Source organism: Herminiimonas sp. CN (assembly GCF_000622895.1).
GTDB lineage: Bacteria > Pseudomonadota > Gammaproteobacteria > Burkholderiales > Burkholderiaceae_D > AVCC01.
In genome coordinates, this window is sequence record NZ_AVCC01000007.1 from 1 (window position 1) to 56,477 (window position 56,477).

The window sequence follows — 56,477 nt, forward strand, 5'->3', positions numbered from 1 at the left end:
CGTCGTGCAAGCGCCGTAGCCAGCGCCGCAACTCCTTGCGCACCTTGGCGTCCAGCGCGCCGAACGGTTCATCCAGCAGCAGCACGCGCGGCTCGACCGCCAGCGCGCGCGCCAGTGCGATGCGCTGGCGCTGGCCGCCCGACAGTTGCGGCGGATAGCGCTCGGCCAGCCAGTCGAGCTGCACCAGTTCCAGCAATTTTTTGACCTTGTCGCGTATCTGCGCCTCGCTCGGGCGTGCATTGCGCGGCTTGACGCGCAGCCCGAACGCGATGTTTTCGAATACCGTCATGTGCTTGAACAGCGCATAGTGCTGGAACACGAAACCGACCTGGCGCTCGCGCACGTGGCGCGCCGAAGCATCCTCGCCGTCGAGCAATACCTGGCCCCGGTCCGCTTGTTCCAGGCCGGCGATGATGCGCAGCAGCGTGGTCTTGCCGCAGCCGGACGGGCCCAGCAGCGCGGTCAGTTCGCCGGTCGGAAAATCCAGCGACACATCGTTCAGCGCCACAAAATTGCCGAACTGCTTTTGAATATTGCGGACTTCGATGCTCATGATTGATGCTCCTGAAATTGTTCCGCGCCGGCGTCCGCCAGGCGCCATTCGATCAGCGACTTCAACGCCAGCGTCACCAGCGCCAGCAAGGCCAGCAGCGAGGCGACTGCGAAGGCGGCGGCGAAGTTGTATTCGTTATAGAGAATCTCGACCTGCAGCGGGATGGTGTTGGTTTCGCTGCGGATATGGCCGGACACTACCGACACCGCGCCGAACTCGCCCATCGCCCGCGCATTGCAGAGAATCACGCCGTACAGCAGGCCCCACTTGATGTTCGGCAGCGTCACATGCCAGAAGGTCTTGAAGCCGGATGCGCCCAGCACCAGCGCGGCTTCTTCCTCTTCGCTGCCTTGCGACTGCATCAGCGGAATCAGTTCGCGGGCGACGAACGGAAAGGTGACGAAGATCGTTGCCAGCACGATGCCGGGCACCGCGAACAGGATCTTGATGTCGTGTTCGGCCAGCCACGGGCCGAGCCAGCCCTGCGCGCCGAACAGCAGCACATAGATCAGGCCGGAAATCACCGGCGACACCGAAAACGGCAAGTCGATCAGCGTCAGCAGAATGCTCTTGCCGCGAAATTCGAATTTGGCGATGCACCAGGATGCCGCGATCCCGAACACCAGGTTCAACGGCACCGCAATCACCGCGGTCAGCAAGGTCAGCTTGATCGCAGATACCGCATCGGGCTCGGTAATCGCCGCCAGATACGCTTGCCAGCCTTTCTTGAACGCTTCGGCAAACACCGACAGCAGCGGCACGAACAGGAACAGCGTCAGGAATGCCAGCGCGATACCGATCAGCAATGCGCGGACCCAGAACGGTTCCAGCGTGGCCGCCGGCACATAGGCCGGTTCGCTGCGGGTCTGCGGCATGACAGGCAAGGGTGCAGATAAGGGGGCGTCGCAGGTCGGAGCAGTGGTGGCCGGCATCTCAGGCTTTCACGGACTGGCCGCGCTTGCGGGACCAGGCCTGTAAAACGTTAATTAAAAGCAGCATCAGGAACGATGCGATCAGCATCACCACCGCAATCGCGGTCGCGCCCGCATAGTCGTACTGCTCCAGTTTGGTGATGATGAACAGCGGCGTGATTTCCGACACCATCGGCATGTTGCCGGCGATGAAGATGACGGAGCCGTATTCGCCGGTGGCGCGCGCAAAAGCCAGCGCGAAGCCGGTCATCAGTGCCGGTAGGACGGTCGGAAAGATCACCCGCGAAAAAATTTGCAAAGGGTTCGCGCCCAGGCTGGCGGCGGCTTCTTCCAGTTCGCGTTCGGCATCTTCCAGCACCGGTTGCACGGTGCGCACCACGAACGGCAGGCCGATGAACGTCAGCGCGATCAGCACCCCGAGCGGCGTGAACGCGACCTTGATGCCGAGCGGTTCCAGAAAGCGTCCGATCCAGCCATTCGAGGAATACAGTGCGGTCAGCGCGATGCCGGCCACAGCGGTCGGCAATGCAAACGGCAGATCAACCAGCGCATCGATGATCTTCTTGCCGGGAAAACGGTAGCGCACCAGCACCCACGCCACGACGCCGCCGAACACCACGTTCAGCGCGGCGGCCAGCAGCGACGCGCCGAAAGTCAGTTTGTACGAAGCCACCACCCGTTCCGAAGTGACGGCCGCCCAGAAGGCGTCCCAAGTCAGCGTGAAGGTCTTCAGGAACACCGCTGCCAGCGGGATCAGGACAATCAGCGCCAGGTAAAACAGCGTGAAGCCGAGCGCAAGGCCGAAGCCGGGCATGACCCGGAACGGCGTTCTTTTCTCAGATGCGGTGGCAATGGCAAGCTGCATGTCGGCTCTATTTATTACGAATTTGACTAATTGACTCTGATAATCACATCGTAAAGACATAAAGAGAACGAATTTTTTTGCATGTTGATAGTATGATTTCGAATAAAGGAGCGCGCTGCGTGGATGGCCATGCTGAGGCACAATCAACGGCTTTTCTATTGGGATATCAAATGCGGGTTAGGAAAAATTCAGAAGATATTGGTCGCTGCGGTTGCGGCCGTCGCGATTATTGCGATGGCAGTCATGGGCTGACGGAAGCGCAGTGGCAAGAGCTCCGGGCTAAAGAGGAGCTGGAGGCTGCTCAGAAAAATACACATATAGGCAACCAGGAAACAGGCGAGTGATCTTTGCGCTGCGTCTGCTGTGGAATCGCGCTTCAGTTGAGCGCGGGTTGGCACCGATATCGGCTTGTCGCGAGCGAGCGGTAGGGGGCTAAAAGGTGGCGATCAGGTTTCGTATTCTTGGGATTTTTAACGTGGAGTTGAGGCGCCTGCGCGGCTTTTCGCGCAGGTCCGGTGGATTGATGGGTTAGGATGCATTGCGGTTCTTGTGAATCTCATCATTGGTTGGAGCCCGAAACGTTAGCGATTCCTTCTTGAGTAGACTCTCATATGGTTCGCGTTCCAACTCAGCTGTAAGCGTGTTGCACAGCTGATCGAACTCTGCGATGACCCATGAGCGCGACTTCTGGATCAGCAATTTGAGGTTGCCGAAATTCTCTTGCGCGAGAGTTCTAGCAATTGCAGCGAAGCAGACAATTTTCTCGATTTTGTAGCTCTTCGTCTCGTTATTCAGGATTGCGCCTGGAAGGCTCTGGGCATACGAGTTTTCGTCATGAACGAAATGCTTGTTTCTAAGGTGCTTGAAATACTCAAAGGCCATTGAAGCCTCGGGCGGTACTCCCTTCAGAATTTTTTCTGACGAGAGCTGGAAACGCGCTTTTGAGTCACCGAAGCACTTCATGAAGTGCACGATAGCGGATCGCCAGAGTGCTTCTCGAATGACGAATGGCTCCTCAGGGGAAAGGTTTATGGTATCCAGGCAACTATCGGCAAACTCTAGGTCATCCCTGTGGAGGGCTAGGTCAGCCAAACGCTTAGAACGCGGCCCTTCAATAGCAATTACCTTTACTGCGTCAGGAAATCCCTCGATGTGAAGGCCAGATTCCTGTTGCGATAGCTCGAAGTGTTCCATTGCGCCCTAACATAATTTAATTTTCATTTTGCAAAATTAACCGGCGACCAAAACTGGATCACAAGTTTCTTTTCCCTGGAAAGCCTTACGGAACCAAGCGCAAATTAGTTATACGCAGAAAACAAAAGGTATAAACGAATCGATAAGACGCTCACCAAGTTTTAGTTGCATTCTATCAATCACTCAGGCGTCGGAGTAAAAACTTTGCTGGCCGGTAACGCCGGTTGCAGACAATTAGAAAACCCGCATTGGCCGCCGTTGCGCACGCCATCGTCATGTCCAGGCGAAATTTATTTACTGGCGCCGGTATTTTTAATTTGTAAATTAAATAAAGCGGAAATACTAGTGTTTTTACTCATACTCCAGATAAAATTCTAAAAGATAACGCTTTCCAGCGTTCCGGAATGGCGCAGATAGCCGGCCTGCGCTGTCGCCGCCGCGATCATTCGTTGAAATAATCTTTCAAAAGCACGCATTGCGCCTATAGTAAAAATATTCCGGCAGGCAAGCGCCGCGCCGCCGCAAGAGAAAGTTGCCGTCCTTGTTCTGCTCACCGGAGGATGTCATGCAAAGCCCGTCGAAGCCCGCCCTGTTCGCGCTGATCGGCAATACGCCGCTGGTTGAAGTCACGCGCATCGACAGCGGGCCATGCCAGCTGTTCCTGAAGCTGGAATCGCAAAATCCGGGCGGTTCGATCAAGGACCGGATCGGGCTGGCGATGATCGAAGCGGCGGAGGCCGACGGACGTCTGCAGCCGGGCGGCGTGGTGGTCGAAGCCACCGCCGGCAACACCGGACTCGGACTGGCGCTGGTGGCGCGGGTCAAGGGCTATTGCGTGGTACTGGTGGTGCCGGACAAGATGTCCACCGAAAAAATCCTGCACCTGAAGGCGCTCGGCGCCGAAGTGCATCTGACCCGTTCCGATGTCGCCAAAGGCCATCCCGAGTATTACCAGGATTACGCGGCGCGGCTGGCGCGCGAGCTGCCGGGCGCGTTTTTCGCCGACCAGTTCAACAACCCGGCCAATCCGCTGGCGCACGAAACCGGCACCGCGCCGGAAATCTGGGCGCAATGCGGCCATCAGCTCGATGCGATCGTGGTCGGCGTCGGCTCGTCCGGCACGCTGACCGGCCTGACGCGGTTTTTCCAAAAGGTGCAGCCGGCGCTGGAATTCGTGCTGGCCGATCCGCAAGGGTCGATCCTGGCGGAATACGTGAAAACCGGGCGCGTTTCCGAGACCAGCGGTTCGTGGGCGGTGGAGGGCATCGGCGAGGATTTCATTCCCGCCATCGCCGACTTCAGCGGCGTGCGCCACGCCTACACCATCGGCGACGAAGAAAGCTTCGCCTGCGCGCGCACCCTGCTGCGCCAGGAAGGCATACTCGGCGGTTCGTCGACCGGCACGCTGCTGGCGGCCGCGCTGCGCTATTGCCGCGCGCAGACCACTCCCAAGCGCGTGGTCAGCTTCGTCTGCGACACCGGCACGCGTTATTTGTCCAAGCTCTACAATGACGCCTGGATGATCGACCAGGGTTTGCTGCAACGGCCATCGTTCGGCGATCTGCGCGACCTGATCGGACGCCGCTTCGATGAAGGCGACGTGATCAGCGTCGCCTCGTCCGACACGCTGATGACCGCCTTCAACCGGATGCGCAGCGCCGACCTGTCGCAATTGCCGGTGATCGACGACGGCCATCTGGCCGGGATTCTCGATGAATCCGATCTGCTGCTGCACGTCTCCGCCGACCCGGCCGGATTTCATAGTCTGGTCGGCGGCACGATGACCGCCCGCATCGAGACCTTGCCGCCCGATGCCAGCCTGCAGCAGTTGCGGGATACGCTGGATCGCGGGCTGGCCGCAATCGTCGCCGACGGTATGGACAATAAGCGCTTCTACGGCTTGATTACCCGCTTCGACCTGCTTAACCACCTGCGAAGGACATTGCCGTGAGCGACATTTCTACCGGCGGCGACAGCGCAGCCAAGCCGCAAGAGGACGCACCCAAAACGCATCTGGCGACCCGCGTGATTCACGCCGGGCAAACGCCCGACCCGTCGACCGGTGCGATCATGCCGCCGATCTATGCGACCTCGACCTATGTGCAAGACAGCCCAGGCGTGCACAAGGGGCTCGATTACGGTCGCTCGCATAATCCGACCCGCTGGGCGCTGGAGCGCTGCGTCGCCGATCTGGAAGGCGGCGCGCAGGCGTTCGCCTTCGCCTCGGGGCTGGCGGCGATTGCCACCGTGCTCGAGATCGCCGATGCCGGCTCCCACATCATTGCCGGCGACGACATGTATGGCGGCACTTACCGCCTGTTCGAACGGGTGCGCAGGCGCAGCGCCGGCTTGCGCTTCACCTATGTCGACCTGACCGATCCGCAACAATTGCTGGCGGCGATCCGGCCCGACACGCGCATGGTATGGGTCGAGACGCCGACTAACCCGATGCTCAAGCTGGCCGACCTGCAGGCGATCGCAGCAATCTGTCGCGAGCGCGGCATCATTGCCATCGCCGATAATACCTTCGCCAGCCCTTGCGTGCAGCGTCCGCTGGAATCCGGCTTCGACATCGTCGTGCATTCGACCACCAAATACCTGAACGGCCACTCCGACGTCATCGGTGGTATCGCGATCGTCGGCGGCCAGCCGCATCAGGCTGCATGGCGCGAGCAGCTGGCGTTTCTGCAGAATTCGGTCGGTGCGATTGCCGGGCCGTTCGACAGCTTTTTGACCCTGCGCGGCGTGAAAACGCTGGCCTTGCGCCTGGAGCGGCATTGCGCGAACGCGCTCGACCTGGCGCAATGGCTGGAACGCCAGCCGAAAATCAAGCGGGTGTTCTATCCGGGGCTGACATCGCACCCGCAGCATGCGCTGGCGCTGCGCCAGATGGAGGGCTTCGGCGGCATCATCTCGATCGAACTGAACACCGATCTGGCCGGCGCGCGGCGCTTTCTGGAGCGCTGCGCCATTTTTTCGCTGGCTGAAAGCCTGGGCGGGGTCGAGAGCCTGATCGAACACCCGGCCATCATGACGCACGCGACCATTCCGGTCGCGCAGCGTGCAGTGCTGGGCATCAGCGACGCGCTGGTGCGGCTGTCGGTCGGAATCGAGCATGTCGAGGACTTGCGGCGCGATTTGCGCAATGCGCTGGATGCGATCTGACGAAAAACCGGAATCAGATCGGGTGATTTGTGCTGGCGGCCAATGGGGAGCCGCTTTCTTCAGCGCACCCGGACCGGTTCGACGCTTGCATGGTCCGCACCAGGCGCTCCAGCTGGCCGAGGCCGAACGGCCAGTCTTCCAGGCCGGATTCGGCATTGATGTGGCCCAAGGCGCCGGCATTCACAAACCCGCAACGCCAGATTGCAGCCCACTCGGCGGCGCGGGAACGCGTCATCCACGGGTCGTTGGCGCTGCCGACGACAACCGCAGGGCAGGCGAGCCGGGCATTGCGCAGGGCTTGCTGTACGCCGAATTTTTCCGGGTCGGCGGGTGCCACCAGCAGCGCGCCGGCCAGCTTGAATCCGCCAAGGCCTGCGGCGTGCAGCGTGGTCAGGCAGCCGAAGCTGTGCGCAACGATCAGCGTCGGCTGGATTGACGTGCGCAATACCTGCGCCAGTCGTTCCGACCAGCGCGGCAGTTCGGGCCGGTCCCATTGTTCCTGCTCGACCCGCTCGAAGGCGGGATAGCGCTGTTGCCAGCGGGTCTGCCAATGGCCGGCGCCGCTGTTGTGCAGGCCCGGCACGATCAGCACGCGGTAATTCGACAGGCAACGGTGCTTCATGCTGCGGCACTGGCTCGCAATGTTGGCGCAGCCGGTAAATCTGCGGTCGTGCCAAGGGTGTTCGATGTCGCAAGCGCTGCTGCCGGCAAATCCCGCAGGAATCCTTGCGTCAGCAGGGTTTGTCCGGCGCTCGCAGCAAGCGCATGCAGGGTCGCGGCTACGGCTTCGGTTTCGACCCGCTTGAATATCAGGCGCACGCCGCGCCGCCCGGCCTCCTGCAGCAAGTGCAGGGCGGCATCCGGATCCGGTATTTCGCGGGCATCGACCTTGATCGCTTCCGGCTGCAACGCATCCAGCAGTGCGAGCGCCTGGCCTGCATCGGCGGCGTTGACCGCCAGCCGGAAGCCGTTGCGACGATAGTTGTCGGCGACGTAGGCCAGCAGCCAGTTCTGGTGTTTGGCCACCAGCGGCAACTGCAGCACGATTTTTTCATGCGGCAGTTCGAGCGAGTCGAGCACGCGGCGAAACGCATTGCCGTGATTGGCGCTGACGCCGGCCAGCAAACGCGCATGCACGCTCAGGTACAGGTCGGTATGCGCGGCTTGCGGCTGGCGAAAAAAATTAATCGCATGCAACATGCGGCACAGGCGGTCCAGCGCAATCGATTCATCGTCACTGGCCGCATGGTCGAGCAGCTTCCACAGCGACAGGCCGGAATCGCTATTCGAATGGCTGCGCGCGAAGCCCTCGAAGCCGACGATCTGCTGCGCAGCCGGCGCGCGGATAGCCTGGAACGCGCTGGTCAGGGTCGAGTTGAAATAGCGTCCCGTGGCCCGGCCATGCCGGTCGAGCCAGACGGAAGTCGCCGCCTGCGGCGTGGCGGGCAGGCGCACCAGATATTTTTGCAGGGCGGGAAAAGGCATGGCGATGGCTCCTTTCGTCTTGGCGCGTTACCGGTGTTGGTCGGTTTACTTCTTGCCCGGTTGGTAAATCTGGTCGAACACGCCGCCATCGGCAAAATGCGCCTTCTGTGCTTTGTCCCAGCCGCCTGCCACTTCATCGATGGTGAACAGTTTCACTTTCGGGTATTGCGCCGCATATTTCTTCACCGCGGCGCCGGCGGTCGGACGGTAATAGTTCTTGGCGGCGATGTCCTGGCCTTCTTCGGTGTACAGATAATTCAGGTAGGCTTCCGCCACCTTGCGGGTGCCGTGCTTGTCGGCCACCTTGTCGACCACGGCCACCGGCGGCTCGGCCAGGATGCTGACCGACGGCGCGACGATTTCGACCTTGTCCGGGCCGAGTTCCTTGATCGCCAGCAAGGCTTCGTTTTCCCACGCCAGTAGCACATCGCCGATGCCGCGTTCGACGAAGGTGGTAGTCGCGCCGCGCGCGCCGGAGTCGAGCACCGGCACGTTCTTGTACAGCTTGCCGATGAAGTCCCTGGCGCTGGCTTCAGTGCCGCCCGGCTGTTTCAGCGCATAGCCCCAGGCTGCCAGATGGTTCCAGCGCGCGCCGCCGGAGGTCTTCGGATTCGGCGTGATGACGGCGACGCCCGGCTTGACCAGGTCGTTCCAGTCCTTGATGCCTTTCGGATTGCCCTTGCGCACCAGGAACACGATGGTCGAGCTGTACGGCGCGCTGTTGTGCTGCAGGCGTTTTTGCCAGTCCTTGGCGATCAGGCCGCGCTCGGCGATGGCATCGATGTCGTACGCCAGCGCCAGCGTGACCACGTCCGCTTCCAGACCGTCGATCACGCCGCGCGCCTGCTTGCCGGAACCGCCGTGCGATTGCTTGATCCTGACGTCGTCGCCGGTCCTGGCTTTCCACTGTTTGGCGAAAGCCGCATTGAAATCCTGATACAGCTCGCGGGTCGGATCGTAGGAAACGTTGAGCAAGGTGACTTCGGCCGCTTGTGCAACGGGCACCGCCGGTGAAATAAGTGCTGCTGCCAGTGCCGACAGGAGGATTTTCTTGAGTGCCATCTGCATTTCCTTTGGAGTGATTTTGCTGGAATATGCAGATTAACCGGGCGGGCCAGGATTAAGAACGAATCGTTTTACGCATCCATATGCGGATATCGCATATGGATGCGGTGAAGGGGCAGCGATGCGCTGCCGGCCGCCCAGGATCAGTGTGGGCGATATTATTGCGTTGCGCGGTTGCTGGAGTAAAAATATATACTGGATTAGTGTATTTTTAACAACCGCAATGAATGTAAGCAGGAAGTGCCATGTTTTTTATGGTACTCCCGCATTATTATAGCGTTGACGGGTGCTTACCGGGTTAGCAAGCCGTTCACCAGTTGCAGATCCTGCTCCTGCAGGGTGCCGGCGGCCGACTTCAGGCGCAGGCCGTTGACGATGGTGTCGTAGCGGGCACGGGCCAGATCCTTGCGGGTCGAGAACAGCTGTTGCTGCGCATTCAGGACGTCGATGTTGATGCGCACGCCGACCTGGTAGCCGAGCTTGTTGGCGTCCAGCGCCGACAGGCTCGACACTTCGGCCGCTTCCAGCGCCTTGACCTGGGCCAGCCCGCTGGTGACGCCCAGATACGATTGGCGCGCACCTTGCGCGGCGCCGCGGCGTGCGGTTTCGAGGTCATTGCGGGCCTTGTCTTCCAGCGCAATCGCTTCGCGCACCCGGCTGTCGACCGCGAAGCCGGCGAACAGCGGAATGCTCCACTGCACCCCGATCACGTTCGTATTGCCGGCGACGCTGTTGCTGGTGTTCTGGTTGGTATGGTTGCGGCTGGCCACCAGATCGACGCTCGGATAATGGCCGGCGCGGTTTTTGGCGATGTCCCTGTGGGCGATTTCGAGTCCGATGCGGGAGCCGACGACGGCGTAATTCTGCTGCTCGGCCGATTCGACCCACTGATCGATGCGGGCCGGCTGCGGCGCATCCAGCACGGTCCCGGTTTTCAGTCGGGCCAGTTCGCCCGGCGTGCTGCCGATGATCTGCTGCAATGCTGCGCGCTTGATTTCGAGATCGCTCTGGGCTGCATATTCCAGCGCGACGGCCAAGTCGAAGCGCGCCTGCGCTTCGTGGGTGTCGGTGATGGTGGCGGTGCCGACTTCGAAGTTGCGCTTGGCCGATTCCAGCTGTTCGGTGATCGCGCTCTTCTGGGCCTGCACGAAGCCGATCGTGTCTTGCGCCGCCAGCACGTCGAAATAGGCTTGCGACACCCGCAGTATCAAGTCTTGCCGGGTCTGGGCGAACTGCGCCTCGCTGAGCGCGACCGCCAGCTTGCCTTGTTCGTATTGCTGCCAGTTGGCCCAGCGAAACAGCGGCTGCGTCAGCGCCAGGCTGTAGCTGCTGCCGTTGACGGTGCGCATATCTTCGATCTCGGTGCGGCTGCTGCCGCCGGACAAGCCGACGCTCGGCAGCAGGCCGGCGCGCGCTTGCGGCAGTGCCTCCTGGCCGGCGCGCAACGCTGCGCGGGCGCTTGCGTATTGCGCATCGTTGACCAGCGCCTGCTGGTAGATTTGCAGCAAATCGACCGCTTGCGCATCCAGCGCGATGCAAGTGCCGGCAATCAGCAGGGCGATGACGGAATTCCGCATGAAGTTCCCCGGTGGAGTCAGAAAGAAAGGATTAGTAGGTCGGCATCGACGCATCGACCTGCTGGGCCCAGGCATGCACGCCGCCAGTCAGGTTGATGACGCGTGAAAATCCGTTGCGTTCCAGGAAATGGGCGACCTGCATGCTGCGTCCGCCGTGATGGCAGATGCAGACGATCGGCAACTCCCGGTTCAGTTCCGGATACCGCGCCGGAACCGCGTTCATCGGCATTAGTTGCGCACCGGCGATGTGGCAGATGTCGAATTCCCATGCCTCGCGCACGTCCAGCAGCAGCGGTTGCGGCTGCGACGGGTCCTGCAGCAACTGCGCCAGTTCCGGGGCGGTCATGTGTTGCATCGGCAATCCTTAAAACGAAAAATGCGACGGCGTGAGTGCGTTGCGCAGTGGCTTTTCATTGGTTTCAAACAGGTTGACGGTGCTGTAGGCAGTGTCCGACAGGCGGCTGACGATTTGCCCGTTCATGACCGGAGCTTCGCCGATGATGGCAAAAATGCGGCCGCCGACCTTGAGCTTTTTCAGGAAGGCGTCCGGCAATACCGGCAGCGAACCGGAAATCACAATCACGTCATACGATGCGGTGTCGCTGCCAACGCTGCTGGTGCCGGCCCAGCCTTGGGCGCCGTCGCCCAGGTAGGTGGTGACATTGGTGATGCCGTAGCCGGACAGGTTCTTGTCTGCCATCGCTTTGAGCGTCGGTTCGATTTCGATGCTGGTGACGTGGCGCGCCTTGTAAGACAGCAGGGCCGCCATGTAGCCGGAGCCGGTGCCGATTTCCAGCACGTTTTCATGTTTTTGCACGGCGACTTCCTGCAGGATGCGCGCTTCCATTTTCGGCGTAAGCATGTTTTCGCCGCAGGGCAAAGGGATTTCAGTGTCGAAAAAGGCCAGGCTCTTGTAGGCGGCAGGTACGAACGCTTCGCGTTTGAGCACCGTCAAAAGGTCGAGGACATCCTGGTTCAGCACGTCCCACGGGCGGATTTGCTGTTCAATCATGTTGAAGCGGGCTTGTTCGATATGCATATTGGTATCCAGAAAAGCATCATTGAAAAGAAGAAACACATTTTATCAAACGTGATCGGCATTTCTATAGCGGTTACTGCGGTGCTGCATCGTTTTCAACAGTTGAACCGGCCAGCTTGCGCTTGAACCAGAGCGCCAGGTCGTCCAGATAGGTATAGATCACCGGCACCACCACCAGCGTGAGTACGGATGATGTGATGATGCCGCCGATCACCGCCTGCCCCATCGGGGCGCGCTGTTCGGAGCCTTCCGCCAGGCCGAACGCCAGCGGCACCATGCCGAACACCATCGCCAGCGTGGTCATCAGGATCGGGCGCAGCCGCACGTGCGCGGCTTCCAGCAAGGCATCAAAACGGTTCATGCCGGCAGCGCGCATCTGGTTGGCGAAGTCGACCAGCAAAATGGCATTCTTGGTGACCAGCCCCATCAGCATGATGAGGCCGATGATGGAGAAAATGTTCAGCGTCGAGCGGAACATCATCAGGGCCAGGAAGGCGCCGATCAGGGTCAGCGGCAGCGACGACATGATCGCCACCGGCTGCAGGAAGCTGGCGAACTGCGAGGCCAGGATCATGTAAATGAAGATGATCGCCAAAGCCAGCGCCGACAGCGCGTAGCCGAACGATTCATTCATGCTCTTGGTCGCGCCGCTGATTTGGTAGCGGTAGCCCGGCTGCATTGGGATCGCATCCAGCGCGGCCTTGACATCCTTGCTGACCGCGCCGGCCGAGCGGCCGATCACGTTGGCCGACAGCTCGACTTCGCGGTTCAGGTCGCGCCGGTTGATCTGGTTGGCGCCGGTGGTGGGAAGAATGTCGGCAACCTGGCGCAACGGCACCATTTTGGGCGAGCCGTCGGCGTTGGTCTGGGTGCCGGTCAGCATCAGGCGCGACAGGTCGTCGATATGGTTGCGGTCGGACGGCGCCAGGCGCACATTGACGTCGTAGTTCTCGTCGTCCGGGGCGCGCCAGCTGCTGGCCGCTTCGCCTGCCAGCAACGGCCGCAGGGTATTGCCGATTTGCGCCACGCCGATGCCGAGGTCGGCGGCCAGATTGCGCCTGGGTTCGATCGAGATGGTCGGTTTGGCCGCCTTCAGGCTGGAGTCCAGATCGACCAGGCCGGGGATTGCGCGCAGCCTGGCCTGGACCTGTTCCGATAGCCTGGCTAATTGATCCAGGTCGCTGCCTTGCAGGCTCAGCCGGATTTGCTTGGAATCGCCGCCGACGCCGTCGAGCGTGCCGATATGGGTTACCGTGATGCCGGCTATGCGCGACAGCTGCGTGCGCAGCGGCCCGGACAAGGCGGCGGTGCTGCGCCGGCGCTGGGCGCGCGGAATCAGGCGGATAAACACGGTGGCATAATTTTTTCCCTGCGCCGCGCCGGTATTGATGCTGGAGTAGGTGTCGCGCACTTCGGGGAACCGGCGCAGCGCCGCCTCGACCTGATGCACCTTGCTCTCGGTCAGTTCCAGCGAGGAGCCGACCGGGGTAAAGAAAGTGACGCCGGTTTCGGAGTAATCCGCCTGCGGCACGAATTCGGAGCCGATCAGGCCGCTGGCCGGCAGCGCCAGCCCGCCGATGAAGCTGGCCAGCGCAATGGCCAGCGTCAAGCCGCGATGCCGCAGCGACCATTGCAACAGCACCTGATAGCCGCGCGAGAACCAGGACACCAGCCGTTCGAACTGCGCCAGCACGCGTCCGATGCTGTTGGCATACCAGCCGCTGCGCCGGTGCATGCCGTGCGCCTCCGGATCGGGCCAGATCGACGACAGCATCGGGTCCAGCGTGAACGAAACGAACATCGAGATCAGCACGGCGGCCGCCACCGTGACGCCGAACTGGTGGAAGAAGCGGCCGATGATGCCGCCCATGAAGCCGACCGGCAGAAATACCGCAACGATCGAGAACGTGGTCGCCAGCACCGCCAGCCCGATCTCGGCGGTGCCTTCCAGCGCCGCAGTCTTGTGGTCCTTGAAAGGGCCGTCGCGGCCGTTGGCGCGCATGCCGGCATGGCGCACGATGTTTTCGCGCACCACGATCGCATCGTCGATCAGCAGGCCGACGCACAGCGACAGCGCCATCAGCGTGATCATGTTGATGGTGAAGCCGAACATGTTCATGAACAGAAAGGTGCCGATCAGCGAAATCGGCAGGGTCAGGCCGGTAATCACGGTCGAACGCCAGGAATTCAGAAACAGGAACACGATCAGGATGGTCAGCAGCGCACCTTCAATCAGGGTGCGGCGCACGTTTTCGACCCCGACCCGGATCTGGCGCGAGCCGTCCTTGATGACTTCGATCCGCACGCCCGGATACAGCGCCTTCAGGCGCGGTCCCAGTTCTTTCAGTGCAGCTTGCAGATTGTCGGCGATTTCGATCGTGTTTTGCCCCTGCGCCTTGAGCACGTCCAGCGCCAGCGTGCGCCGGCCGTTGTAGAGCGCCAGACTTTCCTGTTCCTGCTGGCCGTCGACTATGCGGGCGATCTGCGCCAGCTTGACCGGCTGGCCGCCGCGCTGGGCCACGATGATGTCGCCGAAATCCTGCGCCCGCTTGATGCGGCCCTGTACCTGCACTACCTGTTCGCTGGAAGTGGCGCGGATGGCGCCGGTCGGCAGTTCCTGGTTTTCATTGCGCACCGCATTGAGGACCTGATCGACGCTGATGCCGAGCGCCTCCATCTCGAGCGGCTTGACGTAAATCTGGACCTCGCGCTTGATGCCGCCCACCAGCGTCACCGAGCCGACGCCGCGCACATTTTCCAGCCGCTTCTTCACCACCTGGTCGGCGATCGTGGTCAGATCGCGGAAGCTGCGCTGCTGCAGCGCGGCGTCGTTGGTCACTGCGACTGAAAAGATCGGCTGGTCGGCCGGGTCGTAGCGCGTCACGCGCGGTTCCTTGACTTCTTTCCTGAAGGTGGTCTTGATCAGTGCCACCTTTTCGCGCACGTCCTGCGCGGCTTGGGCCGGATCGATGGTCAGGTCGAATTCGATGATGACAATCGACACTCCTTCATACGAGCGCGAGGTCAGGCTGTTGATGCCGTTGATGGTATTGACCGCCTCTTCCATCTTGCGGGTCAGGTCGGATTCGACCGTCTCGGGCGAGGCGCCCGGATAATCGGTTTGCACCACCACCACAGGAAAAGTGACATCAGGGAACTGATCGACCCGCAGCCGCTGATAGGAAAACAGCCCCAGCACCACGAAGGCCAGCATCATCATCGTTGCCAGCACGGGGTTGCCGATACTGATGCGGGTGAACCACATGGCTTATTCTTTCCTGGCTGCAGCGCTGGCAGCATTGGTGACCAGGCGCGCCGGCGTTCCGGCTTGCAGATTACCCAGATTGGCCTTGACGACTTGCGCGCCGCTGGCCAGGCCAGTGGTAACTTCAACCGCAGCGCCGTTGTCGTCATTGCCTTCCAGCCCGAGCGTGACGGATTTTTCAGCCAGAACACCGTTCTCGATCACGTACACGATGGTTCTGCCACTGACTTGCCGGATGGCAGCTTGCGGCACGCTGAGTATCCCTTTTTTTTGCGACAGCGTCAGCTCGGCTTCGCCAAACATGCCGCCGCGCAGTGCGCCGTCGGGATTATCCAGCTGGATGTAAGTCAAAATCGAGCGCGAACCGGATTGTGTACCGGGGTTGATGCGGGTAACGCTGCCGGCGACCGCCTGCGGCATGCCGTCGACCCGGATGCTGACCGGCTGCCCCAGCCTGATCTGGGTAATGTCGGTGGCCGGCACCGAGGCTTCCATTTCCATTCGGCGCAAATCGACGATTTCGAGCAGGCGATTGTCGGCCGATACTTTTTCGCCCTGCTGTACCGAGCGGATGCTGATCTGGCCGGTAATCGGCGAGCGCAGCACGGTGTCGGCCAGGGATTTTTGCGCAACATCGAGCGCGCCTTTGGCCGAGTCGAGGTTGGCGCGGGCGATCGCATACTGGCTGGCCGAATTGTCGAAAGCGTTTTGGGAAATGAAACCCTTGCCCAGCAACGCGCGGTTGTTGTCGCGCGCATTGCCGGCGATTTCCAGCTGGCCGCGCGCCGCCTGCAGCGCGCCGTTGGCCTGCGCGACCCGGGCTTGATATTCGCTCTCATCCATTCTGATCAGAACCTGGCCTGCGGTAACCGCAGCGCCTTCGCGCACCAGCACTTCGCGTATTTCACCGGCAACTTTGGCCTTGACAACGGCCTGGTTGACTGCGCGCAGGGCGCCCGACACGGTGATGGTCTGGCGCAGCTCGTGCGGCGTAACTGTAATCAGGTCATCGGGCAGAAATTCCAGCACCGGCGCGGCAATTGCCGGAGTTGCTGTCGGAGCGGGCGCCGTGCTGCGGATTTTCAGTGCGATGACCGCGCCGGCCAGCGCTAGCGCCAGAATTACCAGCGCAGTCCGAAATGCGCGTTGTTTCAGCATGGGCGGCTTGTCTGCGGGGAATCGGCGGCAGTTGCGGTGTCGTCGCGCAACATGCCGTACAGGCACAGATCGACAAAATTATTCAGGTAGTCCAGCGGCGAAACCGGCTTGATCTGGCAATTGCAGAATGCGTGCCTGGACATCATCAGCATGATCATCGGGGCGATGATGGCCTGCGTGGTCAGGCGCGCATCGATCCGGCGAAATTCTCCTCGCTCCATGCCGCGCTCCAGTATGCGGGCGATCATCGCGTTGCCGCGCACAATCATTTCCTGGTGGTAAAACTGCGCCAGTTCGGGGAAGTTGCCCGACTCCGCCACCATCAGCTTGGTGATGCCGGACAGCTTGGTGTCGCCGATGCGCTGCCACCAGCCCAGCATGATGTTGCGAAACAGTTCGGCGCTATGGCCGCTGAAATTGTTCACCAGTGCTTCGGCTTCATCCAGCACCGGCAGCAGGTGTTCCCGCACTACCGCCTTGAACAGGTCTTCCTTGTTGGTGAAATACAGATATAAGGTGCCTTTCGAGACGCCGGCGCGGGTGGCGACATCGCTGAGCCGGGTCGCCGAAAAACCCTTGTCCACGAACAAATCCAGTGCCGCTGCCAGCAGCTCCTGAGGGCGCTCGTCCTTGCGGCGCTCCCAGCGCGGTTTGGTTTCTGTCGGAATGTTCATGCGGAATGGGGAAATAAGTAACTTACTTTAGAGTCAGTAATGTAAGCGGCAAACCGTATAGCGTCAATGGCTCTGCTAGAATGAAACAGGACGTTACAAAGCATCCAAATTTCTTCCGCTAATGCATTATCCGGTAGCGATTTAATGCATCCCAACCCCATATAGACCATGACCGAGACCTGCCGCAGCCGTTGCGGTGCCTGCTGCATTGCACCGTCGATCTCCTCGCCGATACCCGGCATGCTGTTGGGCAAGCCTGCCAATACCCGCTGCATTCAGCTCGATGAGGCAGACGGCTGCCGGATTTTCGGCCGCCCCGAGCGGCCGGCGGTCTGCGCCAGCCTGCAACCGTCGCTGGAAATGTGCGGCCAGTCGCGCGCCGCAGCGTTGCTGTTCCTGTCGGAACTGGACCGGCTTACCGCACCCTAATCTGGAGCAATCGATGAAACGTTTTTATGCGCGCCTGCTGATGCTGGCAACAGCCGTTATTCTGAGCGCCTGCGCCGGCCTGCTGGGCCCGCGCGAGGTCGAATTTTCGCAGGACAAGCTGCAGCAGTCGCTGGCGCGTCACTTTCCGCTGAACAAGCGCTATCTGGCGCTGTTCGACATCGACGTCAGCAATCCCACACTGACGCTGCAGCCGCAAAGCAACCGGATACTGACCACGATGGATGCGTCGATCGCGCCGCCGTTTGCGAAGAATGCCTGGAAAGGGCGCTTTGCGATCTCGGGCGGATTGCGCTTCGATCCGGCCAGAAACGCCATCGTGCTGACCGATCCGCGCATGGAAAGCATCGAGCTCGACGGCGTCGATGCCGCAGTCAGCCGGCAAGTGAGCAAGCTGGGACGTGTGCTGGCCGAGGAAATTCTGAACGGCGCCACGCTCTATGCGCTGCAACCGAACGATCTGCGTTATGCCGGCAGCCGCTTTGTTCCCGGCAACATCGTCGTCAAGAGCAATAGCCTACTGGTCGCGCTGGAGCCTGTAAAATAGCGCGCTGCAGTCAGGTTTTGCGCGATAACCCGCACCATGCACCCGGATGCGGGTTTTTTATCGGCATATCTTTCCCACTTTTATTCAAACAATCATGGATCTCACTCTTGCGTTAAAAGCACTCATCATGGGCCTAGTCGAAGGCTTTACCGAGTTCTTGCCGATTTCATCGACCGGCCATCTGATCCTGGCCGGCAGCCTGCTCGATTTTACCGGCGACAAGATCAAGGTATTCGAGATCGTGATCCAGGCCGGCGCGATTTTTGCCGTGTGCTGGGAATACCGGCAGCGCATCGCAGCGGTGCTATCCGGCCTGCTGACGGACGCCAAGTCGCAGAAATTCGTGGCCAACCTGATCATCGCCTTCCTGCCGGCCGCGGTGCTGGGTTTGCTGTTCAGCAAGGCAATCAAGGCCAGCCTGTTCAAGCCGGTGCCGGTGGCGCTGGCTTTCATCCTCGGCGGCTTCGTTATTCTGTGGGTCGAACGTCGCAATCGCGCCAATCCGGTGGCGGTGCGGATCGTCTCGGTCGACGAGATGGGTGCGCTGGACGCCTTCAAGGTCGGCTGTGCGCAGGCGTTTGCGCTGGTGCCGGGCACCAGCCGCTCCGGCGCGACGATTATCGGCGGCATGCTGTTCGGCCTGTCGCGCAAGGCCGCCACCGAATTCTCCTTCTTCCTGGCTATTCCGACCCTGCTGGCGGCCACCGTATACTCGATTTACAAGGATAGGGCGCTGCTGTCGCTGGCCGATGTGCCGCTGTTCGGTATCGGCACGGTGGCGGCATTTGTCTCCGCCTTCCTGTGCGTGCGCTGGTTGTTGCGCTATATCAGCAGCCACGATTTCACCGCGTTCGCCTGGTACCGGATCGCGTTTGGCCTGGTGGTGCTGGCCACTTCCTACGGCAACCTCGTCACTTGGGCTGATTAAGCGGTGACGCACCCATCATCCGGCAGTACCCGGGCATTGGATGTGCTGGAAACCGTGTTCGGTTATCCGGCCTTCCGCGGCCAGCAGGCCGAGATCATCGAGCATGTCGCGCAAGGCGGTGATGCGCTGGTGTTGATGCCGACCGGCGGCGGCAAGTCGTTGTGCTACCAGATCCCGGCGCTGCTGCGCGACGGCGTCGGCGTGGTGATTTCGCCGCTGATCGCGCTGATGCAGGATCAGGTCGATGCGCTGGCCGAGGTCGGGGTGCGCGCCGCGTTCCTGAATTCGACCCAGACCTTCGAAGAGTCCAGCCGGATCGAGCGCCAGTTGCGCGATGGCGAACTCGATCTGGTGTATGTCGCGCCCGAGCGTCTGATGACGCCGCGCTGCCTGGAACTGCTGCAGGCGTCCCGCATCGCGCTGTTCGCAATTGACGAAGCGCACTGCGTGTCGCAGTGGGGCCACGATTTTCGGCCCGAATACATCAAGCTGTCGGTGCTGCACGAGCGCTTCCCGCAGGTGCCGCGGATTGCGCTGACCGCCACCGCCGATCAGCAGACCCGCGATGAAATCGCGCACCGGCTGCAATTGGACGATGCGCTGCAATTCGTGTCCTCGTTCGACCGCCCCAACATCCGTTACCAGATCGTCGAAAAGGCCAACGGCCGCAAGCAGCTGCTCGATTTCATCCAGGGCGAGCATGCCGGCGACGCCGGCATCGTGTATTGCCTGTCGCGCAAGAAGGTCGAGGAAACCGCCGACTTCCTCAACGCCAGCGGCATCACCGCGTTGCCGTATCACGCCGGCATGGAATACGCACAGCGCAGCGCAAACCAGGCGCGGTTCCTGCGCGAGGAGGGCATCGTGATGACCGCCACCATCGCCTTCGGCATGGGTATCGACAAGCCCGACGTGCGCTTCGTCGCCCATCTGGATTTGCCGAAAAGCATCGAAGGCTATTACCAGGAAACCGGCCGCGCTGGCCGCGACGGCGGTCCGGCCAACGCCTGGATGGCCTACGGCTTGCAGGATGTGGTGCAGCAGCGGCGCATGATCGCCGAATCGGAAGCCGACGAAACCTTCAAGCGGGTGCTCGGCGTCAAGCTCGATGCGATGCTCGGCCTGTGCGAGACGCTGGCCTGCCGCCGCGTGCATTTGCTGGACTACTTCGGCCAGGGTTCCGAGCGCTGCGGCAATTGCGACACCTGCCTGAGTCCGCCGATCTCGTTCGACGGCACGGTGGCGGTGCAAAAACTGCTGTCGACCGTCTATCGGGTCGACCAGCGCTTCGCCGGCGGCCATGTGATCGAAGTATTGCGCGGCATCGAAACCGAGCGCATCCAGCAGTGGCGGCACGACCAGCTCTCGACCTTCGGCATCGGTGCGGACAAGAGCGAGGCCGAATGGCGGGCGATTTTGCGCCAAGTCATCGCATTGGGCCTGATTGCGGTCGATTACGAATCGTACAGCGCGCTGAAACTGACCGACGCTGCGCGCCCGGTACTGCGCGGCGCGCAAGCAGTCCAGCTGCGGCAATACCAGAAACCGGTCAAGACGAAACGCGACAGCGGCAAGCAGAAAGGTTATGAGGAATCGACGCTATCGGCGGAAGAGCAGGCGCTGTTCGACAAGCTGCGCTGGTGGCGGGTCGAAACCGCGCGCAAGAACAACGTGCCGGCCTACGTCATCTTCCATGACGCCACCCTGCGCGAGATCGCCAAGGCGCGACCGCGCTCGATCGACGATCTGCGCGGCGTGACCGGGGTCGGGGAAAAGAAACTGGAAACCTACGGCGAGCAGATCGTGGCCCTGATCGCGGAACTGGGCTGAGCCGGAAGGGATGATCGGCATTGAAATATACTAAATACAGTATATTTCAATGCCGCTTTGTTTGTATGCGGGAACGGCGTTGTTTTCGTACATACTCCAGGTAAAACTCGGATATGCAAGCGGCGCAATCAGATTTTGCGAAACACCAGGTCCCATACCCCATGCCCCAGCTTCAGACCGCGGTTCTCGAACTTGGTCACCGGACGATAATCGGGGCGGGGCGCAAATCCTTCCGCAGTATTTTCCAGCGCCGGCTCGGCCGCCAGTACTGCCAGCATCTGGTCGGCGTATTCCTGCCAGTCGGTGGCGCAGTGCAGGTAGCCGCCCGGCGCAATGCGCGACGCCAGCAATTGCACCAGCGGCGACTGGATCAGGCGCCGCTTGTTATGGCGCGCCTTGTGCCACGGATCGGGGAAGAACACATGCACGCCCGCCAGCGATGCCGGCGCGATCATATTGGTCAGCACCTCGAACGCATCGTGCTGGATCAGGCGCAGATTACCCAGTTTCTGTTCATCGATCAGCTTCAGCAGGCTGCCCACGCCCGGCGTGTGCACTTCGACCCCGATGAAGTTCTTCTCCGGCATGCCGGCGGCAATCCTGGCGCTGGTCTCGCCCATGCCGAAACCGATTTCCAGAATGGTCGGCGCGCTGCGGCCGAACGCCAGCGCCAAATCCAGCGGCGCCTTGACGTAAGGCAGGCAGAACTGCGGCCCCAATTCGGCAATCGCACGCGCTTGCGCCACCGACAGGCGGCCGGCCCGGGTCACGAAGCTGCGAATCCGGTGTTCGGCCGGGTCGTAAAAGCGGGCTTTGCCGCCGTCGTCAGGAGCTGTGGTGTCGGACATGCTTGAAAGGATCGGGAAAGTGGGTACGGTTATGACGGTTCGCGTTACGTTATATAACTACGCCAACAAAAAAGGCACCAAAGTCAGGTGCCTTGCAAAAACTGGAGCGGGTGAAGGGAATCGAACCCTCGTCGTAAGCTTGGGAAGCTTCTGCTCTACCATTGAGCTACACCCGCGAAGCGTGCATTCTACGCGGGTTTTGCGCTGATTGGCAAACTTGCCAAAGGTATAGATCCGGCAATCGGGGTAACGTTACCTGCCGGTGGTCGGATTACTGACGTTTTTTTTCTTCCTTTTTGACCTTCTTGTCGGCCTTTTTTTCCTTCATCGTCTTGGCGGGTTCTTTTTTCACCGATTTTTTCGCATCCTGGCTTTTGCTCATGATTTGCTCCATAGTTAAAAATTCTGATTTTTACCAAAATCGACTGTTTGATGTTAACACGAAGCGAGGCGGTATTCACGCTGAATGCCAAGCCCATTTTTCTCACGCATTATTCGAGCAAGTCTGCTGCAGGTGCGCGTGAGTATTCCTTAATTGGGTGTCCGGATTTCGGGAGGGGAGGCACTGTGCCGCCAAGACCATCAACTACAGGTTGAATCGGTGGCAGGCGCTGGCGTATTATTAAAAGCGCTGGCGTCATGCTTATCCTGGTTTATCTATGCCCGCTGGTCATCTGGTGCGTTTGCCCGGGTGTTCAGTCCATTCCAGCAGCACTGCTTCTTTATAAGCTAAAATCGGAACGGTGCAAATACGCGATAAATCGATGCCATCCCTACGTTGTTGCTTTCCCTCCCTGATTGTAGTTGCATTCCTGGCAAGTGGTTGCAGTCTGATCGCACCGGCTCCTGTTGTCGGGTCCGTAACAACTCCTGCGAAACCCGTACGCAATCTCAAGATCGGCCTGGCCCTGGGCGGCGGCGCAGCGCGCGGTTTTGCCCATATTGGCGTGATCAAGGCTCTGGAGGCGCAAGGGATTGTGCCCGATATCGTGGTTGGAACCAGCGCCGGCAGCCTGGTAGGTGCGCTGTATGCGGCCGGAAATAATGGTTTTGCTTTGCAGAAAATGGCGATGGAGATGGACGAGGCCGCCATTTCGGACTGGTCGGTGCCGCTATTTTCAAAATTCAGCGGAGTCATCAAGGGCGTGGGTTTGCAGAATTACATTAACAAGACGATTCGTGATGTCCCGATAGAGAAACTGATAAAACCGTTTGGCGCCGTGGCAACCGATCTTGATTCCGGCCAGCCAATTTTGTTTCAACGCGGCAATACCGGTCTTGCCGTCAGAGCGTCATCTGCTGTGCCCGGCATATTTCAACCGGTCAGGATCGGCGGTCGGACATATGTTGATGGCGGACTGGTGGCGCCGGTTCCTGCCAGGTTTGCGCGCGAGATGGGCGCCGATTTCGTGATTGCGGTAAACATCTCCTCGCAAGCCGATGTACTGACTAGCTCAGGTTCCCTCGATGTGCTGATGCAAACCTTTACCATCATGGGGCAACGCATCAATAAATATGAGTTGAGAGAGGCTGATATTGTCATTCAGCCTGGTCTGAACGGCATGAAGGGGAATGATTTCAATGGCCGCAATGTGGCCATCATGGCCGGCGAGAAGGCGACCGTTGCCGCGATGGGTGAAATCAAGAGGAAATTAAAGGCAATGCAGCAATGAGGCGCCGATCTACTGCGGTTCCGGTTCATTGATGCGGCGGGCGCCGTTGAAACGCTGTTTCCAGTAGCTCAGATCCATGCTTTCGATGCGCACTTGCCCTCCGGCCGACGGGGAGTGGATGAACTTGTTGTCGCCCAGATAAATTCCGACGTGCGAAAAGCCGCGCTTGAGCGTGTTGTAAAACACCAGGTCGCCCGGCCGCAGGTCTTGCTGTTCGATTGTCTCGCCGACGCGGCTGATTTCGGCCGAAGTGCGGGGCAGGTTGGCGCCCCAGGCTTCCTTGAATACGTAGCGCACCAAGCCGCTGCAATCGAGTCCGCTTTCGGGTGTGCTGCCGCCGTACTTGTAATGGATCCCGATCATTCCCATCGCTTGCAGCGCCAATTCCGAGGCGCGACTGGAAAACTCGACCGCACGATGACCCAGATCATGCAATTTTTCGAGTGCAATGCTGGTTTTGGGTGGCAGTGGTTCAGCGGCCCAGCTTTGGCCGTGACACAGCAGCGCGCCAATCCACATGCATGAGAGTGCAAATTTCTTGATCTGAATAATAAGTGCTGGTTTTGTTGTCATTGTGACATTTTTTCAGCTTGGGACACTACACTTTAAGTGAATGCCGCCAACCTGTCAAAGCAAGCGGTAAAATTTAACTTTCAGCTCGATGGCGGTCTTCAGGTTGCCTGCAATGGGTATCGATCCTGCCGGAACGGAATCGTCGTGCTGACAGTAAAAAAAACAGTTTTAATGGTGGGTAGCGCCCATCGTACAATCCTGCCATGTTCATATCGGGAGTCGTAATGCAATCCAAGCAAATGTTGACACTTGACGATGTTAAGAAAATTGCCGCCGCAGCAGAGGCGGAAGCCATTAAAAATAATTGGGCAGTCGTGATTTCGATTGTGGACGACGGTGGGCATCTGCTTTGGCTGCAGCGCCTTGATGGCGTGGCGCCGATATCTGCCCATATTGCGCCAGCCAAGGCCAAAACGGCGGCGCTGGGTTGTCGCGAATCCCGGATTTATGAGGAAATGATCAACAACGGCCGCGTTTCTTTCCTGTCGGCGCCGTACATCGATGGCATGCTGGAAGGCGGCGTTCCCATCATGCTCAACGGGCAGTGCCTGGGAGCGGTCGGTGTCTCCGGTGTGAAATCAGCTGAGGATGCGCAAATTGCCAAGGCGGGGATAGCTGCTTTGGGGTTGTAGGCGGAAAAGTCTTTTTTGCATGTGTTTCTGGCGCTTCCTGCTGCAAGTTTGCTGATTTGCGGGAGGGGGCGCTTTGCGCTATAATCGCAGGGTTTAATCAAACTTACCCCGCCGTAGCGCATACCATATTTCATCCCATCAAAACGACTTGTTTCCGACCTTGGCGCACCGGCCCGGGAAGGCTGCGGTTGTTGTGGTGCGGCGCAGCGGCGGTAACAACATCAGGAGTTACCCTTGCTGCCATTTTTTTCTGGCCACACCGTTCCGGCCATACTCGCGCTAGCAGATGGGTCGATTTTTCAAGGTTTCTCAATTGGCGCTGAAGGCCATACAACCGGTGAGGTGGTATTCAACACTTCGATGACCGGTTACCAGGAGATTCTTACCGATCCCAGCTATAGTCACCAGATTGTCACACTTACTTACCCCCATATCGGCAACACTGGGGTCAACCCCGAAGATGTGGAGTCCGGCAAAATACATGCGGCCGGATTGATCATCAAGGATTTGCCAATTGTTACGTCCAGTTTCCGTGCCACGCAAACTTTATCGGATTATTTAAAAGCCGAAAATATCGTCGCCATTACCGGAGTCGATACCCGCAAACTAACCCGGATTCTGCGTGAAAAGGGTGCGCAAGGCGGCACCATCCTGGTCGGCGACGATGCCGGGAAGGCATTGGCGCTGGCGCGCGCCTTTCCAGGGCTGGGCGGCATGGATCTGGCCAAGGTGGTGTCGACCACCAAGCCTTACAGCTGGTTCGAGACCGAGTGGCAGCTGGGTAAGGGGTATGACAGGCAAATTGCGCCGAAACGTCACGTGGTCGCTTTCGATTACGGCATCAAGCGCAATATCCTGCGCATGCTGGCGCAACGCGGCTGCAAGATCACCGTACTGCCGGCGCAAGCCAGCGCTGCCGAGGCACTGGCCCTGAATCCGGACGGCATCTTCCTGTCCAACGGTCCAGGCGACCCTGAGCCTTGCGATTACGCGATCGCCGCCGTCACCGAATTGATCGAGAGGGGCATTCCGACCTTCGGCATCTGCCTCGGGCATCAGATCATGGCGCTGGCTTCCGGCGCTAAGACGCTGAAGATGAAATTTGGCCACCACGGTGCCAATCATCCGGTGCAGGATCTGGACACCAGGCAAGTGTTGATCACTTCACAAAACCACGGCTTTGCAGTGGATGCGGCAACTTTGCCGGCCAACTGCCGCGTAACCCACGTATCCCTTTTCGATGGTTCATTGCAGGGTTTTGTCCGCACCGACAAGCCTGCTTTTTGCTTCCAGGGACACCCTGAGGCGTCGGCCGGCCCACATGACATCGCCTACCTGTTTGACCGCTTTGTGACAATGATGGACGCAAGCGTGATGGAGAAGAATAAACATGCCTAAGCGCAATGACATTAAAAGCATCCTGATTATTGGCGCCGGCCCGATCATTATCGGCCAGGCCTGCGAATTCGATTATTCCGGCGCGCAAGCGTGCAAGGCACTGCGTGAAGAGGGTTACAAAGTTATTCTGGTCAACAGCAATCCGGCCACCATCATGACCGACCCGGAAATGGCCGACGTAACCTACATCGAACCGATTACCTGGCAAGTGGTGGAGCGCATTATCGACAAGGAGCGCCCGGATGCGATCCTGCCGACCATGGGTGGCCAGACCGCACTGAACTGCGCGCTGGATTTGCACAATAACGGCGTGTTGGCGAAATACAAATGTGAACTGATCGGCGCTTCGCCGGAAGCGATCGACAAGGCGGAAGACCGTTCCAAGTTCAAGCAGGCAATGACCAAAATCGGCTTGGGTTCTGCCCGTTCCGGCGTTGCGCATACGATGGAAGAATCCTGGACAGTACAAAAGGAACTCGGTTTTCCGGTCATCATTCGTCCCTCGTTTACGATGGGCGGCACCGGCGGCGGCATCGCGTACAACGCGGAAGAATTCGAAACTATCTGCAAACGCGGCCTGGAAGCGTCTCCGACTTCCGAGTTGCTGATCGAGGAGTCGCTGATCGGCTGGAAAGAGTACGAGATGGAAGTGGTGCGCGACAAGGCGGACAACTGCATCATCGTTTGCTCGATCGAAAATCTGGATCCGATGGGCGTGCACACCGGCGACTCGATTACGGTGGCGCCGGCGCAGACCCTGACCGACAAGGAGTACCAGATCATGCGCAACGCCTCGCTGGCGGTGCTGCGCGAGATCGGCGTCGATACCGGCGGCTCCAACGTGCAGTTTTCGATCAATCCGGCAGACGGCCGCATGATCGTCATCGAGATGAATCCGCGCGTGTCGCGTTCTTCCGCGCTGGCGTCGAAAGCGACCGGCTTCCCGATCGCGAAAATTGCCGCCAAGCTGGCAGTCGGCTTCACGCTCGACGAGTTGCGCAACGAAATCACCGGCGGCGCAACGCCGGCTGCATTCGAGCCGTCGATCGATTATGTCGTCACCAAGATTCCGCGTTTTGCCTTCGAGAAATTCCCACAGGCGGATTCGCACCTGACAACACAGATGAAGTCGGTGGGCGAAGTGATGGCGATCGGGCGTACTTTCCAGGAATCGTTTCAGAAGGCGCTGCGCGGCCTGGAGGTTGGCGTCGACGGCCTGAACGAAATGACCAAGGACCGCGAAATCATCGAGGAAGAGCTCGGCGAGCCTGGTCCGGAGCGCATCTGGTACGTCGGCGATGCATTTGCACAAGGCTTCACCTTGGAGGAAGTGCATCAGCTGACGCACATCGACATGTGGTTCCTGGTGCAGATCAAGGAAATTGTCGATATCGAACTGTGGCTGGAAACCCAGACCCTGGATGCGCTCGACAAACCGCTGCTGTACAAGCTCAAGCAAAAAGGCTTTGCCGACCGTCGTCTGGCCAAGTTGCTCAAGACTACCGATACCGCGGTGCGCGAGAAGCGTCATGCGCTGAACATCCGCCCGGTCTACAAGCGGGTCGATACCTGCGCCGCCGAGTTCGCGACCAACACCGCGTACATGTACTCGACCTATGACGAAGAGTGCGAAGCGCAGCCGACCGACCGCAAAAAAATCATGGTGCTGGGCGGCGGCCCGAACCGTATCGGCCAGGGCATCGAGTTCGACTATTGCTGCGTGCATGCGGCGCTGGCGATGCGCGAAGATGGCTACGAAACCATCATGGTCAACTGCAACCCTGAAACGGTCTCGACCGATTACGATACCTCGGATCGCTTGTATTTTGAATCGCTGACGCTGGAAGACGTGCTGGAAATCGTTGCCATAGAAAAACCGTTCGGCGTCATCGTCCAGTACGGCGGCCAGACGCCGCTGAAACTGGCGCTCGACCTGGAGGCCAACGGCGTACCTATCATCGGCACTTCGCCCGATATGATCGATGCGGCCGAGGATCGCGAGCGCTTCCAGCAATTGCTGCAGGAACTGAATCTGCTGCAACCGCCCAACCGCACCGCGCGCACCGAGCAGGAAGCGCTGGAAAAGGCAATGGAGATCGGTTATCCGCTGGTGGTGCGCCCGTCGTATGTGCTGGGTGGCCGTGCGATGGAAATCGTGCATGAACAGCGCGACCTGGAACGCTATATGCGCGAAGCGGTCAAGGTGTCGCATGATTCGCCGGTATTGCTGGATCGTTTCCTCAACGACGCAATCGAGTGCGATGTCGACTGCATCAGCGATGGCACCCGAACCTTCATCGGCGGCGTGATGGAACATATCGAGCAGGCAGGCGTGCATTCCGGCGACTCCGCGTGTTCGCTGCCGCCGTACTCGCTGTCGCAGGAAACCATTGATGTGCTGAAGCAGCAAACTGCATTGATGGCAAAGGGCTTGAATGTGGTGGGGTTGATGAATGTGCAGTTTGCCATCCAGCAAAAGGATGGCAAGGATGTTGTGTATGTGCTGGAAGTCAATCCGCGCGCTTCGCGCACGGTGCCTTTCGTCTCCAAGGCCACGGGGCTGCAATTGGCCAAGATTGCAGCGCGCTGCATGGTTGGGCAGTCGCTGGAGAGTCAGGGCATTTTGCACGAAGTGGTGCCATCTTATTACAGCGTCAAGGAAGCGGTTTTCCCGTTCGTGAAATTCCCCGGCGTCGATACTATTCTCGGCCCGGAGATGAAATCCACCGGTGAGGTGATGGGCGTCGGCAAGACCTTCGGCGAGGCCTTTGTCAAAGCCCAACTTGGCGCAGGCGTGAAGTTGCCGAAGTCGGGCAAGGTGTTCATCAGCGTCAAGGCCAGCGACAAGCCGATCGCAGTACAAGTTGCCAAGGATCTGGCCCGGCTCGGATTTGCCATTGTCGCCACAAAAGGTACGGCAGCGGCCATCAGCGCAGCCGGAGTGCCGGTGACGATGGTCAACAAGAAGAGCGAAGGCCGCCCGCACGTGGTGGACATGATCAAGAACAATGAAATTGCCATGGTCATCAACACGGTCGAGGAAAAGCGGAGCGCGATCATTGATTCACGTGCCATCCGCACTTCTGCGCTGGCAGCGCGTGTAACGACGTTTACCACTATTTTCGGTGCGGAAGCGGCGGTGCAGGGAATGGCGCATCTGGACGAGTTGCATGTCTATGATTTACAAGGACTGCATAAAACCCTACACTAAGGCAATAGTCAAATCCCCAACCTGCAGAGGTCATTAACGGCGCTGAGCTTGCTCGGCGCTAGTTATGACCTCTGTAGCTTTTAATATAGTTGAAAATTATGAGCTCAGTACCTATTACCAAGCACGGCGCCGAACTTCTGAAGCAAGAATTGCATCGCCTGAAGACAAAAGAACGCCATGAAGTCATTAATGCAATTTCTGAAGCGCGCGCGCAGGGCGATTTATCGGAAAATGCCGAGTATGAGGCGGCCAAGGAAAAGCAGAGTTTTATCGAGGGGCGGATTCAGGATCTGGAAGGTAAGCTGGGCGCTGCCCAGATTATCGACCCATTGTTGCTGGACGCCGAGGGGCGCGTGGTGTTTGCTTCCACTGTTTACCTCGAAGACCTGGAATCGGAACAGAAAGTGACCTATCAAATCGTCGGTGAAGACGAGGCTGACATAAAGGAATTGAAAGTGTCGGTGACGTCCCCCATAGCGCGCGCGCTGATTGGCAAGTCGGCCGGGGATGTGGTCGAAGTCAAGGCGCCGGCAGGTATCCGCGAATATGAAATTCTGGAAGTGCGTTACATCTGAAGTCCCTGCGCTGCCATGCTATCCGGGGATGCCAGCCATGTGGCGGCACCCCATCCGGTTTTTGCATGGGCCGGAAGATCAGTGGGAGTATGCTGGAAAATATATCATTTCCCGCATATTAATGCTGTGGGAAAATTTATACTCCAATGACCTGATGTATTTCTGACGGTGGATTCTATTTGCTTCCGAGTGCGCTTTTCTTGGCGCTGGTTTGGCGCGGCTTGGCGCGCTTGATGGTGCCGCCTTCGGTGACGCGTTCGTTGCCTTTGAGCATCACTTTGGTGACTGAGGGGCGCTTCGTGCCGCTGGCACTAGGTTTGACAATCGTCACCTCGCGCATGCCTCGGCCCTTTTTCTCGCTGCGTTCTTTTGGCGCTTCTTTTTGCGGACGGTAAATCACCAGCAGTTTGCCGATATGCTGCACCGGAGTCGCCTTGAGGTGTTCGCACATGGTGTCGTACATGGCAATTCGTGCTTCACGGTCATCCCCGAAAACCCGTACTTTGATTAACCCGTGTGCATCCAGCCCCGCATCAATTTCCTTGAGTACGGCAGGTGTCAGGCCGGCTTCGCCGATCAACACGATGGGGTTGAGCGCATGCGCTTCTGAGCGGAGTGCGCTACGTTCTACAGGGGTAAGTTTCAACATGATTTCGGTAACCGACTAATATCTTCTAAAGGCACTATTCTACGCGAATGGCTAAAAACAAATTAAACAAAAACTGGCTGCACGATCATATCAACGATCCCTATGTAAGGCTGGCGCAGAAAGAGGGTTATCGCGCCCGGGCCGCATACAAGCTCAAAGAGATTGATGAGGATGAAAAATTGATCAAGCGCGGCCAGGTCATCGTCGATCTGGGCTCCACTCCGGGCAGTTGGTCGCAGTATGTCCGCAATAAACTCTCCGGCCAGGATGGCGGTGGCATTCATGGCACGGTTATCGGCCTGGACATGCTGCCGATGGAGCCGATCGCGGATGTGCATTTTATCCTGGGGGATTTTCGCGAAGAGGGCCCCTTGCTGGCGCTGGAAAATCTGCTGGCAGGGCGCAAGGCGGATCTTGTTTTATCCGATATGGCGCCAAATTTATCCGGTATCGCCGTCGCCGATGCAGCGCGGGTTGAATATCTGATCGATCTGGCAATCGCTTTCGCCAAGGCGCATATGAAGCCGTCCGGCTCTTTGCTGGTTAAATGCTTTAACGGCACCGGTTTTAATGATATTTTGGCGAAATTCAAGCAGGAATTCAAAGTTGTTTCACAAAAGAAACCGAAAGCAAGTCGGGATAAATCTTCCGAGATATTTCTGTTGGGAAAAGTTTTGAAAAATCCGGAGTAATTGCACTTCATGCCTTGATTTTCATCGGGGGCAATCGCATATGCGCTAAGACAGGCGCATGACATTGCGAGTAAAATCAGCACATTAGGATAGCAACAGAGCGCTTTCGCGCTAAAGGAGTTCTTGTGAACAATATGTTTTCCAAAACGGCAATTTGGGTCGTGATTGCCCTCGTGCTATTTACCGTGTTCAAGCAGTTCGACAGCCGGGCGCTGACGAACGGCGCCACACCTATCCAGTACTCCGATTTTCTGGATGAAGTGAAGGCGCAGCGCATCAAGGAAGCGGTCATCGAGGATCGCAGCATTGTTGCGACTACGACCGAAGGCAAGAAGGTCAAGACTTCGGTCACGTATCTGGATCGGGGCCTGATTGGCGACTTGGTCAATAACGGCGTCAAATTCGATGTCAAGCAACCGGAAGAGCAGTCTTTCCTGTCGCAAATATTCATTTCCTGGTTCCCGATGCTATTGTTGATTGGGGTGTGGGTATTCTTCATGCGTCAAATGCAAGGTGGCGGCAAGGGCGGCGCTTTTTCTTTTGGTAAATCCAAAGCGCGCATGCTTGATGAGGCCAGCAATACAGTGACTTTTGCCGACGTGGCCGGTTGTGACGAGGCCAAGGAAGAAGTGCAAGAGCTGGTCGATTTTCTGAAGGAGCCGACCCGCTTCCAGAAACTGGGTGGTCGTATTCCGCGTGGCGTTCTGATGGTCGGACCGCCGGGCACTGGTAAGACCCTGTTGGCGCGCGCCATCGCTGGCGAAGCGAAAGTGCCTTTCTTTACCATCTCAGGTTCCGACTTCGTCGAAATGTTCGTCGGCGTGGGCGCGTCACGTGTGCGCGACATGTTCGAAAACGCGAAGAAGAATTCGCCGTGCATTATCTTTATCGATGAAATCGATGCGGTAGGGCGCCATCGTGGCGCCGGCATGGGCGGTGGCAACGACGAGCGCGAACAAACCTTGAACCAGATGCTGGTCGAGATGGATGGCTTTGAGCCCAATTCTGGCGTCATCGTGGTTGCCGCCACCAACCGTGCCGACGTGCTCGACAAGGCGCTGTTACGTCCCGGCCGTTTTGACCGTCAAGTAGTGGTAGGTTTGCCTGATATTCGCGGCCGCGAACAGATCCTGATGGTGCACATGCGCAAGGTACCGATTGCACCCGATGTCAAGGCAGACATTCTGGCGCGCGGAACTCCCGGTTTTTCGGGCGCTGACTTGGCCAATCTGGTCAATGAAGCCGCACTGTTTGCAGCCAGACGCAATAAGCGACTGGTCGAAATGAAGGATTTCGAGGATGCCAAGGACAAAATCGTGATGGGTCCCGAACGCAAGTCTGCGGTCATGCGCGAGGAAGAGCGCCGGAATACCGCTTTTCATGAGTCAGGCCATGCGGTAGTGGCAAAGCTGCTGCCGAAAGCGGACCCAGTGCATAAAGTCACCATCATGCCGCGTGGTTTCGCCCTCGGGCTGACTTGGCAACTGCCGGAGCATGATCGCGTCAACATGTACAAGGACAAGATGCTGGAAGAAATTGCCATCCTGTTCGGTGGCCGCATCTCGGAAGAAATTTTCATGCATCAGATGTCGACCGGCGCGTCGAATGACTTTGAACGTGCTACCAAGCTGGCGCGCGCGATGGTGACGCGCTATGGTATGTCCGAGTCGCTCGGAACGATGGTGTATGAGGATGCCGAGCAAGATGCCTATTTTGGACGGGCATCGGCAAAGACGGTATCCGAGGCGACGCAACAAAAAGTTGACACAGAGATCCGACGCATTCTGGATGAGCAATATGCACTGTCGCGTAAATTGCTGGAAGAAAATCGTGAAAAGGTTGAGCTCATGGCCAAAACTCTGCTCGAATGGGAGACCATCGATGCCGATCAAATCAACGACATCATGGAAGGCAACGCGCCGCGTCCGCCTAAAGAAGGCATCCCGGCCAAGCGTTCTTCTTCCGACAGCAGTTCCGGCGGCGTAACTCCCAACGCGACGGCACCTGCCTGACCAGACAAAGCTGCGGTCAGGCAGGAACTGGATGAAATGACAAGGGTGGGGCTATTTGGTCCCACCTTTTTTATATGATTGATATGGAAAATTACTTTCAATGCGGGCGCTACCGCCTGCCGCTGCGAGAGGGCGAACGGCCGCTTGTAATGGGTGTGCTGAATGCGACCCCGGATTCTTTTTCCGATGGGGGGCAATATCTTGCGCTGGAATCTGCGCTGTCGCGTGCCGAACAGATGATTGCAGAGGGTGTTGATATCATCGATATCGGCGGTGAAACCACGCGTCCCGGCGCGAAAATGCTGCCGCTGGAGCAGGAGTTGCAGCGCGTAATGCCATTGGTTTATGCCTTGCGCGATTGCGGCAAACCGCTTTCAATCGACACTTACAAGCCGCAGGTCATGCGCGAAGCCCTGGCGGCAGGCGCCGATATGATTAATGACATCAATGGCTTTCGTGCGGAAGGCGCAGTGGACGCCGTTAAAGGCAGTGATTGCGGCTTGTGCGTGATGCACATGCAAAATCAGCCGCAAAACATGCAGGATGATCCGCACTATGCCGACATGGTGGATGAGGTGACCGGTTTTTTACGCGAACGCGTCGCCGTGCTGCAGGCGGCAGATGTTTCCCGCTCGCGCATCTGCATCGACCCCGGGTTTGGCTTCGGCAAAACCTTATCGCATAACCTCGCCCTGCTCAAGGGTATAGCTTCAATGCAGGAGGCGCTGGATTTGCCTTTGCTGGCGGGAATGTCGCGCAAATCCATGCTGGGTGCAATAACCGGCCAGCCGGTTGAGAAGCGACTGGCCGCCAGTCTTGCCGCGGCCCTGGTTGCGACAGCCAATGGCGCCAGGATATTGCGCGTGCATGATGTGGCAGAAACGATTGACGCTCTTGCAGTCTGGCAAGCTGCGATGCGATAAACAGAACAACAAGGATCACAATGTCGAGAAAATATTTCGGTACCGATGGTGTGCGCGGCCGCGTGGGCGAAGCGCCGATTACGCCTGATTTCGTCATGCGGCTCGGTTATGCCGCAGGAAGGGTGTTAACGCAGACCGACGTCAAGCCGGCGGTATTGATTGGCAAGGACACGCGGATTTCCGGTTACATGCTGGAGGCGGCGCTGGAGGCAGGATTTTCCGCTGCCGGCGTGGATGTAATACTGGCCGGTCCGGTGCCGACACCGGCGGTAGCCTATCTGACGCGCGCGCTGCGGCTGTCGGCCGGCGTTGTCATTTCTGCCTCCCATAACCCATATTACGATAACGGGATCAAGTTTTTTTCGGCCCAGGGCAATAAGTTGCCGGATGATGTCGAGCAGGCAATCGAAGCTGCGCTGGATGCTCCGATGTCCTGCGTATCTTCCGAGAGGTTGGGGAAGGCGCGCCGCATCGATGATGCGCGGGGGCGGTATGTCGAATTTTGCAAGTCGACTTTTCCGACCGAACTGGATTTGCGCGGACTCAAAATAGTTCTCGACTGTGCCCATGGTGCCGCTTACCAGATTGCCCCGTTGGTATTTCACGAGCTGGGCGCCGAGGTCGTGACCATTGGAAATCAGCCGAATGGCTTGAATATCAATGACGGTTTCGGCGCCACTGCGCCCGAGGCATTGACGCTTGCCGTGCGTGCCCATCAGGCCGATCTCGGGATTGCGCTGGATGGCGATGCTGATCGCTTGCTGATGACCGACGCTTCCGGCTGCCTGTATAACGGCGATCAACTATTGTATTTGATGATCAAGGATCGCTTGAAAAACGGCCCTGTAGTCGGCGCAGTCGGGACCCTGATGACCAATATGGCGCTGGAAGTCGCCCTGAAAAAAATGGGCGTCGGCTTTGCCCGTGCCAAGGTTGGCGATCGCTACGTGCTCGAAGTGTTGCGCGAGCGCGGCTGGATTCTGGGCGGCGAGGGTTCAGGTCATTTGTTGTGTCTTGACAAGCAGACTACCGGCGACGGCATCGTTTCAGCGCTACAAGTCCTGTCTGCCTTGAAACGCAGCGGCATGACGCTGGCGCAGTCGGTCGCTGACTTGCTGCTGTTCCCGCAGACTTTAATCAATGTCAGGGTGCCAGCCGGTTTCGATTGGCTGAAAAACTCCGCGATGGTGGCCGAGAAAGAGCAAGTCGAGCGTGAGTTGGGCGACAACGGCCGTGTACTGATTCGTCCGTCCGGCACCGAGCCCCTGATCCGCGTGATGGTCGAGGCTCAATGCGCTGATCTGGCGCAACGGATGGCGCAGCGCATTGCCGACAGAATTTGAGTTCAGGCCGATCCGCAGAGCGATTCATGCGCTGGCGTTTGAGTACGCATCTGCGCTGGCAATTCTTGTCAAAGCTGTCCGAGCCTGGCTGCCAGCCTGATTTCTGCTAGCGCTAGTGCTTGCACGGTCGGGTGCAGACCCAGTGCGACATGACCGATTCTGGGCAATCCGATGTTATTTGCGCCGGGCAGGTGGCATGACTGTTGTGGCGCCACGATATTGTCGTGCAGGGAATAAATCGAAGTGATCAGCGCGCGGCTGGCCGTATCTTCCGCACTGGCCAAATTGCGCAGCCAGTCGGAAGGCTGGCCGCGATCGGCATCGCCATGCCATCGCATTTGCTGGCTGTTGATACCGATGCCGAATTTTGCCAGCATGGTGCCGTGATGCGGTGTGCCAACAGAGATGATTTTCGCAATTCTACGACTGCCGTACTGATGCAGATACACCCTTGCGGCCAGGCCACCCATGCTGTGCGCGAGGATGATAAGTTGCGTTTTTCCACTTTCCCTGCAGAGTTCTTCAACCGCTTTATTGAGGCTGGCCGCATAATCATCGATTCCGCCCAGTAATGGTTCCAGGTCGATGCCCTTGTGGCTGATATTCGACCGTATCAGGTGGCGTCGCATGCTGTGCCAATAGCCGCTGTTGCAGCCATATCCGTGAATTAATAGTACCGGCAATCCCGCAGCCTGCGGCGCGACAGTGCCGGAAAACGAGCAGAATGGCATCTGCCAGGAGGTTACCAGCATGCTGGCCCAGAATTCTTGAAACAATAAACGTCCGCCCGTTTTCCAGGAGAGTCTCTGTTCCGTCGGTAGCGGGCCGCGGTAGCGATAGGCAATGAAAAAAGTGTTGGCGATCAACATGAAGCGCACCAGGGCGAGCGCGCTAAAACTCAAGATCCATGCCAACGGCATGCTGGCGACAAGGAAATAATGGTGCAATACGATGCACAAACCGGCGACCATAATGATTTGTAAAAAAATCAACGCGCGGGTGATCCGTACGATCATCTGGAACCCGATGTAGCCATAGTAATGAGGTTTGCACCAATTTTATTTTCTGCGGAATTATAGCTGGGGTATATGCATAAACTCCGATTATTCCGCATGATATACGAGATGCATAAATAATACAGGCGCTAGTATCTATTTTTTCCGGCTGGGCTGGACGGGAGCCAAGCTGACTAATCTGGTGCCGGCAAGTTTGTCATGCAGAAACTGACGGTCCTTGTCCAGCATTGCCGTCAGCGCCCACAGGCATATGCCGGCCGCTATTACGCCGATGCTTTCCCAGCCCTTCAGACCCAATGCAAAATTGAGTGCCATGGCCGGCAGAAACCACATCCATGCCAGTAGATAGCGTAGCGCTGCTCTGCTGAATGGGACGTTATCTGTGTCCTGTGCTTCCAGTTTGATATGCCAGGTTTTCATTGCCAGTGTCTGGCCGCCGCGCATCCAGCAATACAGGAAGTACGCGCCCAGAACGATAAACAGCCAGAATTGTCGCGTATGCCGCAATGTCAGTGCATGACGGCTTTGCGTGAGGGTATCAAATAGCCATCCGGCAATGAAGACCACGCCAAAAATCAGCATGGCTTCGTACAGCATGCATACCAAACGACGTTTCAGAAGGGCAGGTGGTTTCAGCAAGAGGTTTTACTTCGCATCGGGTGGTACGGAGGGCGTAAGTATACTTGAATCCCTGACTGGTGCTTGTTCTGGCAGGGGCGGTATTTTCTTGGGCTTGACAAGCAAATTGTCGTTGTTTTTATGCGCACTGGGTACGCTCGCGCCTCTTTTTTTGTTGATGACGGCAGCCGCAAGCTCCTTTTTTTGATCTTCGGGAAGTTGCTGATACTGCTGCCAGTGTGCATTTTTTTGATCAGAATTGATTTTTTTTGTTGCGCCAATAGTTCTCACGTGCAATGCGTCGTTGTTGTGGAGATAGCTTGACCCATTCGCGCATGCGATTTTGTATCCGGCTGCGTTCCTCCGGCTTCATCGAGGGAAATTTATTGCTGATTGCCAGCCATTTATTTTTGTGGGCGGAGTCCAGTCGATCCCAATCGGCAGCCAGCGGCGCAAGCGCTTGCTGTTGCCCTGCGGATAATGCCGACCAGTCTGATTTGGCGTCGCCATTGAATGCCGACGCCGCCAGAGCCGCCGGCGCATTCCGTACTGTTGCTGCGCAGGCAGGGAGCGATAGAGCAAACGTCAGGGCAATCAGCGCGCATGGGGTAAAACTAATTTCATGCGCCATACTACTCTCCGCGGCTGGATAGATACGCGGTGAAGCCGTGATCAAGGTAGGCTGCCGGTGGCAATTCATCTGCCAGGATGGCGACGTCGATATCTGCAGTGTCTGCGATATGCCGTTGTTGCTCGAATTGATAAATGCCGGCTAGTCCGCCGATTAATGCAATTGCTGGCATGATCATGCCGATACGACGCAACCATGAGAATGGTGCGTGAAAGCCGGTTGTGCCGTGTCCCGCAATCGATGCTTGTGTATTGGAAACGAGCAGAGGCGTATCTTTTTTCTTGCGGGATAATGCAATACTGCGTGCGGCGGCTAATCTGGATACGGTGTTGTCCGGCAAATTCGCTAAGTTCCGATCCAGTGCGTGTCGGATTTTATAGGCGAAATCCAGTTCTTTGGCTTTTTTTGCGGTATTCATAATCGTATTCCTTTGGCGCGCAAAGATGCTGCGAGCGCATGTGTTGCCCTTGAGCAATGCGTTTTTACACTTCCTTCAGAGCAACCCATTGCAATAGCTGTTTCGGTTACATCCATATCTTCCCAATAACGCATCAGGAACGCTTCCCGTTGACGGGCGGGTAGTTTTTGTACTTCCTCTTCGATCAGGCCCAGCACTTGCATCCGTTCTACCTTGTCGGCGCTGGATTCGGTCGCTTGCGAATCATCCCTGGATTCGTAGTGCTCGAGCGGGTCGAAGTCTTCCCCTTCTTCGGTGTTGCCGCGCATCGCCGAAAAAAGCGTCACCCAAGTGTTGCGAACTTTTTCTCGGCGGAAAAAATCCAGAATAGTGTTTTGGAGAATGCGCTGAAACAGCATCGGTAGTTCGGCAGCCGGTTTATCGCCGTATTTTTCAGCAAGTTTGATCATCGCGTCCTGCACAATATCCAGTGCCGCTTCGTCTTTGCGTACTGCATAGACCGCATGCTTGAAAGCGCGACGCTCTACGTTTTCTAGAAAATCTGATAGTTCTTTGTCAGTTGCCACGTGCGGAGATGGTAATTCGTGCATTAAAAAGATGGATCCAGCCCGCATCGCCGTAAAATGGCTTTGAATATCATGCATAGAAAGGCCGGTGGTGCGGTGCGGCTTCTGAATTGTCGGCCAATCCTAGCAAATATGGGGAAATTCTGCCTGCTTTTTTGTGAAGATTACAAAGGATTAGCTTGACCAAAATGGTGCGACGCATTAACGTTACAACCGCTTCGGAATCCCGAAGTCAATGGTCTTTTCGTGCGCTGCACATGACGCAGTACTCCGATTTGACATGCTTTTCTTAAGAAGCTGTTTGTTCTAACCCACGCCACAAGCGTGAGAAATCAAAGTGTCGCAACAAAACCCCGGCTGAACGAGTGGCATTTAACGTCTGCTTTGAATCATGTCTACGGATATGCAACGAAGGGACGTGACCGCACAAAAAAGGGAAGCCGCGAATTGTCGCATTGCACAGGATGATTTCGCCAGGAGAGAACATCCGATCAATCTCCAATGGATCTTGAAAGGAATGTAGCATGAGTGCAGAAGAAATTACAGGCGCAGAAATTGTTGTGCGTTGTCTGGCTGAAGAAGGTGTGGAACACGTTTTCGGCTATCCCGGTGGCGCGGTACTTTACATATACGATGCCATTTTCAATCAGAATAAGTTCCAGCATATTCTGGTTCGTCACGAGCAGGCTGCAGTGCATGCCGCCGATGCTTATTCGCGCAGTTCCAAAAAAATCGGGGTCGCCTTAGTCACCTCCGGCCCAGGCGTGACCAATGCGGTAACCGGGCTGGCTACTGCCTATATGGATTCGATTCCGATGGTGGTGATATCCGGCCAAGTGCCGTCGAACGCAATCGGGCAGGATGCCTTTCAGGAATGCGATACGGTCGGCATCACCCGTCCGTGTGTGAAACACAATTTTCTGGTCAAGGATGTCAAGGACCTGGCGACCACGATGCGCAAGGCGTTCTTCATCGCTACCACCGGCCGTCCCGGCCCGGTTCTGGTCGATATTCCTAAAGATATCTCGATGCACAAGTGCGTCTATGAATATCCGCGCGAACTTGAAATGCGGTCCTACAAGCCGGTTGACAAAGGCCATTCAGGTCAGATTCGCAAGGCGGTGCAATTGTTGCAACAGGCCGAGCGGCCGATGATTTACACCGGCGGCGGCGTGATTTTGGCCAATGCAGCCCCCGAACTGAACAAGCTGGTCGATAAGCTCGGTTACCCATGCACCAATACACTGATGGGATTGGGCGGCTGCAGGGCTTCCAGCGATAAATACGTCGGCATGCCGGGTATGCATGGTACTTATGAGGCGAACATGGCGATGCAGCATTGCGATGTATTGATCGCCATCGGAGCCCGCTTTGATGATCGCGTGATCGGCAATCCAAAACATTTCTGTTCGCATCCACGCAAAATCATTCATATCGATATCGATCCATCGTCGATTTCGAAGCGTGTCAAGGTCGATATCCCGATTGTCGGCAACGTCAAGGACGTGCTGCAGGAGTTTCTGGCGCAGCTTGATGCCTCCGAGAGCAAGACCAATGTAAACGCACTGGCCGACTGGTGGAAACAGATCAATGAATGGCGCGGCCGCGAGTGCCTGAAGTACTTGCCTTCGACCGAGGTCATCAAGCCGCAATCTGTGGTGGAGAAGTTGTGGGAAGTCACCAAAGGCGACGCCTTCATTACTTCCGATGTGGGACAGCACCAGATGTGGGCAGCGCAATATTATCCGTTCGACAAGCCGCGGCGCTGGATGAATTCCGGCGGCCTGGGCACGATGGGGGTTGGCTTGCCGTACGCAATGGGCGTGCAGATGGCCAATCCCGATGCGACGGTCGCCTGCATCACCGGTGAAGGTTCGATCCAGATGAACATCCAGGAACTGGCGACCTGCAAGCAATACCATCTGACGCCCAAGATCATCATGCTCAACAATCGTTTTCTCGGCATGGTGCGCCAATGGCAGCAAATCGAATACGGCTCGCGCTATGCGGAATCCTATATGGATTCGCTGCCGGATTTCACCAAGCTGGCCGAGTCTTATGGTCATGTCGGCATGAAGATCGAAAAGCCGGGCGATGTCGATGGCGCGATGCGTGAAGCGTTTGCGATGAAGGACAAGCTGGTATTCATGAATTTCATTACGGATCAAACCGAGAACGTCTGGCCGATGGTCAAGGCCGGCAAGGGTCTGACTGAAATGCTCTTGGGTTCGGAGGATCTGTAATATGCGACATATCATTTCTGTACTGCTGGAAAACGAGGCCGGCGCTTTATCGCGGGTAGTCGGCCTGTTTTCCGCGCGTGGCTACAATATCGAAACTTTGACGGTCGCGCCGACCGAAGACGCAACCCTGTCGCGTATGACCGTTGTCACTAGCGGTTCAGACGACATCATCGAGCAAATCACCAAGCATTTGAATCGCCTGATCGAGGTAATCAAGGTGGTCGATTTGACCGAAGGTGCGCATATCGAGCGGGAATTGATGCTCATTAAAGTGCGGGCGGTAGGCAAGGAAAGGGAGGAAATGAAGCGCACTGCGGATATTTTCCGTGGCCGGATCATCGATGTCACCGAGAAAACCTACACCATCGAACTTACCGGCAACAAGGGCAAGCTGGATGCGTTCATCGATTCGATTGACCGTACCGCGATCCTGGAAACGGTCCGTACCGGCGGTTCCGGCATCGGCCGCGGTGAACGCATCCTCAAAGTTTAAATTTAGTCATCACTTCAATTGATTTTAGGAATAAAAATGAAAGTCTTCTACGATAAAGATTGCGACCTGTCCCTGATCAAGGGCAAAAATGTGGCCATTATCGGCTACGGCTCGCAAGGTCATGCGCACGCACAAAACCTGAACGATTCCGGCTGCAAGGTCACGGTAGGCCTGCGCAAGGGCGGCGCTTCCTGGGACAAGGCTAAAAACGCCGGCCTGAATGTTGCTGAAGTCAATGACGCGGTCAAAGCTGCCGACGTCATCATGATCCTGTTGCCGGACGAGAATATTGCCCAGGTTTATACCGAAAACGTCGCACCTAACGCCAAGCAAGGTGCAGTACTGGCTTTCGCCCACGGCTTCAACGTGCATTACGGTCAAGTTGTGCCACGTGCTGATCTCGATGTCATCATGATCGCGCCGAAGGCACCGGGCCACACTGTGCGCGGCACTTATGCCCAAGGCGGCGGGGTGCCGCACCTGATCGCCGTGTATCAAGATAAATCCGGCGTGGCGCGTGAGATTGCACTGTCCTATGCGATGGCGAACGGCGGCGGCCGTGCCGGTATCATTGAAACTAATTTCCGTGAAGAAACTGAAACCGACCTGTTCGGCGAGCAGGCGGTTTTGTGCGGCGGTACCGTCGAACTGATCAAGGCCGGCTTTGAAACCTTGGTGGAAGCTGGTTACGCGCCTGAAATGGCTTACTTTGAATGCCTGCACGAGCTGAAGTTGATCGTTGACCTGATTTATGAAGGCGGCATCGCCAACATGAACTACTCGATCTCGAACAATGCCGAGTATGGCGAATACGTCACCGGCCCGCGCGTCGTGACCGAAGACACCAAGAACGCCATGCGCCAGTGCCTGAAAGACATCCAGACTGGCGAATACGCGAAAAGCTTCATCTTGGAAAACAAGGCTGGCGCACCAACCTTGATTTCCCGCCGTCGTCTGACTTCCGAGCATCAGATTGAGGAAGTTGGCAGCAAGTTGCGCGCTATGATGCCTTGGATCGCCAAGAACAAGTTGGTGGATCAAAGCAAGAACTAGGAAGCAATTGCATTCATATTGTCGTTAATGAAAAAAGGGGTGTGCGGCGACGTACACCCCTTTTTATCTTGGAGAAATGGCATGAAGAAAATCTGTGCAGCTGCAGCGCTATTGTGTGCAATTTCCGGCGGGGTCTTGGCTCAACAAGTTGCAACTGCCGGCACTTTGGTGACCGTTTCTGCAGCCGGGGAGGTCCGGGCTGGAAACAATGAAGCGCGCGCCCTGTTTTTTATCGAGGAGCAGGACAAGGACAAGGCTGCGGCTGCGTCCAGGGTTAACCAGAAAATGCGACAAGGAGTGGATGTTCTGAAGAAGGAAGACCCGCAAGCGACCCTGGCTTCGCGCAATTACTACACATACCCGGTCTACGAGGAAGAGCGGCCGCAGACTGGCGCCAATGCGCGCAAGCGCCAGTTGACGGGCTGGCGGGTCGGCCAATATCTGGACATGAAAACCGAAAACTTGCAAAAATTGCCCGCCACCGTGGCGGCAGCGCAGAATGTGCTGGCGCTCAACGGCGTCACATTCGGTTTGTCCGAGGCACTCGGCAAGCGCCTCGATGCCGCCCGCATCACCGATGCATATCAGAATCTGATGATGCGGGTGCAGGTGATTGCCAAGGCGATGGGACGCAATGCAACGGACGCCATCATCGAAACGGTCGATTTTGACAGCGTTGACAATCCCGCGCGACCATATATGGCGGCATCGATGCTGGAAAAGTCGGCCCGTATGGACGCGCAAGTGGTTGAAGCCAGTTTCGAGCCGGGTGAAAGTACGCTGGTCACGCGCGTGGTGGCGCACGTTCGATTCAAATGATCCGGCGCAATATCGCTGGGCTGTTGCTGCTTTCCGGCTTGGCGGCCTGCTCCAAGCCGGCGTCGCCAGATAATAATCCGCTGATGGAGCCGGTCAAGGCGCTCGAACAGGCCAAGGCGGTCGAAGGCCGTTTGATGCAGCAGGCCGAGCAGCGACAGCAGAGGCTTGAAGCGGGCGAAAAATAGCGGAGATTTTCGTAGCAGGGAATTGACGTTATACTTGCCGACCAGAATATACGCTGCTGTAAACTTGAAGTAAGCGTGTATTCATCCTGAACATCGGAACTGCAGGCAGGATGCATACACCGGACGCGGCCGATATTGGAATCACATCACGGGGCAAAACGCCCCGCTACCGGAGTCATTATTTGAACAATTATCCCCATCCGATCATCGCGCGCGAAGGCTGGCCGTTCTTGGCGATTGCCTTTGCCGTTGCCCTTGTTGTTAGTGCTTACTCAGTCGCGATCTCGATTCCGTTCTGGATCATTGCCTTGTTCGTGCTGCAATTCTTTCGCGATCCGGCCCGCGTCATTCCGCAGCAGCCGAATGCGGTCTTGTCTCCTGCCGATGGCCGGATCGTTGTGGTGGAAAAAGCGCATGATCCCTATGCCGGACGCGAAGCGCTTAAAATTAGTGTCTTCATGAATGTGTTCAACGTCCATTCGAATCGGGCACCGGTCGACGGCGAGATCGTGAACGTGCAATATTTCCCAGGAAAATTCGTCAATGCCGATCTCGACAAGGCTTCGATTGAAAATGAACGCAATGCGCTCACGATTACCGCCGCAAATGGTCAAACCGTTACCTGCGTCCAGGTAGCCGGGCTGATTGCACGCCGCATCCTGTGCTATGTCAAGACCGGCAACAGTTTGCGCCGCGGTCAGCGTTACGGTTTCATCCGTTTCGGTTCGCGCGTCGATGTCTACCTGCCGCTGAGTGCGAATCCTAAGGTCGCGGTCGGCGACAAGGTATCGGCGACAGAAACGATTTTGGCTGAGTTTTAATTCCAGCTGCATCAGGCAACACCAGAATGGAACGGCATGACAACCTTTAATCGTCGTAAAGCGAAAAGCAGCACCAATTTGTCGTTACGGGCGTTTCGTGCAAAAAAGAAATTGCTGCACGGCGCATTGCCGGACGACGAGGTGATTGCCGTGCGTCGCTTGCCGCGCCGCGGCATTTATCTGTTGCCGAATGCGTTCACGACTGCCGCATTGTTTTGCGGCTTTTACGCCATCGTAATGGCCATGAACCAGAAATTCGACCATGCATCGATTGCCATCTTTATCGCCATGGTGCTTGATAGCCTGGACGGCCGGGTTGCACGCCTGACGCATACTCAGAGCGAATTCGGCGCGCAGTACGACAGTTTGTCCGATATGGTGTCGTTTGGCGCCGCACCCGCTCTGGTGGTCTACGAATGGTCGTTGCGCGGCATGGGCAAACTCGGCTGGTTGGCCGCTTTCGTCTATTGCGCCGGGGCGGCCTTGCGCCTAGCCCGTTTCAATACCAATATCACGGTGGTGGACAAGCGCTATTTTCAGGGTTTGCCTAGCCCCGCCGCCGCCGCCCTGGTAGCCGGTTTTGTCTGGCTGATGGACGATTTGCGTTTTGCCGGTGCCGATTTAAACTGGTTTGCCTGGGCGATTACGCTGTCAGCCGGCCTGACGATGGTCACCAACGTGCCGTTCTACAGTTTCAAGGATATCAACTACCGCAAATCCGTTCCGTTCATCGCGCCTTTGCTGATCGTGCTGGCCTATGTTGCGGTATCAAGCGATCCGCCCAAGGTCTTGTTCGGCCTGTTCGTCTTGTATGGCCTGTCCGGATACGTGGTGTACTTCTGGCGTTTGTTCAAGGGCAAGCCGGTCAGCATCATTCAGACCGAAACGGAAACGCCCGAAGATGATATCGATATCAAATAAAAGCCTCGCCTCTTAATCAGGAGCATCGCATGACCGCTGCAGAAAAAATCATCATATTCGACACCACCTTGCGCGATGGCGAGCAATCGCCGGGCGCCTCGATGACCAAGGATGAAAAAATCCGCATCGCCAAGCAACTGGAGCGCATGCGCGTCGATGTCATCGAAGCCGGTTTCGCCGCCGCATCTCAAGGGGATTTCGAATCGATCAAGGCAATCTCCGGCATCGTCAAGGATTCCGTGATTTGTTCGCTATCGCGCGCCAATGACCGCGATATTGCACGTGCGGCGGAAGCGCTGGCGCCAGCCGAACGCAAGCGCATCCATACCTTCATCGCGACTTCGCCGTTGCACATGGAAAAAAAGCTGCGCATGACGCCGGACCAGGTGTTTGAGCAAGCCAGGCAGGCGGTGCGCTTTGCGCGGCAATTCACCGACGATATTGAATTCAGCCCGGAAGACGGCAGCCGTTCCGACATGGATTTCCTGTGCCGGATACTGGAGGCGGTGATTGCCGAAGGCGCCACCACCATCAATTTCGCCGATACCGTCGGCTATGGCGTGCCTGAGCTGTACGGTAACATGCTGAAAAACCTGCGGGAGCGGATTCCGAATTCCGACAAGGCAGTCTGGTCGGTGCATTGCCATAACGACCTGGGGATGGCAGTTGCCAATTCGCTGGCCGGAGTGATGATCGGCGGCGCGCGCCAGATCGAATGCACGATCAACGGCCTGGGCGAGCGGGCCGGCAACACTGCGCTGGAAGAAGTCGTGATGGCGTTGCGCACCCGCAAGGATTATTTCAACTTCGAAGTCGGCATCGACGCGACGCAAATCGTGCCGGCCTCCAAGCTGGTGTCGCAAATCACCGGCTTCGCGGTGCAGCCGAACAAGGCGATCGTCGGTGCCAATGCGTTTGCCCACGCCTCAGGCATCCATCAGGACGGCATCCTGAAGGCGCGCGATACCTATGAAATCATGCGCGCAGAAGATGTCGGCTTGTCGGCCAACAAGATTGTTCTGGGTAAATTGTCCGGGCGCAATGCATTCAAGCAGCGGTTGGATGATCTGGGCATCGGCCTCGATTCCGAAGCGGAAGTCAATGCTGCATTCACTCGCTTCAAGGAATTGGCTGATCGCAAATCCGATATTTTCGACGAAGACATTATTTCCCTGGTGTCGGACGAGCAGCAATCGCATGAAAAGGAGTGCTACCGGTTTGTCTCGCTGTCGCAGCATTCCGAAACCGGCGAGCGGCCGGTAGCCAAAATCGTATTCTCGATCGACGGCAAGGAAGCAGTCAGCGAAGGGCAGGGCAACGGCCCGGTCGACGCCACCGTCAACGCGATCGAGTCGGTTACGCAAAGCGGCGCCGAACTCTTGCTGTTCTCAGTCAATGCCATCACCACCGGCACCCAGTCCCAAGGCGAAGTCACCATGCGTCTGTCCAGGGCGGGACGTATCGTCAACGGCATCGGTGCGGACCCGGACATCGTGGTGGCGTCTGCCAAAGCGTATCTGTCGGCGTTGAACAAGTTGCAGTCGAAGTCGGAGAAGCTTAATCCGCAGTTGTGATGTCAATGCCGGACTGTGTAAAGCGGCGCAGCCGCAACTGCCCGCTTGCGCTATCCGCTGTGGAAATTGCCGGAGTATGTTGAAAAAATCCGACTTTCCGCATCATGTTGCTGAACTAAAAAATAATACAGGATGCGGTATATTTTTTTGACAGGCTTCACCGCATGCGATTGAAATGATGCTGGCTGAGCCGATCTTCCCGCGGCTCCAGCCATGTATCCGGTCCATTCATCATTTTTTTGCACGATGCCATGGCGATCGAAATGCACATGCATCATCGAATCCCATACCCCGTTCTCCTTGTAGCGGTAAGTCCATACCGTCAAGTCCGATAGCGATAGATATGAGGTTTCAGCCGGTTTGCCGAACGTGTGCAAAATATCCTGTTGTGTCGTTTCACCGATCTTTACCGTTGCGAACTTCTGCACCGTCAATACTTGTTCGTAGGATTTCAGATGTTTGTCGGCATCCAGTCGCGCCATGTAGGTTTGCTGCCCCCACGGGCCGTGCACATAGGCCAGGATGCTGTCGCTGCCGTCCTGATAGCGTGCGCTGGGTGTGCCCAGCTTGCCGATGACTTCCGTTTCGCTCTGACCCGGCGTTATGGGTGGCGCGCTCATGCTGGCGCAACCCGCCAGACTGATCAGGAGGCAAGTCAGCAAGGCTGATTTGGGCAATGTTTTCATTTGTTTTCCTCGCAGCGGTCAAGTATTTGAATGGGTTTGGCATTTCCGCTATAATGCGCGTCTGGTTTGATTTAAGACCAGATTTTTATTTATTTGTTCACGATGTGTAGGGTTGATTACTCTGTGCATCGCATGTTAAAGGTTTATCATGACTATCGAAAAAACAGCAAAAGCCGCCATTGTCGCCGACAATGCGCGCGCCCAGAACGACACCGGCTCCCCGGAAGTGCAAGTTGCGCTGCTGACCGCGCGCATCAATGACCTCAACGGCCATTTCAAGGCGCACGTCAAGGATCACCATTCCCGCCGCGGGTTGATCATGATGGTCAACCGCCGTAAAAGTCTGCTCTCCTACCTCAAGGGCAAGGATGTAAACCGCTATCGCGACCTGATTCAAAAACTCGGCTTGCGCAAATAAAGCAGTCAACGTTATTGCTACCAAATTGCCTGGAACGAAATGCCTGCGTCGGCTCGCTGACGTGGGCATTTCTTTTTTTGCGATTCTACAATGCAATAACGTTTCGGTGTAAAGCAAGAGGATGGCAGCTCAAAATTGACATGTCATCTGCGGTGAGGTGAACGACAGCGCCTGAAATTCTGTCGGCAATTAGAAAGAGGAACTCTCCATGTTTAATAAAGTCACTAAAACCTTCCAGTACGGCCAGCATCAAGTCACGCTCGAGACCGGCGAAATCGCCCGTCAAGCCTCTGGCGCAGTCATGGTGTCGATCGAAGATACCGTTGTGCTCGCAACCGTTGTGGCGCGTAAAGATGCCAAGCCCGGTCAGGATTTTTTTCCGCTGACCGTGGATTATGTAGAAAAGACCTATGCCGCCGGCCGTATTCCCGGCGGTTTTTTCAAGCGCGAAGGCCGTCCTTCGGAAAAAGAAACGTTAACCTCGCGTTTGATCGACCGCCCCATCCGTCCGCTGTTTCCTGAGGGCTACCTCAACGAAGTGCAGATCATCATCCACGTGCTGTCGGTCAATCCAGAAATCGATCCGGATATCGCGGCAATGATCGGCGCTTCAGCCGCGCTGAGCGTGGCCGGCCTGCCGTTCAACGGCCCGGTTGGCGCTGCGCGCGTCGGTTATATCGACGGTCAGTACGTGCTGAATCCGACTACGTTGCAGCTGGTTGGCTCCCAGATGAACCTGGTGGTTGCCGGTACCGAACTGGCGGTGTTGATGGTCGAATCCGAAGCGCAGCAATTGTCGGAAGAAGTCATGCTGGGCGCGGTGATGTTCGGTCATGAACAAATGAAGGCAGTCATCGACGCGATCCATGAACTGGTGCGCGATGGCGGCAAGCCGGAAGTGCAGTGGGCGCCTGCGGCCAGAAACGAGTCGCTGATTGCGGGCGTTACTGCAGTAGCCGAGCCGCTGTTGCGCGCTGCGTATCAGATTCGGGAAAAACAAGCACGTACCGCCAAGCTGAAGGAAGCGACCGCCAGCGTATCGGCAGCGTTGGCAGAGCAGGCGGCAGCGCGTGGCGAAGCAGCGCCGGATGCGGCTGAAGTCGGCAATATGCTGTTCGACCTTGAAGCCAAGATCGTGCGTTCCCAGATTCTGGACGGCGAGCCGCGCATCGATGGCCGCGACACCCGCACCGTGCGGCCGATTGCGATCCGCACCAGCGTGTTGCCGCGCACCCACGGCTCGGCATTGTTCACCCGCGGCGAAACCCAGGCTTTGGTGGTCGCCACGCTGGGCACCGCGCGCGACGAGCAGAAAATCGACGCCTTGATGGGCGAGTACGCCGATCGCTTCATGTTGCACTACAACATGCCTCCGTTCGCAACCGGCGAAACCGGCCGCGTCGGTACGCCGAAGCGGCGCGAGATCGGCCACGGCCGCCTGGCCAAGCGCGCATTGCTGGCAGCCTTGCCGGCGCCGGAAGATTTCAGCTACTCGGTGCGCCTGGTATCCGAAATCACCGAATCGAACGGCTCTTCCTCGATGGCGTCGGTCTGCGGCGGCTGTCTGGCGTTGATGGATGCCGGCGTGCCGATGAAGGCGCACGTGGCCGGCATCGCGATGGGCTTGATCAAGGAAGGCAACAAGTTTGCGGTGCTGACCGATATCCTGGGCGATGAAGATCACCTGGGCGACATGGATTTCAAAGTGGCCGGCACTGCGGAGGGCATCACCGCGCTGCAAATGGACATCAAGATCCAGGGCATCACCAGGGAAATCATGCAAGTCGCTTTGGCGCAAGCCAAGGAAGGCCGCATTCATATCCTGGGCAAGATGCAGGAAGCGGTACCGCACGGCAGCAAAACCGAGTTGTCCGACTTCGCGCCGCGCCTGATCACGGTCAAGATCAATCCGGAAAAAATCCGCGACGTGATCGGCAAGGGCGGCGCGGTCATCCGCGCGCTGACTGAAGAAACCGGCACCCAGATCGACATCAGCGACGAAGGCATCGTGACCATCGCATCGGTTGACGCCGCCGCCGGCCAGGAAGCCAAGCGTCGCATCGTGGAACTGACGGCCGAAGTCGAAGTCGGCAAAGTCTACGAAGGCACGGTTCTGAAATTGCTTGATTTCGGCGCGATTGTCCAGGTCATGCCGGGCAAGGACGGCTTGCTGCATATCAGCCAGATCGCCAACGAACGCGTCAATGCGGTCGCCGATTATCTGAAGGAAGGTCAGCAAGTCAAGGTCAAGGTGCTGGAAACCGATGACCGCGGCCGCCTGAAATTGTCGATGAAAGCCGCAGCGGCTGAAACCGGCGAAGCTGCGCCGCAGCAATAATCGCAGCAATAGCCGCAGCAATAATAAGCACCGCGTCCGTGCCGAGCCGCCCGTACTGTAAAGTCGGGCGGTTTTTTTGTTTGCGTCAGACTGCTTAGGCAGAAGGTGGCGCGTAGTAAAATCACAGATTGGCAATTCGAGCGGCGACACATGCGCTCGCGGCTTTTTATTCACCTTAGTTAAAATCGACCGTCCATTATGAGCATTAAATCCGACAAGTGGATCCGCCGCATGGCAGAGCAGCACGGTATGATCGAGCCTTTCGAGCCTGGTCAGGTGCGTGAGCAAAACGGCCACAAAATCGTTTCCTACGGCACCTCCTCCTACGGTTATGATATCCGCTGCGCCAATGAATTCAAGATTTTCACGAATATCAACAGCACCATCGTCGATCCGAAAAATTTCGATGAGAATTCTTTTGTCGATGTCAAAAGCGATGTTTGCATCATTCCGCCCAACTCGTTCGCATTGGCGCGCACCATCGAGTATTTTCGCATTCCGCGCAGCGTATTGACCATCTGCCTGGGAAAATCGACGTATGCGCGCTGCGGCATCATCGTCAACGTGACGCCGTTCGAGCCGGAATGGGAAGGTTATGTCACGCTGGAATTCTCCAACACCACACCGCTGCCGGCCAAGATCTACGCCGGCGAAGGCTGCGCGCAAGTGCTGTTTTTTGAAAGCGACGAGGTGTGCGAGACTTCCTACAAGGATCGCAATGGTAAATATCAGGGCCAGGTCGGCGTGACCTTGCCGAAGGCCTGAATTGCATGCGTGTAGAGCGGCAGGACGGGAGATATTTGCACTGCCCTTTGTGTCATGGCCTGCTAAATTCTTTCGTTTTTTGTGAAAATTAGGGAGTATGATTAAAAATTCGATATTCACGCATATTTCATATGCGGGACATAATAATACAGTGATATGTATATAGATTCGTGCTGCGCGCGCTCATGATGTTCCCGCTATCTTTACCCTGATGTAACATGCCGATTCCCTATCTGCGTCGCTTGACGGGCAAGGAGCGCAATGCGGTGTCGAACCGGCATCTCGGTTTTTCGCTCGCTTTCATTGCCGGCGCCATCAATGCCGGCGGATTTTTTGCGGTCGATCAGTACACCTCGCATATGACCGGCATCGTCTCCGCGATGACCGACGATCTGGCGCTGGGTAATCTTGGACTGGCGCTGGCCGGATTGGGGGCGCTGTTGTCGTTCATGTGCGGCGCGGCCTGTTCGGCAATATTCATCAATTGGGCGCGGCATCGGAAATTGCAGAGCGAATATGCGCTGTCGCTGATGCTGGAAGCCGGTCTGCTGCTGTGTTTCGGACTGATGGGCAGTACGCTATCGCTGCGTACCGGCCTGTTTGTGCCGGTCACGGTGATGCTGCTGTGCTTCATCATGGGCTTGCAAAACGCGATCATCACCAAGCTGTCGCATGCCGAAATCAGGACTACTCATGTCACCGGCCTGGTGACCGACATCGGCATCGAACTGGGAAAATTGCTGTATTGGAACAAAACCCACCGCCCGGGCGAGGCCGACCACGTCAAGTCGAACCTGCCCAGGCTGCGCCTGCTGAGCACGCTATTGCTGATGTTTTTTTGCGGCGGCGTCACCGGCGCGCTCGGCTTCAAGCATGTCGGGTTCATTTCGACCATGCCACTGGCGCTGGTGTTGATGCTGTTTGCGCTGGTTCCGGTGCTCGATGACATCAAGAGCATCCTGCGCCGCTACTGGATCAGATAGCGGCTTGCCGGGAACCGGACCGGCTCCCGGGCTGCCGCCGCGTTACTGCCGCACGCAATCGACGTAGTAGCACAGCTTGCCGCCCACTTCGCCCTTGACCAGGCCATGCACATCGGTTTCGAAGCCGGGGAATTTCTCGTTGAAATCACGCGCGAAGCGCAGGTAATCGACGATGATCTTGTTGAAGCGCTCGCCCGGGATCAACAGCGGGATGCCGGGCGGGTAGGGCGTCAGCAGGATCGAGGTGACGCGGCCTTCGAGTTCCTCGATCGGCACCCGGTCGATTTCGCGGTGCGCCATCTTGGCGAAGGCGTCGCTCGGTTTCATCGCCGGCTGCATGTCGGACAGGTACATCTCGGTGGTCAGGCGCGCGACGTCGTATGCCTTGTAGGTTTCGTGGATTTGCTGGCACAGGTCGCGCAAGCCCATCTGTTCGTAGCGCGCATTCTTGCCGTTGTTGGCGGCGGCGAACTCGGGCAGGATGCGCCAGATCGGCTGGTTCTTGTCGTAATCGTCCTTGAACTGCTGCAGCGCGGTCAAGAGCGTATTCCAGCGGCCTTTGGTGATGCCGATGGTAAACATGATGAAGAACGAATACAGCCCGCATTTTTCGATGATGACGCCGTGCTCGGCCAGGTATTTTGTGACGATCGAAGCCGGGATGCCGGATTCGCCGAACTTGCCGTCGATCGACAGGCCCGGCGTGACGATGGTGGCCTTGATCGGGTCCAGCATGTTGAAGCCCGGCGCCAGCTTGCCGAAGCCGTGCCAGGTATCCTCGGCCTTGATCACCCAGTCTTCGCGCGAGCCGATGCCGTCCTCGGCGAAGTGGTCCGGGCCCCAGACCTGGAACCACCAGTCCTGGCCCCATTCGTCGTCGATCTTTTTCATCGCGCGGCGGAAATCCAGCGCTTCCAGGATCGATTCTTCCACCAGCGCGGTGCCGCCCGGCGCTTCCATCATCGCGGCGGCCACGTCCAGCGAGGCGATGATCGAGTATTGCGGCGAGGTCGAGGTGTGCATCAGGTACGCTTCATTGAATGCATCCTTGTCGAGCTTGACCGACTCCGACTCGCGCACCAGGATCTGCGACGCCTGCGACAGGCCGGCCAGCAGCTTGTGGGTTGATTGGGTCGAGAAGATCATCGATTCCCTGGCGCGCGGCCGGTCCTTGCCGATTGCGTGCATGTCCTTGTAGAAGTCGTGGAAGGTGGCGTGCGGCAGCCAGGCTTCGTCGAAATGCAGCGTGTCGATCTTGCCGTCGAGCATGTTTTTCAGGGTTTCGACGTTGTACACCACGCCATCGTAGGTCGATTGCGTGATGGTCAGGATGCGCGGTTTCTTGTTCTTCGCCTGACGTGCGAACGGGTTGGCCTCGATCTTCTTCTGGATGCTTTCGAGCGTGAATTCTTCCAGCGGGATCGGGCCGATGATGCCCAGGTTGTTGCGGGTCGGCATCAGGAATACCGGAATCGCGCCGGTCATGATGATCGCGTGCAGGATCGATTTGTGGCAGTTGCGGTCGACCACCACGATGTCGCCTGGCGCCACCGTCGAGTGCCAGACCATCTTGTTGCTGGTGCTGGTGCCGTTGGTGACGAAGTAGCAATGGTCGGCATTGAAGATGCGCGCGGCGTTGCGTTCGCTTGCTGCGACCGGACCGGTATGGTCGAGCAGCTGGCCGAGTTCCTCTACCGCGTTGCAGACGTCGGCACGCAGCATGTTCTCGCCGAAGAACTGGTGGAACATCTGGCCGATCGGCGACTTCAGGAACGCCACCCCACCCGAATGGCCGGGGCAGTGCCAGGAATAGGAGCCGTCCTGCGCGTAATGCACCAGCGCGCGGAAGAACGGCGGCGCCAGGCCGTCCAGGTAGGCCTTGGCTTCGCGGATGATGTGGCGCGCGACGAATTCCGGCGTGTCTTCGAACATGTGGATGAAGCCGTGCAGTTCGCGCAGGATGTCGTTCGGGATGTGGCGCGAGGTGCGGGTTTCGCCGTACAGGTAGATCGGGATGTCGGCGTTCTTGTAACGGATTTCCTCGACGAAGGCGCGCAGCGATTTCAGCGCGTGATTGGTTTCTTCGAGCGAACCGCCGCCAAATTCTTCGTCGTCGATCGACAGGATGAAGGCCGAAGCGCGGCTTTGCTGCTGCGCAAACTGGGACAGGTCGCCGTAGCTGGTGACGCCGACCACTTCCATGCCTTCCTGCATCATCGCGTCGGCTAACGCGCGGATGCCCAGGCCGGAAGAATTCTCTGAACGGAAATCTTCGTCAATGATGACGATCGGGAAGCGGAATTTCATGAGGTCTCCAATACCATCGGATTACGCGGGAGACGCCTGGGCCAGTCGTGGCGAATCCAAGTTGCCACTCCGCTTGCGCGCCGAAAAATTTAAGAACGGATTTTCCCAGATATGCGGGGCGATGGGGAAAAAAATAGCCCTGGAAATCGTCAGAACGGAAAAACGTCATTTTGAAGCCACGAAACGGCGCTGCGGGACCTGAATTTACCTGACAGGTTGCTAACGTCTTTGATATGTCACGAACGCATAGTCAAAGTCGTTTTCGGTGTCATGGTGCTGCTCACGGGCAACTTCGATCCAGTCCCGGGCGGAAATCGGCGGGAAAAAAGTGTCGCAATCGAAACTTTTGCCGATTTCGGTCACGATCAGGCGCTGCACCAGCGGCAGCGTTTCGGTAAAAATCTGCGCGCCGCCAATGACGAAGGCTTCCGCAGTCCCCACCATGTGCAGCGCGGCGGCAATCGAGTCGACAGTCTCGACCCCGTCGCAGCGCCAGTCCGGGTTGCGGCTGATGACGATGTTGCGCCGGTTCGGCAGCGGCCGGCCGATCGAATCGAAGGTTTTGCGGCCCATGATGATCGGATGGCCGGACGTGATGCGCTTGAAGTGCGCCAGGTCTGCCGGCAAGCGCCAGGGCAGGGTGTTGTGAATGCCGATCCCGCGCTGGGAATCGGTGGCGACGATGATGGTCAGTGTGCTCATGGCGTGGCTGGCTTTTGGCTGGAACGACGCAAGGATACCAGAGACGATCATTCAGGCTGACTGCTCCGCTGGGGCGGTTGAGGCGCGTCCTGGTGCATGCTTATGCCTGTTTTATGCCCGTTCTGCATCGATTTGCTTTTTTATCCACAGGCAGAAGCCTTGCTGCATGGTTTCGTTAAATTCATGGCCAGCCGGATATTCATGATAATCGAGCGCTACGCCTTGTTCGTTTAACAATCGTTGCGAGTGGCGGGCAAAGTCAATCGATAATTTTTGGTCGTGCAGGCCGTGCGACACATAGCCACGCAATCCACTCAAGCTTTCCCTGTCCGCCATTATCGGTGCAATTTCTGGCAGTATCCGCCCGCTCAAAATGCCGAACCCGCTCACCTTGTCGGGCCGGGTCAAGGCCACACTCGCGCTCATGATGCCGCCTTGGCTGAAACCGGCGATCCATATCCGGTCCGGATCAACGTTGTGCGCGTCGGGCAGGCCGCCGATGAAGTCGATCAGCGCTTGGCGCGATTGTTCAGCCTGGGCCGGGTTGATCACCGGCCCTGTAGTGGTGAAATTGACGGTAAACCACCCGAATTGGGCCGGACCGAATGCAATTGGGCCGCGCGGAAGAACGACCAGCAGGCGCGGATCCTGGCGCAAGCCAAGCTCGGCCAAGCCGGCCTCGTTGGCGCCTACGCCATGCAGCAGGATCAGGCATGGCGCGCGGTCTGCGGCAGCGTTTTGAGGGGGGCGCACACGATGCGCAAGCGGCAACCCAGTATGCGTGATTACGTTGTCAATAGAATTTTGCATGATGGTCTTATGTGAAGTTTAGATTGCCTGTTCAGGGGGGATGCGTGTTCTGCTGATGGCTATCGCCGGTGTTGTCTCATGAGAAAGCATAGGCATCCATCGCGAGCGCCCCGTACTCGTAACTGGCATGGATGCGCTGCGCGTTCGCATCCGCGCCGGCTGCGCCCAGCGCAACGAACAGCGGCAACAGATGTTCTTCGGTCGGATGATTACGTACGGCAAACGGAGCTTGCCGCCGGTAGTCGAACAGCGCGTCACGCTGGTTGCCGTGCAAGCGGCTCATCATCCATGCATCAAATTCGCTGACCCAGCCGGGTACGCTTGCATCGATCGGCTTGCCCCAGAATTCATGCAGATTGTGCGTCAGCGAGCCGGATCCGATGATGAGTGCGCCCTGATCGCGTAACGGCGCCAGCGCCTGCCCGATCCGGTAGTGGTCGGCGGGAGTCGCGCCGCGTACCAGCGAGATCTGCATGGTTGGAATAGCGGCGTCCGGATACATCAAACTGAGCGGCACCCAGGCACCGTGATCGAGTCCGCGCTCCGCACTGCGCTGCACCGGCAAGCCCGCCTGCTCCAGCAACCTGGTTGCCCGTGCCGCCACCTCGGGTGCTCCTTGTGCCGGATATTCGATCTCGCCCAGGGCGGCTGGAAAACCGCCGAAGTCATGGATGGTTGCAGGCTCGGCGGCAAAACTCGCTGCTGGAGCGCCCATCGCTTCCCAATGGGCCGAGACCGCCACAATGGCTGTCGGGCGGGGCAGCGTTTTGCCTAGTTCCAGCAAAAAACGGCGCGCCGGGCTATCCAGGATCGCCAGCATCGGCGAGCCGTGGGAGACGAATAAGGTCGGTAGCTTG

Annotated in this window: 55 protein-coding genes and 1 tRNA gene (1 of these 56 running past the window's edge); 28 read left to right on the plus strand and 28 right to left on the minus strand. The window is 57.8% G+C overall.

Annotated elements, in window-relative coordinates; translation table 11 throughout:
- From HMCN_RS0102915 to cysT, 3 genes are all read right to left on the minus strand, one after another.
- On the minus strand, window positions 1-553 hold a 553-nt coding region (locus tag HMCN_RS0102915), incomplete at its 3' end, for a sulfate/molybdate ABC transporter ATP-binding protein (RefSeq protein ID WP_025915970.1).
- Window positions 550-1,428, minus strand: coding sequence for a sulfate ABC transporter permease subunit CysW (gene cysW / locus HMCN_RS0102920; protein WP_025915971.1), 879 nt, complete (start codon window positions 1,426-1,428; stop codon window positions 550-552). The genes cysW and HMCN_RS0102915, both read right to left, overlap by 4 nt.
- A 58-nt stretch (window positions 1,429-1,486) precedes the next feature.
- Window positions 1,487-2,350 (minus strand): sulfate ABC transporter permease subunit CysT, encoded by an 864-nt coding sequence (gene cysT / locus HMCN_RS0102925; protein ID WP_025915972.1) that lies wholly within the window; start codon window positions 2,348-2,350, stop codon window positions 1,487-1,489.
- 119 nt (window positions 2,351-2,469) lie between these two features.
- Here cysT and HMCN_RS19075 point away from each other — a divergent pair, with 119 nt between their 5' ends.
- The gene (locus tag HMCN_RS19075) at window positions 2,470-2,694 is read left to right on the plus strand and encodes a hypothetical protein (RefSeq protein WP_238551919.1); all 225 of its coding nucleotides are present in this window, start codon (window positions 2,470-2,472) and stop codon (window positions 2,692-2,694) included.
- Between the two features lie 184 nt (window positions 2,695-2,878).
- Here the strand turns inward: HMCN_RS19075 and HMCN_RS0102935 are convergent, their stop codons facing one another.
- Window positions 2,879-3,544, minus strand: a complete 666-nt coding sequence (locus tag HMCN_RS0102935; protein WP_025915973.1) for a hypothetical protein — start codon at window positions 3,542-3,544, stop codon at window positions 2,879-2,881.
- Window positions 3,545-4,109: 565 nt separating this feature from the next.
- Here HMCN_RS0102935 and HMCN_RS0102940 point away from each other — a divergent pair.
- Window positions 4,110-5,495, plus strand: coding sequence for a cystathionine beta-synthase (locus HMCN_RS0102940; protein ID WP_025915974.1), 1,386 nt, complete (start codon window positions 4,110-4,112; stop codon window positions 5,493-5,495).
- A 5-nt stretch (window positions 5,496-5,500) separates the two neighbouring features.
- Window positions 5,501-6,709, plus strand: a complete 1,209-nt coding sequence (locus HMCN_RS0102945; RefSeq protein ID WP_051566728.1) for a PLP-dependent aspartate aminotransferase family protein — start codon at window positions 5,501-5,503, stop codon at window positions 6,707-6,709.
- Window positions 6,710-6,722: 13 nt separating this feature from the next.
- On the opposite strand, the gene HMCN_RS0102950 is transcribed toward HMCN_RS0102945, so the two are convergent.
- The 9 genes from HMCN_RS0102950 to HMCN_RS0102990 form a co-directional block, all read right to left on the minus strand.
- A complete protein-coding gene (locus HMCN_RS0102950) occupies window positions 6,723-7,331 on the minus strand; it encodes an alpha/beta hydrolase (RefSeq protein ID WP_025915976.1) in 609 nt (202 codons plus the stop codon).
- Window positions 7,328-8,194 carry an EAL domain-containing protein gene (locus HMCN_RS0102955; RefSeq protein WP_025915977.1) on the minus strand — a complete coding sequence of 289 codons (867 nt, stop codon included), beginning with the start codon at window positions 8,192-8,194 and terminating at the stop codon, window positions 7,328-7,330. Before HMCN_RS0102955 ends, HMCN_RS0102950 begins: the two co-directional genes overlap by 4 nt.
- 45 nt (window positions 8,195-8,239) lie before the next feature.
- On the minus strand, window positions 8,240-9,256 hold the full coding sequence (locus tag HMCN_RS0102960; protein ID WP_025915978.1) for a sulfate ABC transporter substrate-binding protein: 1,017 nt from the start codon (window positions 9,254-9,256) through the stop codon (window positions 8,240-8,242).
- 293 nt (window positions 9,257-9,549) lie between these two features.
- Window positions 9,550-10,836: a TolC family outer membrane protein gene (locus HMCN_RS0102965; protein ID WP_025915979.1), complete on the minus strand. Its 1,287-nt coding sequence runs from the start codon at window positions 10,834-10,836 to the stop codon at window positions 9,550-9,552.
- Window positions 10,837-10,867: 31 nt separating this feature from the next.
- Entirely contained in the window at window positions 10,868-11,191 is a 324-nt protein-coding gene (locus HMCN_RS0102970; protein ID WP_025915980.1) for a rhodanese-like domain-containing protein, read from the minus strand.
- A 9-nt stretch (window positions 11,192-11,200) separates the two neighbouring features.
- On the minus strand, window positions 11,201-11,875 hold the full coding sequence (locus HMCN_RS0102975) for a protein-L-isoaspartate O-methyltransferase (RefSeq protein ID WP_025915981.1): 675 nt from the start codon (window positions 11,873-11,875) through the stop codon (window positions 11,201-11,203).
- A 73-nt stretch (window positions 11,876-11,948) separates the two neighbouring features.
- Window positions 11,949-15,140, minus strand: coding sequence for an efflux RND transporter permease subunit (locus tag HMCN_RS0102980; RefSeq protein WP_025915982.1), 3,192 nt, complete (start codon window positions 15,138-15,140; stop codon window positions 11,949-11,951).
- Between the two features lie 3 nt (window positions 15,141-15,143).
- A complete protein-coding gene (locus HMCN_RS0102985) occupies window positions 15,144-16,298 on the minus strand; it encodes an efflux RND transporter periplasmic adaptor subunit (RefSeq protein ID WP_051566722.1) in 1,155 nt (384 codons plus the stop codon).
- Window positions 16,292-16,972 carry a TetR/AcrR family transcriptional regulator gene (locus HMCN_RS0102990; protein ID WP_025915984.1) on the minus strand — a complete coding sequence of 227 codons (681 nt, stop codon included), beginning with the start codon at window positions 16,970-16,972 and terminating at the stop codon, window positions 16,292-16,294. Before HMCN_RS0102990 ends, HMCN_RS0102985 begins: the two co-directional genes overlap by 7 nt.
- Before the next feature lie 168 nt (window positions 16,973-17,140).
- Between HMCN_RS0102990 and HMCN_RS17190 the strand changes: the two genes are divergently transcribed.
- The 4 genes from HMCN_RS17190 (at window position 17,141) to recQ (ending at window position 20,724) form a co-directional block, all read left to right on the plus strand.
- Window positions 17,141-17,401, plus strand: a complete 261-nt coding sequence (locus HMCN_RS17190; protein WP_035625545.1) for a YkgJ family cysteine cluster protein — start codon at window positions 17,141-17,143, stop codon at window positions 17,399-17,401.
- Window positions 17,402-17,414: 13 nt separating this feature from the next.
- Window positions 17,415-17,966, plus strand: a complete 552-nt coding sequence (locus tag HMCN_RS0103005; protein ID WP_025915987.1) for a DUF1439 domain-containing protein — start codon at window positions 17,415-17,417, stop codon at window positions 17,964-17,966.
- 94 nt (window positions 17,967-18,060) lie between these two features.
- Window positions 18,061-18,894 carry an undecaprenyl-diphosphate phosphatase gene (locus HMCN_RS0103010; RefSeq protein WP_025915988.1) on the plus strand — a complete coding sequence of 278 codons (834 nt, stop codon included), beginning with the start codon at window positions 18,061-18,063 and terminating at the stop codon, window positions 18,892-18,894.
- A 3-nt stretch (window positions 18,895-18,897) separates the two neighbouring features.
- Complete coding sequence (gene recQ, locus HMCN_RS0103015; RefSeq protein ID WP_025915989.1) at window positions 18,898-20,724, plus strand: DNA helicase RecQ; 1,827 nt, start codon at window positions 18,898-18,900, stop codon at window positions 20,722-20,724.
- Between the two features lie 128 nt (window positions 20,725-20,852).
- Here recQ and trmB read toward each other — a convergent pair whose 3' ends face one another.
- A complete protein-coding gene (gene trmB / locus HMCN_RS0103020; RefSeq protein WP_025915990.1) occupies window positions 20,853-21,572 on the minus strand; it encodes a tRNA (guanosine(46)-N7)-methyltransferase TrmB in 720 nt (239 codons plus the stop codon).
- 102 nt (window positions 21,573-21,674) lie between these two features.
- Window positions 21,675-21,748: transfer RNA gene (locus tag HMCN_RS0103025), tRNA-Gly, on the minus strand.
- 588 nt (window positions 21,749-22,336) lie between these two features.
- Between HMCN_RS0103025 and HMCN_RS0103035 the strand changes: the two genes are divergently transcribed.
- Window positions 22,337-23,245 carry a patatin-like phospholipase family protein gene (locus tag HMCN_RS0103035; RefSeq protein WP_025915991.1) on the plus strand — a complete coding sequence of 303 codons (909 nt, stop codon included), beginning with the start codon at window positions 22,337-22,339 and terminating at the stop codon, window positions 23,243-23,245.
- A 9-nt stretch (window positions 23,246-23,254) separates the two neighbouring features.
- On the opposite strand, the gene HMCN_RS0103040 is transcribed toward HMCN_RS0103035, so the two are convergent.
- Window positions 23,255-23,818: a C40 family peptidase gene (locus tag HMCN_RS0103040; RefSeq protein ID WP_025915992.1), complete on the minus strand. Its 564-nt coding sequence runs from the start codon at window positions 23,816-23,818 to the stop codon at window positions 23,255-23,257.
- Between the two features lie 224 nt (window positions 23,819-24,042).
- Between HMCN_RS0103040 and HMCN_RS0103045 the strand changes: the two genes are divergently transcribed.
- The 4 genes from HMCN_RS0103045 (at window position 24,043) to greA (ending at window position 29,634) form a co-directional block, all read left to right on the plus strand.
- Complete coding sequence (locus HMCN_RS0103045; protein ID WP_025915993.1) at window positions 24,043-24,450, plus strand: heme-binding protein; 408 nt, start codon at window positions 24,043-24,045, stop codon at window positions 24,448-24,450.
- A gap of 234 nt (window positions 24,451-24,684) precedes the next feature.
- Window positions 24,685-25,848: a glutamine-hydrolyzing carbamoyl-phosphate synthase small subunit gene (gene carA, locus HMCN_RS0103050; RefSeq protein WP_025915994.1), complete on the plus strand. Its 1,164-nt coding sequence runs from the start codon at window positions 24,685-24,687 to the stop codon at window positions 25,846-25,848.
- The gene (gene carB, locus HMCN_RS0103055; RefSeq protein ID WP_025915995.1) at window positions 25,841-29,059 is read left to right on the plus strand and encodes a carbamoyl-phosphate synthase large subunit; all 3,219 of its coding nucleotides are present in this window, start codon (window positions 25,841-25,843) and stop codon (window positions 29,057-29,059) included. Before carA ends, carB begins: the two co-directional genes overlap by 8 nt.
- Window positions 29,060-29,157: 98 nt before the next feature.
- On the plus strand, window positions 29,158-29,634 hold the full coding sequence (gene greA, locus HMCN_RS0103060; RefSeq protein WP_025915996.1) for a transcription elongation factor GreA: 477 nt from the start codon (window positions 29,158-29,160) through the stop codon (window positions 29,632-29,634).
- 175 nt (window positions 29,635-29,809) lie between these two features.
- Here greA and HMCN_RS0103070 read toward each other — a convergent pair whose 3' ends face one another.
- Window positions 29,810-30,283 carry a YhbY family RNA-binding protein gene (locus HMCN_RS0103070; protein WP_025915997.1) on the minus strand — a complete coding sequence of 158 codons (474 nt, stop codon included), beginning with the start codon at window positions 30,281-30,283 and terminating at the stop codon, window positions 29,810-29,812.
- A 47-nt stretch (window positions 30,284-30,330) separates the two neighbouring features.
- On the opposite strand from HMCN_RS0103070, the gene HMCN_RS0103075 reads away from it, so the two are divergent.
- The 4 genes from HMCN_RS0103075 (at window position 30,331) to glmM (ending at window position 35,253) form a co-directional block, all read left to right on the plus strand.
- Window positions 30,331-30,975: an RlmE family RNA methyltransferase gene (locus tag HMCN_RS0103075; protein WP_025915998.1), complete on the plus strand. Its 645-nt coding sequence runs from the start codon at window positions 30,331-30,333 to the stop codon at window positions 30,973-30,975.
- Window positions 30,976-31,100: 125 nt separating this feature from the next.
- Window positions 31,101-32,987, plus strand: coding sequence for an ATP-dependent zinc metalloprotease FtsH (ftsH, locus tag HMCN_RS0103080; protein WP_025915999.1), 1,887 nt, complete (start codon window positions 31,101-31,103; stop codon window positions 32,985-32,987).
- 83 nt (window positions 32,988-33,070) lie between these two features.
- Window positions 33,071-33,910, plus strand: coding sequence for a dihydropteroate synthase (gene folP / locus HMCN_RS0103085; protein WP_025916000.1), 840 nt, complete (start codon window positions 33,071-33,073; stop codon window positions 33,908-33,910).
- A 20-nt stretch (window positions 33,911-33,930) separates the two neighbouring features.
- Window positions 33,931-35,253, plus strand: a complete 1,323-nt coding sequence (glmM, locus tag HMCN_RS0103090; RefSeq protein ID WP_025916001.1) for a phosphoglucosamine mutase — start codon at window positions 33,931-33,933, stop codon at window positions 35,251-35,253.
- A 68-nt stretch (window positions 35,254-35,321) separates the two neighbouring features.
- Here glmM and HMCN_RS0103095 read toward each other — a convergent pair whose 3' ends face one another.
- The 6 genes from HMCN_RS0103095 to HMCN_RS0103115 form a co-directional block, all read right to left on the minus strand.
- Window positions 35,322-36,224, minus strand: a complete 903-nt coding sequence (locus tag HMCN_RS0103095; RefSeq protein ID WP_162174112.1) for a triacylglycerol lipase — start codon at window positions 36,222-36,224, stop codon at window positions 35,322-35,324.
- A gap of 180 nt (window positions 36,225-36,404) precedes the next feature.
- The gene (locus HMCN_RS0103100) at window positions 36,405-36,908 is read right to left on the minus strand and encodes an RDD family protein (RefSeq protein WP_369792133.1); all 504 of its coding nucleotides are present in this window, start codon (window positions 36,906-36,908) and stop codon (window positions 36,405-36,407) included.
- 6 nt (window positions 36,909-36,914) lie between these two features.
- Window positions 36,915-37,178: a hypothetical protein gene (locus HMCN_RS19080; RefSeq protein WP_155837355.1), complete on the minus strand. Its 264-nt coding sequence runs from the start codon at window positions 37,176-37,178 to the stop codon at window positions 36,915-36,917.
- Complete coding sequence (locus tag HMCN_RS18175) at window positions 37,141-37,518, minus strand: DUF3106 domain-containing protein (RefSeq protein WP_051566724.1); 378 nt, start codon at window positions 37,516-37,518, stop codon at window positions 37,141-37,143. The genes HMCN_RS19080 and HMCN_RS18175 overlap by 38 nt, the downstream gene beginning before the upstream one ends.
- 1 nt (window position 37,519) lies before the next feature.
- The gene (locus HMCN_RS0103110; RefSeq protein WP_025916004.1) at window positions 37,520-37,936 is read right to left on the minus strand and encodes a DUF3619 family protein; all 417 of its coding nucleotides are present in this window, start codon (window positions 37,934-37,936) and stop codon (window positions 37,520-37,522) included.
- Window positions 37,933-38,502 (minus strand): RNA polymerase sigma factor, encoded by a 570-nt coding sequence (locus HMCN_RS0103115; RefSeq protein ID WP_025916005.1) that lies wholly within the window; start codon window positions 38,500-38,502, stop codon window positions 37,933-37,935. The genes HMCN_RS0103110 and HMCN_RS0103115 overlap by 4 nt, the downstream gene beginning before the upstream one ends.
- Before the next feature lie 524 nt (window positions 38,503-39,026).
- On the opposite strand from HMCN_RS0103115, the gene HMCN_RS0103120 reads away from it, so the two are divergent.
- The 8 genes from HMCN_RS0103120 (at window position 39,027) to HMCN_RS0103155 (ending at window position 46,611) form a co-directional block, all read left to right on the plus strand.
- Entirely contained in the window at window positions 39,027-40,745 is a 1,719-nt protein-coding gene (locus tag HMCN_RS0103120; protein ID WP_025916006.1) for an acetolactate synthase 3 catalytic subunit, read from the plus strand.
- 1 nt (window position 40,746) lies between these two features.
- Complete coding sequence (ilvN, locus tag HMCN_RS0103125; protein ID WP_025916007.1) at window positions 40,747-41,238, plus strand: acetolactate synthase small subunit; 492 nt, start codon at window positions 40,747-40,749, stop codon at window positions 41,236-41,238.
- A 36-nt stretch (window positions 41,239-41,274) separates the two neighbouring features.
- Window positions 41,275-42,291 carry a ketol-acid reductoisomerase gene (gene ilvC, locus HMCN_RS0103130; protein WP_025916008.1) on the plus strand — a complete coding sequence of 339 codons (1,017 nt, stop codon included), beginning with the start codon at window positions 41,275-41,277 and terminating at the stop codon, window positions 42,289-42,291.
- Window positions 42,292-42,372: 81 nt separating this feature from the next.
- Window positions 42,373-43,110, plus strand: a complete 738-nt coding sequence (locus HMCN_RS0103135) for an SIMPL domain-containing protein (protein WP_025916009.1) — start codon at window positions 42,373-42,375, stop codon at window positions 43,108-43,110.
- The gene (locus HMCN_RS0103140) at window positions 43,107-43,295 is read left to right on the plus strand and encodes a hypothetical protein (protein WP_025916010.1); all 189 of its coding nucleotides are present in this window, start codon (window positions 43,107-43,109) and stop codon (window positions 43,293-43,295) included. The genes HMCN_RS0103135 and HMCN_RS0103140 overlap by 4 nt, the downstream gene beginning before the upstream one ends.
- A gap of 182 nt (window positions 43,296-43,477) precedes the next feature.
- Window positions 43,478-44,116 (plus strand): phosphatidylserine decarboxylase, encoded by a 639-nt coding sequence (locus HMCN_RS0103145; RefSeq protein ID WP_025916011.1) that lies wholly within the window; start codon window positions 43,478-43,480, stop codon window positions 44,114-44,116.
- A gap of 36 nt (window positions 44,117-44,152) precedes the next feature.
- Entirely contained in the window at window positions 44,153-45,037 is an 885-nt protein-coding gene (gene pssA / locus HMCN_RS0103150; protein WP_025916012.1) for a CDP-diacylglycerol--serine O-phosphatidyltransferase, read from the plus strand.
- 29 nt (window positions 45,038-45,066) lie between these two features.
- Entirely contained in the window at window positions 45,067-46,611 is a 1,545-nt protein-coding gene (locus HMCN_RS0103155; RefSeq protein ID WP_025916013.1) for a 2-isopropylmalate synthase, read from the plus strand.
- Window positions 46,612-46,661: 50 nt separating this feature from the next.
- On the opposite strand, the gene HMCN_RS17200 is transcribed toward HMCN_RS0103155, so the two are convergent.
- Window positions 46,662-47,297, minus strand: coding sequence for a hypothetical protein (locus HMCN_RS17200; protein ID WP_193366388.1), 636 nt, complete (start codon window positions 47,295-47,297; stop codon window positions 46,662-46,664).
- Window positions 47,298-47,445: 148 nt separating this feature from the next.
- On the opposite strand from HMCN_RS17200, the gene rpsO reads away from it, so the two are divergent.
- The 4 genes from rpsO to HMCN_RS17205 all read left to right on the plus strand — a co-directional run bounded on the left by rpsO (window position 47,446) and on the right by HMCN_RS17205 (window position 51,801).
- Window positions 47,446-47,715 (plus strand): 30S ribosomal protein S15, encoded by a 270-nt coding sequence (gene rpsO / locus HMCN_RS0103165; RefSeq protein WP_025916014.1) that lies wholly within the window; start codon window positions 47,446-47,448, stop codon window positions 47,713-47,715.
- 208 nt (window positions 47,716-47,923) lie between these two features.
- Entirely contained in the window at window positions 47,924-50,053 is a 2,130-nt protein-coding gene (pnp, locus tag HMCN_RS0103170; RefSeq protein WP_025916015.1) for a polyribonucleotide nucleotidyltransferase, read from the plus strand.
- Between the two features lie 198 nt (window positions 50,054-50,251).
- A complete protein-coding gene (gene dcd, locus HMCN_RS0103175) occupies window positions 50,252-50,818 on the plus strand; it encodes a dCTP deaminase (RefSeq protein ID WP_025916016.1) in 567 nt (188 codons plus the stop codon).
- A 218-nt stretch (window positions 50,819-51,036) separates the two neighbouring features.
- Window positions 51,037-51,801, plus strand: a complete 765-nt coding sequence (locus HMCN_RS17205; protein WP_035625552.1) for a YoaK family protein — start codon at window positions 51,037-51,039, stop codon at window positions 51,799-51,801.
- A 42-nt stretch (window positions 51,802-51,843) separates the two neighbouring features.
- Here HMCN_RS17205 and HMCN_RS0103185 read toward each other — a convergent pair whose 3' ends face one another.
- The 4 genes from HMCN_RS0103185 to HMCN_RS0103200 form a co-directional block, all read right to left on the minus strand.
- A complete protein-coding gene (locus HMCN_RS0103185; RefSeq protein WP_025916017.1) occupies window positions 51,844-54,108 on the minus strand; it encodes an arginine/lysine/ornithine decarboxylase in 2,265 nt (754 codons plus the stop codon).
- Between the two features lie 219 nt (window positions 54,109-54,327).
- Window positions 54,328-54,810: a dihydrofolate reductase gene (locus HMCN_RS0103190; RefSeq protein WP_025916018.1), complete on the minus strand. Its 483-nt coding sequence runs from the start codon at window positions 54,808-54,810 to the stop codon at window positions 54,328-54,330.
- Window positions 54,811-54,921: 111 nt separating this feature from the next.
- Window positions 54,922-55,620: an alpha/beta hydrolase gene (locus HMCN_RS0103195; RefSeq protein ID WP_025916019.1), complete on the minus strand. Its 699-nt coding sequence runs from the start codon at window positions 55,618-55,620 to the stop codon at window positions 54,922-54,924.
- 76 nt (window positions 55,621-55,696) lie between these two features.
- Window positions 55,697-56,477, minus strand: the 3' portion of a protein-coding gene (locus HMCN_RS0103200; RefSeq protein WP_193366389.1) for a class III extradiol ring-cleavage dioxygenase. 5 nt of this gene lie beyond the right edge of the window; only the last 781 of its 786 coding nucleotides appear in the window; its start codon lies off the right edge, out of view; its stop codon occupies window positions 55,697-55,699.

Coding starts and splice junctions, on each gene's coding strand:
- HMCN_RS0103190 (WP_025916018.1), bottom strand. CDS start 54,810: ATGAGCACACTGACCATCATCGTCGCCACCGATTCCCAGCGCGGGATC.
- HMCN_RS0103120 (WP_025916006.1), top strand. CDS start 39,027: ATGAGTGCAGAAGAAATTACAGGCGCAGAAATTGTTGTGCGTTGTCTG.
- HMCN_RS0103095 (WP_162174112.1), bottom strand. CDS start 36,224: ATGGTCGCCGGTTTGTGCATCGTATTGCACCATTATTTCCTTGTCGCC.
- HMCN_RS0102940 (WP_025915974.1), top strand. CDS start 4,110: ATGCAAAGCCCGTCGAAGCCCGCCCTGTTCGCGCTGATCGGCAATACG.
- HMCN_RS0102970 (WP_025915980.1), bottom strand. CDS start 11,191: ATGCAACACATGACCGCCCCGGAACTGGCGCAGTTGCTGCAGGACCCG.
- HMCN_RS0103045 (WP_025915993.1), top strand. CDS start 24,043: ATGCAATCCAAGCAAATGTTGACACTTGACGATGTTAAGAAAATTGCC.
- HMCN_RS0103185 (WP_025916017.1), bottom strand. CDS start 54,108: ATGAAATTCCGCTTCCCGATCGTCATCATTGACGAAGATTTCCGTTCA.
- pnp (WP_025916015.1), top strand. CDS start 47,924: ATGTTTAATAAAGTCACTAAAACCTTCCAGTACGGCCAGCATCAAGTC.
- HMCN_RS0102965 (WP_025915979.1), bottom strand. CDS start 10,836: ATGCGGAATTCCGTCATCGCCCTGCTGATTGCCGGCACTTGCATCGCG.
- HMCN_RS0102960 (WP_025915978.1), bottom strand. CDS start 9,256: ATGGCACTCAAGAAAATCCTCCTGTCGGCACTGGCAGCAGCACTTATT.
- HMCN_RS0102985 (WP_051566722.1), bottom strand. CDS start 16,298: ATGCTGAAACAACGCGCATTTCGGACTGCGCTGGTAATTCTGGCGCTA.
- HMCN_RS17205 (WP_035625552.1), top strand. CDS start 51,037: ATGCCGATTCCCTATCTGCGTCGCTTGACGGGCAAGGAGCGCAATGCG.
- greA (WP_025915996.1), top strand. CDS start 29,158: ATGAGCTCAGTACCTATTACCAAGCACGGCGCCGAACTTCTGAAGCAA.
- HMCN_RS0102975 (WP_025915981.1), bottom strand. CDS start 11,875: ATGCATATCGAACAAGCCCGCTTCAACATGATTGAACAGCAAATCCGC.
- HMCN_RS0103040 (WP_025915992.1), bottom strand. CDS start 23,818: ATGACAACAAAACCAGCACTTATTATTCAGATCAAGAAATTTGCACTC.
- ilvC (WP_025916008.1), top strand. CDS start 41,275: ATGAAAGTCTTCTACGATAAAGATTGCGACCTGTCCCTGATCAAGGGC.
- carB (WP_025915995.1), top strand. CDS start 25,841: ATGCCTAAGCGCAATGACATTAAAAGCATCCTGATTATTGGCGCCGGC.
- glmM (WP_025916001.1), top strand. CDS start 33,931: ATGTCGAGAAAATATTTCGGTACCGATGGTGTGCGCGGCCGCGTGGGC.
- ilvN (WP_025916007.1), top strand. CDS start 40,747: ATGCGACATATCATTTCTGTACTGCTGGAAAACGAGGCCGGCGCTTTA.
- HMCN_RS0102990 (WP_025915984.1), bottom strand. CDS start 16,972: ATGAACATTCCGACAGAAACCAAACCGCGCTGGGAGCGCCGCAAGGAC.
- HMCN_RS18175 (WP_051566724.1), bottom strand. CDS start 37,518: ATGGCGCATGAAATTAGTTTTACCCCATGCGCGCTGATTGCCCTGACG.
- HMCN_RS0103005 (WP_025915987.1), top strand. CDS start 17,415: ATGAAACGTTTTTATGCGCGCCTGCTGATGCTGGCAACAGCCGTTATT.
- HMCN_RS0103110 (WP_025916004.1), bottom strand. CDS start 37,936: ATGAATACCGCAAAAAAAGCCAAAGAACTGGATTTCGCCTATAAAATC.
- HMCN_RS0103135 (WP_025916009.1), top strand. CDS start 42,373: ATGAAGAAAATCTGTGCAGCTGCAGCGCTATTGTGTGCAATTTCCGGC.
- HMCN_RS0103070 (WP_025915997.1), bottom strand. CDS start 30,283: ATGTTGAAACTTACCCCTGTAGAACGTAGCGCACTCCGCTCAGAAGCG.
- dcd (WP_025916016.1), top strand. CDS start 50,252: ATGAGCATTAAATCCGACAAGTGGATCCGCCGCATGGCAGAGCAGCAC.
- HMCN_RS0103195 (WP_025916019.1), bottom strand. CDS start 55,620: ATGCAAAATTCTATTGACAACGTAATCACGCATACTGGGTTGCCGCTT.
- HMCN_RS0102955 (WP_025915977.1), bottom strand. CDS start 8,194: ATGCCTTTTCCCGCCCTGCAAAAATATCTGGTGCGCCTGCCCGCCACG.
- HMCN_RS0102980 (WP_025915982.1), bottom strand. CDS start 15,140: ATGTGGTTCACCCGCATCAGTATCGGCAACCCCGTGCTGGCAACGATG.
- HMCN_RS0102950 (WP_025915976.1), bottom strand. CDS start 7,331: ATGAAGCACCGTTGCCTGTCGAATTACCGCGTGCTGATCGTGCCGGGC.
- HMCN_RS17200 (WP_193366388.1), bottom strand. CDS start 47,297: ATGAAAACATTGCCCAAATCAGCCTTGCTGACTTGCCTCCTGATCAGT.
- HMCN_RS0103140 (WP_025916010.1), top strand. CDS start 43,107: ATGATCCGGCGCAATATCGCTGGGCTGTTGCTGCTTTCCGGCTTGGCG.
- HMCN_RS0103035 (WP_025915991.1), top strand. CDS start 22,337: ATGCCATCCCTACGTTGTTGCTTTCCCTCCCTGATTGTAGTTGCATTC.
- folP (WP_025916000.1), top strand. CDS start 33,071: ATGGAAAATTACTTTCAATGCGGGCGCTACCGCCTGCCGCTGCGAGAG.
- rpsO (WP_025916014.1), top strand. CDS start 47,446: ATGACTATCGAAAAAACAGCAAAAGCCGCCATTGTCGCCGACAATGCG.
- pssA (WP_025916012.1), top strand. CDS start 44,153: ATGACAACCTTTAATCGTCGTAAAGCGAAAAGCAGCACCAATTTGTCG.
- cysT (WP_025915972.1), bottom strand. CDS start 2,350: ATGCAGCTTGCCATTGCCACCGCATCTGAGAAAAGAACGCCGTTCCGG.
- HMCN_RS17190 (WP_035625545.1), top strand. CDS start 17,141: ATGACCGAGACCTGCCGCAGCCGTTGCGGTGCCTGCTGCATTGCACCG.
- HMCN_RS0103010 (WP_025915988.1), top strand. CDS start 18,061: ATGGATCTCACTCTTGCGTTAAAAGCACTCATCATGGGCCTAGTCGAA.
- HMCN_RS0102935 (WP_025915973.1), bottom strand. CDS start 3,544: ATGGAACACTTCGAGCTATCGCAACAGGAATCTGGCCTTCACATCGAG.
- HMCN_RS0103075 (WP_025915998.1), top strand. CDS start 30,331: ATGGCTAAAAACAAATTAAACAAAAACTGGCTGCACGATCATATCAAC.
- cysW (WP_025915971.1), bottom strand. CDS start 1,428: ATGCCGCAGACCCGCAGCGAACCGGCCTATGTGCCGGCGGCCACGCTG.
- HMCN_RS0103155 (WP_025916013.1), top strand. CDS start 45,067: ATGACCGCTGCAGAAAAAATCATCATATTCGACACCACCTTGCGCGAT.
- trmB (WP_025915990.1), bottom strand. CDS start 21,572: ATGTCCGACACCACAGCTCCTGACGACGGCGGCAAAGCCCGCTTTTAC.